This is a genomic window from Pseudomonas sp. BMS12 (genome assembly GCF_001592875.1).
Classification (GTDB): Bacteria; Pseudomonadota; Gammaproteobacteria; order Pseudomonadales; family Pseudomonadaceae; genus Aquipseudomonas.
In genome coordinates this window covers 82,898-140,568 of the sequence record NZ_LSOF01000013.1, presented here as the reverse complement: position 1 = coordinate 140,568, position 57,671 = coordinate 82,898, and the positions used below count along the sequence as shown (strand labels likewise).

Annotated in this window: 40 protein-coding genes, 1 tRNA gene, 4 pseudogenes and 1 riboswitch (1 of these 46 cut by a window edge); of the genes and pseudogenes, 18 read left to right on the top strand and 27 right to left on the bottom strand. The window is 65.3% G+C overall.

Translation table 11 applies throughout. The annotated features are described in order from the left end of the window. Positions 1-252: pseudogene (locus tag AYB31_RS22320) on the bottom strand (HAMP domain-containing protein) (its annotated part extends 81 nt beyond the left edge of the window); the annotation flags it as partial. 684 nt (positions 253-936) lie between these two features. Between AYB31_RS22320 and AYB31_RS13085 the strand changes: the two are divergent. After that, a complete protein-coding gene (locus AYB31_RS13085; RefSeq protein WP_068829129.1) occupies positions 937-2,235 on the top strand; it encodes an NCS2 family permease in 1,299 nt (432 codons plus the stop codon). Then, positions 2,232-3,317 carry a tRNA (uridine(54)-C5)-methyltransferase TrmA gene (gene trmA, locus AYB31_RS13080; protein ID WP_068829128.1) on the top strand — a complete coding sequence of 362 codons (1,086 nt, stop codon included), beginning with the start codon at positions 2,232-2,234 and terminating at the stop codon, positions 3,315-3,317. The genes AYB31_RS13085 and trmA overlap by 4 nt, the downstream gene beginning before the upstream one ends. 155 nt (positions 3,318-3,472) lie before the next feature. On the opposite strand, the gene adeC is transcribed toward trmA, so the two are convergent. From adeC to AYB31_RS13065, 3 genes are read right to left on the bottom strand one after another with little or no spacing between them, the layout of a single operon-like run. Continuing rightward, the gene (adeC, locus tag AYB31_RS13075) at positions 3,473-4,912 is read right to left on the bottom strand and encodes an AdeC/AdeK/OprM family multidrug efflux complex outer membrane factor (protein WP_068829127.1); all 1,440 of its coding nucleotides are present in this window, start codon (positions 4,910-4,912) and stop codon (positions 3,473-3,475) included. Further along, on the bottom strand, positions 4,909-8,046 hold the full coding sequence (locus AYB31_RS13070; RefSeq protein ID WP_068829126.1) for an efflux RND transporter permease subunit: 3,138 nt from the start codon (positions 8,044-8,046) through the stop codon (positions 4,909-4,911). Before AYB31_RS13070 ends, adeC begins: the two co-directional genes overlap by 4 nt. A gap of 12 nt (positions 8,047-8,058) precedes the next feature. Further along, positions 8,059-9,201, bottom strand: a complete 1,143-nt coding sequence (locus AYB31_RS13065) for an efflux RND transporter periplasmic adaptor subunit (protein ID WP_068829125.1) — start codon at positions 9,199-9,201, stop codon at positions 8,059-8,061. A 167-nt stretch (positions 9,202-9,368) separates the two neighbouring features. Between AYB31_RS13065 and AYB31_RS13060 the strand changes: the two genes are divergently transcribed. Further along, entirely contained in the window at positions 9,369-10,004 is a 636-nt protein-coding gene (locus AYB31_RS13060) for a TetR family transcriptional regulator (RefSeq protein ID WP_068829124.1), read from the top strand. Here AYB31_RS13060 and AYB31_RS13055 read toward each other — a convergent pair. After that, complete coding sequence (locus AYB31_RS13055) at positions 10,001-10,387, bottom strand: DUF4345 domain-containing protein (RefSeq protein WP_068829123.1); 387 nt, start codon at positions 10,385-10,387, stop codon at positions 10,001-10,003. The genes AYB31_RS13060 and AYB31_RS13055 overlap by 4 nt on opposite strands. A gap of 128 nt (positions 10,388-10,515) precedes the next feature. Here AYB31_RS13055 and AYB31_RS13050 point away from each other — a divergent pair, with 128 nt between their 5' ends. Both AYB31_RS13050 and ypfJ read left to right on the top strand, forming a co-directional pair. Continuing rightward, the gene (locus AYB31_RS13050; RefSeq protein WP_068829251.1) at positions 10,516-10,947 is read left to right on the top strand and encodes a DUF411 domain-containing protein; all 432 of its coding nucleotides are present in this window, start codon (positions 10,516-10,518) and stop codon (positions 10,945-10,947) included. Positions 10,948-11,016: 69 nt separating this feature from the next. Further along, a complete protein-coding gene (gene ypfJ, locus AYB31_RS13045) occupies positions 11,017-11,892 on the top strand; it encodes a KPN_02809 family neutral zinc metallopeptidase (protein WP_068829122.1) in 876 nt (291 codons plus the stop codon). On the opposite strand, the gene AYB31_RS13040 is transcribed toward ypfJ, so the two are convergent. Further along, positions 11,889-12,902, bottom strand: coding sequence for an AraC family transcriptional regulator (locus AYB31_RS13040; protein WP_068829121.1), 1,014 nt, complete (start codon positions 12,900-12,902; stop codon positions 11,889-11,891). The two genes, ypfJ and AYB31_RS13040, sit on opposite strands and share 4 nt — an antisense overlap. A 152-nt stretch (positions 12,903-13,054) precedes the next feature. Here AYB31_RS13040 and AYB31_RS13035 point away from each other — a divergent pair, with 152 nt between their 5' ends. Beyond that, positions 13,055-14,884: a long-chain-acyl-CoA synthetase gene (locus tag AYB31_RS13035; RefSeq protein WP_068829120.1), complete on the top strand. Its 1,830-nt coding sequence runs from the start codon at positions 13,055-13,057 to the stop codon at positions 14,882-14,884. A gap of 57 nt (positions 14,885-14,941) precedes the next feature. Here AYB31_RS13035 and AYB31_RS21165 read toward each other — a convergent pair whose 3' ends face one another. From AYB31_RS21165 to AYB31_RS13010, 5 genes are all read right to left on the bottom strand, one after another. Beyond that, the gene (locus tag AYB31_RS21165; protein ID WP_082805295.1) at positions 14,942-15,367 is read right to left on the bottom strand and encodes an endonuclease domain-containing protein; all 426 of its coding nucleotides are present in this window, start codon (positions 15,365-15,367) and stop codon (positions 14,942-14,944) included. Between the two features lie 84 nt (positions 15,368-15,451). Beyond that, positions 15,452-16,060 carry an HAD family hydrolase gene (locus AYB31_RS13025; RefSeq protein ID WP_442961817.1) on the bottom strand — a complete coding sequence of 203 codons (609 nt, stop codon included), beginning with the start codon at positions 16,058-16,060 and terminating at the stop codon, positions 15,452-15,454. Next, a complete protein-coding gene (tesB, locus tag AYB31_RS13020; RefSeq protein WP_068829118.1) occupies positions 16,057-16,926 on the bottom strand; it encodes an acyl-CoA thioesterase II in 870 nt (289 codons plus the stop codon). The genes AYB31_RS13025 and tesB overlap by 4 nt, the downstream gene beginning before the upstream one ends. Further along, positions 16,923-18,533, bottom strand: coding sequence for a SagB/ThcOx family dehydrogenase (locus AYB31_RS13015; protein WP_068829117.1), 1,611 nt, complete (start codon positions 18,531-18,533; stop codon positions 16,923-16,925). The genes tesB and AYB31_RS13015 overlap by 4 nt, the downstream gene beginning before the upstream one ends. Next, complete coding sequence (locus tag AYB31_RS13010) at positions 18,523-19,077, bottom strand: GNAT family N-acetyltransferase (protein WP_068829116.1); 555 nt, start codon at positions 19,075-19,077, stop codon at positions 18,523-18,525. The genes AYB31_RS13015 and AYB31_RS13010 overlap by 11 nt, the downstream gene beginning before the upstream one ends. Before the next feature lie 170 nt (positions 19,078-19,247). Here AYB31_RS13010 and AYB31_RS13005 point away from each other — a divergent pair, with 170 nt between their 5' ends. Continuing rightward, on the top strand, positions 19,248-20,168 hold the full coding sequence (locus AYB31_RS13005; RefSeq protein WP_068829249.1) for a histone deacetylase family protein: 921 nt from the start codon (positions 19,248-19,250) through the stop codon (positions 20,166-20,168). A gap of 95 nt (positions 20,169-20,263) precedes the next feature. Here the strand turns inward: AYB31_RS13005 and AYB31_RS13000 are convergent, their stop codons facing one another. Then, the gene (locus AYB31_RS13000; RefSeq protein ID WP_068829115.1) at positions 20,264-21,397 is read right to left on the bottom strand and encodes an aminotransferase class V-fold PLP-dependent enzyme; all 1,134 of its coding nucleotides are present in this window, start codon (positions 21,395-21,397) and stop codon (positions 20,264-20,266) included. A gap of 120 nt (positions 21,398-21,517) precedes the next feature. Here AYB31_RS13000 and AYB31_RS12995 point away from each other — a divergent pair, with 120 nt between their 5' ends. From AYB31_RS12995 to AYB31_RS12965, 7 genes are all read left to right on the top strand, one after another. After that, positions 21,518-22,762 (top strand): TIGR03862 family flavoprotein, encoded by a 1,245-nt coding sequence (locus AYB31_RS12995; RefSeq protein WP_068829114.1) that lies wholly within the window; start codon positions 21,518-21,520, stop codon positions 22,760-22,762. A 63-nt stretch (positions 22,763-22,825) separates the two neighbouring features. Further along, positions 22,826-25,201 (top strand): EcoAI/FtnUII family type I restriction enzme subunit R, encoded by a 2,376-nt coding sequence (hsdR, locus tag AYB31_RS12990; protein ID WP_068829113.1) that lies wholly within the window; start codon positions 22,826-22,828, stop codon positions 25,199-25,201. 78 nt (positions 25,202-25,279) lie between these two features. After that, a complete protein-coding gene (locus AYB31_RS12985) occupies positions 25,280-25,840 on the top strand; it encodes a MarR family transcriptional regulator (protein ID WP_330220003.1) in 561 nt (186 codons plus the stop codon). Beyond that, positions 25,830-26,555 (top strand): nucleotidyl transferase AbiEii/AbiGii toxin family protein, encoded by a 726-nt coding sequence (locus AYB31_RS12980; RefSeq protein ID WP_068829112.1) that lies wholly within the window; start codon positions 25,830-25,832, stop codon positions 26,553-26,555. Before AYB31_RS12985 ends, AYB31_RS12980 begins: the two co-directional genes overlap by 11 nt. Positions 26,556-26,566: 11 nt before the next feature. Beyond that, positions 26,567-28,036: a type I restriction-modification system subunit M gene (locus AYB31_RS12975; RefSeq protein WP_068829111.1), complete on the top strand. Its 1,470-nt coding sequence runs from the start codon at positions 26,567-26,569 to the stop codon at positions 28,034-28,036. After that, on the top strand, positions 28,033-29,757 hold the full coding sequence (locus AYB31_RS12970; protein ID WP_068829110.1) for a restriction endonuclease subunit S: 1,725 nt from the start codon (positions 28,033-28,035) through the stop codon (positions 29,755-29,757). The genes AYB31_RS12975 and AYB31_RS12970 overlap by 4 nt, the downstream gene beginning before the upstream one ends. Before the next feature lie 17 nt (positions 29,758-29,774). After that, complete coding sequence (locus AYB31_RS12965; protein ID WP_068829109.1) at positions 29,775-30,860, top strand: endonuclease NucS domain-containing protein; 1,086 nt, start codon at positions 29,775-29,777, stop codon at positions 30,858-30,860. 239 nt (positions 30,861-31,099) lie between these two features. On the opposite strand, the gene AYB31_RS12960 is transcribed toward AYB31_RS12965, so the two are convergent. The 4 genes from AYB31_RS12960 to AYB31_RS12945 all read right to left on the bottom strand — a co-directional run bounded on the left by AYB31_RS12960 (position 31,100) and on the right by AYB31_RS12945 (position 40,611). Continuing rightward, positions 31,100-32,017 carry a transglutaminase family protein gene (locus tag AYB31_RS12960; RefSeq protein WP_068829108.1) on the bottom strand — a complete coding sequence of 306 codons (918 nt, stop codon included), beginning with the start codon at positions 32,015-32,017 and terminating at the stop codon, positions 31,100-31,102. Positions 32,018-32,117: 100 nt separating this feature from the next. After that, entirely contained in the window at positions 32,118-34,610 is a 2,493-nt protein-coding gene (locus tag AYB31_RS12955) for a circularly permuted type 2 ATP-grasp protein (protein WP_068829107.1), read from the bottom strand. Positions 34,611-34,721: 111 nt separating this feature from the next. Next, a complete protein-coding gene (locus tag AYB31_RS12950) occupies positions 34,722-38,033 on the bottom strand; it encodes a transglutaminase family protein (protein WP_068829106.1) in 3,312 nt (1,103 codons plus the stop codon). 271 nt (positions 38,034-38,304) lie between these two features. Further along, on the bottom strand, positions 38,305-40,611 hold the full coding sequence (locus AYB31_RS12945; protein ID WP_068829105.1) for a YgiQ family radical SAM protein: 2,307 nt from the start codon (positions 40,609-40,611) through the stop codon (positions 38,305-38,307). A gap of 184 nt (positions 40,612-40,795) precedes the next feature. Here AYB31_RS12945 and AYB31_RS12940 point away from each other — a divergent pair, with 184 nt between their 5' ends. Further along, complete coding sequence (locus AYB31_RS12940) at positions 40,796-42,709, top strand: diguanylate cyclase (protein WP_068829104.1); 1,914 nt, start codon at positions 40,796-40,798, stop codon at positions 42,707-42,709. 52 nt (positions 42,710-42,761) lie between these two features. On the opposite strand, the gene alr is transcribed toward AYB31_RS12940, so the two are convergent. The 8 genes from alr to rnr all read right to left on the bottom strand — a co-directional run bounded on the left by alr (position 42,762) and on the right by rnr (position 51,211). Continuing rightward, on the bottom strand, positions 42,762-43,838 hold the full coding sequence (gene alr, locus AYB31_RS12935; protein WP_068829103.1) for an alanine racemase: 1,077 nt from the start codon (positions 43,836-43,838) through the stop codon (positions 42,762-42,764). Between the two features lie 269 nt (positions 43,839-44,107). Then, positions 44,108-45,502 carry a replicative DNA helicase gene (dnaB, locus tag AYB31_RS12930; RefSeq protein ID WP_068829102.1) on the bottom strand — a complete coding sequence of 465 codons (1,395 nt, stop codon included), beginning with the start codon at positions 45,500-45,502 and terminating at the stop codon, positions 44,108-44,110. 152 nt (positions 45,503-45,654) lie between these two features. Then, positions 45,655-46,101, bottom strand: coding sequence for a 50S ribosomal protein L9 (rplI, locus tag AYB31_RS12925; RefSeq protein WP_068829101.1), 447 nt, complete (start codon positions 46,099-46,101; stop codon positions 45,655-45,657). A 21-nt stretch (positions 46,102-46,122) separates the two neighbouring features. After that, positions 46,123-47,016: a hypothetical protein gene (locus AYB31_RS12920; RefSeq protein ID WP_068829100.1), complete on the bottom strand. Its 894-nt coding sequence runs from the start codon at positions 47,014-47,016 to the stop codon at positions 46,123-46,125. Positions 47,017-47,053: 37 nt separating this feature from the next. After that, positions 47,054-47,284, bottom strand: a complete 231-nt coding sequence (rpsR, locus tag AYB31_RS12915; protein WP_043310391.1) for a 30S ribosomal protein S18 — start codon at positions 47,282-47,284, stop codon at positions 47,054-47,056. A gap of 28 nt (positions 47,285-47,312) precedes the next feature. Then, the gene (gene rpsF / locus AYB31_RS12910; protein WP_068829099.1) at positions 47,313-47,726 is read right to left on the bottom strand and encodes a 30S ribosomal protein S6; all 414 of its coding nucleotides are present in this window, start codon (positions 47,724-47,726) and stop codon (positions 47,313-47,315) included. 231 nt (positions 47,727-47,957) lie between these two features. Continuing rightward, positions 47,958-48,710 (bottom strand): 23S rRNA (guanosine(2251)-2'-O)-methyltransferase RlmB, encoded by a 753-nt coding sequence (gene rlmB, locus AYB31_RS12905; RefSeq protein WP_068829098.1) that lies wholly within the window; start codon positions 48,708-48,710, stop codon positions 47,958-47,960. Next, a complete protein-coding gene (gene rnr / locus AYB31_RS12900; RefSeq protein ID WP_068829097.1) occupies positions 48,707-51,211 on the bottom strand; it encodes a ribonuclease R in 2,505 nt (834 codons plus the stop codon). Before rnr ends, rlmB begins: the two co-directional genes overlap by 4 nt. Positions 51,212-51,410: 199 nt before the next feature. Here rnr and AYB31_RS12895 point away from each other — a divergent pair. Next, positions 51,411-51,497: transfer RNA gene (locus tag AYB31_RS12895), tRNA-Leu, on the top strand. 100 nt (positions 51,498-51,597) lie between these two features. Here AYB31_RS12895 and AYB31_RS22315 read toward each other — a convergent pair. The 3 genes and pseudogenes from AYB31_RS22315 to AYB31_RS12885 form a co-directional block, all read right to left on the bottom strand. Beyond that, positions 51,598-52,107: pseudogene (locus AYB31_RS22315) on the bottom strand (methyl-accepting chemotaxis protein); the annotation flags it as partial. Between the two features lie 348 nt (positions 52,108-52,455). Further along, positions 52,456-52,716: pseudogene (locus tag AYB31_RS22310) on the bottom strand (HAMP domain-containing protein); the annotation flags it as partial. Positions 52,717-53,676: 960 nt separating this feature from the next. Further along, entirely contained in the window at positions 53,677-55,122 is a 1,446-nt protein-coding gene (locus tag AYB31_RS12885; RefSeq protein ID WP_068829095.1) for a TolC family outer membrane protein, read from the bottom strand. A 186-nt stretch (positions 55,123-55,308) separates the two neighbouring features. After that, positions 55,309-55,415: riboswitch (TPP riboswitch) on the top strand. A gap of 81 nt (positions 55,416-55,496) precedes the next feature. On the opposite strand from AYB31_RS12885, the gene thiC reads away from it, so the two are divergent. Together thiC and AYB31_RS22045 are read left to right on the top strand one after the other, a co-directional pair. Then, positions 55,497-57,395, top strand: coding sequence for a phosphomethylpyrimidine synthase ThiC (gene thiC / locus AYB31_RS12880; protein ID WP_068829094.1), 1,899 nt, complete (start codon positions 55,497-55,499; stop codon positions 57,393-57,395). Between the two features lie 63 nt (positions 57,396-57,458). Continuing rightward, positions 57,459-57,671, top strand: a pseudogene (locus AYB31_RS22045) (putative hydroxymethylpyrimidine transporter CytX); the annotation flags it as partial.

The following is a 57,671-nucleotide window of genomic DNA, read 5'->3' as shown; positions in this document are numbered from 1 at the left end:
GGAGCCCGATGCCAAACCTTCCAGCGAGCGGCTAAGCCGATGAATGGGCGGCAACACCCTGCGGTGAATCACCCAAAGTGCAGCCAGCACCAACAGCAGCACCAGCCCCCATGCAGCAAGAGACACAAATCGCAGCTCCTGAAGCAATTGCCAGGAATAGCCCTGGACACTTGTGAACTCCTCTTGCAATGGCTGTTGCAGCGCATCAAAGCGCGCAATAGCCGCTGCGGCCTGCGCATCGAAATCAGCCATGACTCGATCACCGCCCTCCTGGCCTTGACCGCTGTATGCCTCGAACATGCGCTGCCCAACCTCATTCAGTTGATCTACAGCAGGCAGCAGTGCATCTAGCTGAGAAGCGTAAGCAGGTATTAACTGCGCCAACTCTCCCAGCAGTTGAGTCGCCTCGCGGTGATGTTGAGCGCCCTCCTCTGCTGGCTCGCGCTCATGGGTCAGACTGGCATCGGTATAGAACTGCTGGATTTGAGCGAGGTGATAGCGCAACTCTTGAGCGCCCTCGCGTGCCGCGCTCAGCTGACCAAGCCGCTGCTCCATACGTTCCAATCCATTGATCTCTGTCGAGATCCAGATGGACAAGCCGAGGGCCGCCAACATCACACAGAAAGCACTGCCCCACATGACCCGCGTAATGGTGATTTTCACGATGGTTCCTCAGACTACGCAACAATGATGGCAATTAGACACTACATATCTTGAGGAAAGCTTAAGCTGCCCCCCGACAGTATCCGTCTACGCCCAATAGCCACCAATGCGCCAACAGTCGAATATGAGCAGCAATATGCTGCCATACCGGCTAGCTGCTATTATCCGCGGCTTTTTTACGGGCGGACTCGGGCCAAACGCGAGCTTTCGCTGCACGTTTACCCGGTGCTGACCTACTGTTCTACGGGCGACAAAGCCCTCAGGAGAGACCTCATGCTGGAAAAGCTATTCCAACTCAAGGCGCACAACACCAACGTGCGCACCGAGATTCTCGCCGGCCTGACCACCTTCCTGACCATGGCCTACATCCTCTTCGTCAACCCGGCGATCCTCGGTGAGACCGGCATGGACAAGGGTGCGGTGTTCGTCGCCACCTGCCTGGCCGCGGCCATCGGCTCGGCGGTGATGGGCCTGATCGCCAACTACCCGATCGCCCTGGCGCCCGGCATGGGCCTCAACGCCTTCTTTACCTACACCGTGGTGCTGCACATGGGTTACACCTGGCAGACCGCACTGGGCGCGGTGTTCATCTCCGCCACCCTGTTCTTCCTGCTGTCGGTGTTCCGCATCCGCGAGTGGATCGTCAACAGTATCCCGCTGCCGCTGCGCTCGGCCATCGCCGCCGGCATCGGCCTGTTCCTGGCGCTGATCGCGCTCAAGGAAGCCGGCCTGGTGGTGGACAACCCGGCGACCCTGGTCGGCCTCGGTGACCTCACCTCCCCCGGCCCGCTGCTGGCCGTGCTCGGCTTCTTCCTGATCGTCGCCCTGGAAGCCCGCCGCGTCACCGGCGCGGTGATGATCGGCATCCTCGCCGTCACCGCCATCGCCATCGCCATCGGCGTCACCCCCTTCGGTGGCGTGGTATCGATGCCGCCGTCGCTGGCGCCGACCTTCCTCCAGCTCGACCTCAAGGGCGCCCTCGATGTGGGCATGATCAGCGTGATCTTCGCCTTCCTGTTCGTCGACCTGTTCGACAACACCGGCACCCTGATCGGCGTGGCCAAGCGCGCCGGCTTGATGAGCAAGGACGGCCACCTGCCGAAGATGGGCCGCGCCCTGATCGCCGACAGCACCGCCGCCATGGGTGGCTCGCTGCTCGGCACCTCCACGACCACCAGCTATATCGAGTCCGCCGCAGGCGTGGCCGCCGGTGGCCGCACCGGCCTGACCGCCATCGTGGTTGCCGTGCTGTTCCTCCTGGCCCTGTTCTTCGCCCCGCTGGCCGGCACCGTCCCTGCGTTCGCCACCGCACCGGCGCTGCTATTCGTAGCCGTGCTGATGACCTCGGGCCTGGCCGAGATCGACTGGGACGACATCACCGTCGCCGCGCCGGTGGTGATCACCGCCCTGGCCATGCCGCTAACTTTCTCCATCGCCAACGGTATCGCCTTCGGTTTCATTGCCTGGGTAGTGATCAAGGCCCTGGCCGGGCGCTTCAAGGAGCTCAACCCGGCGCTGGTGATCCTCGCCGCGATCTTCATCGCCAAGTTCGCCTTCGGCGCCAACGCATGATCAGGATCGGAGATCAGGCGGCCTACGCCGCCCAGCTGGATGAAAAGGTCGCCCGCCTGCGCGAGCTGCTGGCGCCCTTCGCCGCCCCCGAACCGCAGGTGTTCGACTCGCCGCGCGAGCACTACCGCCTGCGCGCCGAGTTCCGCCTGTGGCGCGAGCAGGAGCAGCGCCACTACGCGATGTTCGAGGCCGGCGACAAACACACGCCGATCCTGATCGAGCAGTTCCCCATCGCCAGCGCGCGCATCAACGAACTGATGCCGCAGCTGAAAGCCGCCTGGCAGGGTAGCCGCGCGCTGTCGTTCAAGCTGTTCCAGGTCGAGTTCCTCACCACCCTGAGCGGCGATGCCCTGATTACTCTGTGCTACCACCGCCCGCTCGACGCCGAATGGCAGGCCGAAGCCGAGCAGCTCGCCGCCAGCCTGGGCGTCAGCCTGGTCGGTCGCTCGCGTGGCCAGCGCCTGGTGATCGGCCGCGATTACGTCGAGGAAGAGATGAGCGTGGCCGGGCGCAGCTTCCGCTACCGTCAGCCGGAAGGTGCCTTCACCCAGCCCAACGGCACGGTGTGCCAGAAGATGCTGCAGTGGGCCTTCGACGCCCTCGGCGAGCGTCAGGACGACCTGCTGGAGCTGTACTGCGGCAATGGCAACTTCACCCTGCCGCTGTCCACCCGCGTGCGCAAGGTGCTGGCCACCGAGATCAGCAAGACCTCGGTGAATGCCGCCCTGGCCAACCTGGCCGACAACGGCATCGACAACATCGAGCTGGTGCGTCTGTCTGCCGAGGAGCTGACCCAAGCGCTCAACGAAGTGCGCCCATTCCGCCGCCTGGCCGGCATCGACCTGAAGTCCTATGACTTCGGCAGCGTGTTCGTCGACCCGCCGCGCGCCGGCATGGACCCGGACACCTGCGAACTGACCCGCCGTTTCGACAACATCCTGTACATCTCCTGCAACCCGGAGACCCTGGCCGCCAATATCGCCCAACTCAATGACACCCATGCGGTGGTGAAGACAGCGCTGTTCGATCAGTTCCCCTGGACCCATCACATGGAAGCCGGGGTATTGCTGGTGCGCCGCTGAGCGCTCAGCAAACGGCTTTGTGGGAGCGGCCGGGCGGCACTCCGCTTTAGCCGCGATTCCGCGTATTGCGCCAATCGCGGCTGAAGCCGCTCCCACATTGGTCCGTACAGAGAAAAGCCCCGACATGCCGGGGCTTTTTCGTTTCACCAAACCACTCAGTCCGCTGCAGCAGCCACCTGAGTCTGTTCATTCCAGCCACCACCGAGGGCCTTGTACAGGTTGACCTCGCTGGCCAGCTGGTTGAGGCGGTCGCTGATCAGCTGCTGCTTGGCGCTGAACAGCTGGCGTTGGGCGTCGAGCAGGGTCAGGTAGCTGTCCACGCCGGTGCGGAAGCGCCGTTCAGCGAGGCGGTAATACTCCTCGCTGGTCTCCACCAGGGCGCGCTGGGCATCCAGCTGCTGGGTGTACGTGGTGCGGGCGGCCAGGCCATCGGCCACTTCCTGGAAGGCGGTCTGCACCGCTTTCTCATAGGTGGCGACCTGGATGTTCTTCTGCACCTCGGCGTAGTCGAGGCTGGCCTTGAGGCTGCCGGCGGTGAAGATCGGCAGGTTGATCGACGGCTGGAACAGCCAGGTGCCGGAGCCGCCGTCGAACAGACCGGACAGCTCGCCGCTGGCGGTACCCGCATTGGCGGTCAGGCTGATGTTGGGGAAGAACGCCGCGCGCGCCGCACCGATACTGGCGTTGGCCGCCTTGAGCGCGTGCTCGGCCTGCAGCAGGTCGGGGCGACGTTGCAACAGGTCGGCCGGTAGCCCCGCCGGCACTTCGGCCAGCAGATCGCTCTTCAGCACATCACCCTCGGGCAGATCGCCCGGCACGCCGCCACCGAGCAGCAGGGCCAGGGCATTGCGGTCCTGCGCAACCAGGCGGGTGTACTGCGCAAGGCTGGCTTCGGCGCTCTGCACCGAGGTGCGCGCCTGGCTCAGCGACAGCGCATCGACCACGCCTGCCTTGAAGCTGCGTTCGGTCAGCGCGTAGCTCTTGCGGTAGGTCTCCAGGGTATCGCGGGTCAGCTGCAGCGACTCCTGGTCGGCCTGCAGGGTCAGGTAAGCGTTGGCCACGCTGGCCACCAGTGCGATCTGCGTGCTGCGCTGCGCTTCACTGCTGGCCAGGTACTGCTCCAGGGCCTGCTGGTTGAGGCTGCGCAGGCGACCGAAGAAATCGATCTCCCAGGCACTGGTACCAACCGTGGCGCTGTACTGACTGCTGGTCGCCCGCTCGCCCGTGCCGGACAGATCCGCCGGCAGGCGCTGGCGAGTGCCTTCGCCGCCCGCCGAGATGCTGGGGAACAACTCGGCACGCTGGATGCGATGCTGGGCGCGATAGGCATCCACGTTGAGCGCGGCGATGCGCAGGTCGCGGTTATTGGCCAGCGCCGCCTCGACCAGGCGTTGTAGCGCCGGGTCCTTGAAGAACTCGCGCCAGCCCAACTCGGCCGCCGCCGTGTCGGTCTGCGCGGCGTCGTTAGCGGTGTAGGCCTCGCCTTGCGGCCAGGCCGACTCGACCGGCGCTGCGGGGCGCAGGTAGTCGGGAATCATCGTGCAGCCGCCGAGCAACAGGCTGGCGACCGCGAGGGACAACAGGGACGGTCTCACTCGACAGCCTCCTTGGTAAGGGCTTGTTTGCTGCGCTTGTCCTGGAACAGCGCGCAGACCAGCACGTAGAACAGGGGCACCCAGAAGATCGCCAGCACGGTGGCGGTGAGCATGCCGCCGATCACGCCGGTACCGATGGCGTGCTGGCTGCCCGAACCAGCGCCGCTGGAGATGGCCATGGGCACCACGCCGAGGATGAACGCCAGCGAGGTCATGATGATCGGGCGCAGACGCATGCGGCAGGCTTCCACCGCCGCGTCGAACAGGCTCTTGCCCTGCTCGTGCAGCTCCTTGGCGAACTCGACGATGAGGATCGCGTTCTTCGCCGACAGGCCGATGGTGGTGAGCAGGCCGACCTGGAAGAACACGTCGTTACTCAGCCCACGCATGCTGGTGAACAGCAGCGCACCGATGATGCCCAGCGGCACCACCAGCATCACCGAGAACGGGATCGACCAGCTCTCGTACAACGCCGCCAGGCAGAGGAACACCACCAGCAGCGACAGCGCATACAGCGCCGGCGCCTGCGAGCCGGACAGACGTTCCTCGTAGGACAGCCCGGTCCAGGAGTAACCGATACCGGTCGGCAGCTGCTTGGCGATCTCCTCCACTGCGGCCATGGCCTCACCCGAACTGTGCCCAGGCGCCGCCTCGCCGAGGATTTCCACCGCCGGCACGCCGTTGTAGCGGGCCAGCTTGGGCGCGCCGTAGGTCCACTCGCCACTGGCGAAGGCGCTGAACGGCACCATCTCGCCGGCGTCGTTGCGCACGTACCACTTGTTCAGGTCATCCGGGCCCATGCGCGCCGAAGGCTCGCCCTGCAGGTAGACCTTCTTCACCCGGCCACGGTCGATGAAGTCGTTGACGTAGCTGGCACCCCAGGCAATCGACAGGGTGGCGTTGATGTCGGACAGCGACAAGCCGTGGGCACGGGCCTTCTCGTCGTCGATCAGCAGCTGGTACTGCGGCTCGTCACGCAGGCCGTTGGCACGCACGCGGGTCAGCACCGGGTTCTGGCCGGCCAGCTGCAGGAACTGGTCACGGGCGGCATTGAGCGCCTCGTGGCCAACCCCGGCGCGGTCCTGCAGATAGAAGTCGAAACCGGTGGCGTTGCCCAGCTCCATCACCGCCGGCGGGGCGAAGGCGAACACCATGGCATCGCGGAAGCTGAAGAAGTGCATCTGCGCGCGCTGCGCCAGCTCGGCCACGCTCTGCCCGGCGGCGGTACGCTCTTCCCAGGGCTTGAGCATGATGAAGGCCATGCCCGAGCTCTGCCCGCGCCCGGCGAAGTTGAAGCCGGTGACGGTGAACACCGACTTCACCGTGTCCTTCTCGGCATCTAGCAGGTATTCGCGCATCTGGTCGACCACCGCCTGGGTACGCTCGGCACTGGCGCCGGCCGGGGTCTGCACCTGGGCGAACAGCACGCCCTGGTCTTCCTCGGGGAGGAAGGCAGTGGGGATGCGGGTGAACATCCAGGCCATCACCACGACGATGCCCAGGTACATCACCAGGTACGGCACCTTGTGCTTGAGCACGCCGCGCACACCCTTCTCGTAGCCATCCACGCCGCGTTCGAAAGTACGGTTGAACCAGCCGAAGAAGCCGCGCTTGGGCGCGTGGTGGCCCTTCTCGACCGGCTTGAGCAGGGTGGCGCACAGTGCCGGGGTAAAGATCAGCGCCACCAGCACCGACAGGGCCATGGCCGAGACGATGGTGATGGAGAACTGCTTGTAGATCACCCCGGTGGAGCCACCGAAGAAGGCCATCGGCAGGAACACCGCCGACAGCACCATGGCGATACCAATCAGTGCGCCCTGAATCTGGCCCATCGACTTGCGTGTGGCCTCCAGCGGCGACAGGCCTTCCTCGGCCATCACCCGCTCGACGTTCTCCACCACCACGATGGCATCGTCCACCAGCAGACCGATGGCCAGGACCATGGCGAACATGGTCAGGGTGTTGATGGAGAAGCCGAAGGCCGCCAGCACGCCGAAGGTACCGAGCAGCACCACCGGCACCGCCAGGGTGGGGATGATGGTGGCGCGGAAGTTCTGCAGGAACAGATACATCACCAGGAACACCAGGACGATGGCCTCGGCCAGGGTGTGCACCACGCCTTCGATGGAAGCGGACACCACCGGCGTGGTGTCGTAGGGGAACACCACCTTCATCCCGGCGGGCATGAAGGGTTCCAGCTGCTTGATGGTGTCGCGCACCGCCTGGGCGGTGTCCAGGGCGTTGGCGCCGGTGGCCAGCTTGATCGCCATGCCGGAGGCCGGCATGCCGTTGTACTGGGCGCTGATGCTGTAGTTCTCGCCGCCCAGCTCGACCTTGGCCACATCGCCCAGGCGCACCTGGGAACCATCGCGGTTGACCTTGAGCAGGATGCTGCGGAACTCCTCGGGGGTCTGCAGGCGGGTCTTGCCGATGATGGTGGCGTTCAGCTGGTTGCCCGGCGAAGCCGGCAGGCCGCCGAACTGGCCGGAAGATACCTGCACGTTCTGCGCCTGGATGGCGCTTTTAACGTCCACCGGAGTCAGCTGGAAGTTGTTCAGCTTGGCCGGATCGAGCCAGATGCGCATGGCGTACTGCGCGCCGAACACCTGGAAGTCGCCTACACCCTTGGCCCGCGAGATCGGATCCTGGATGTTGGAGACGATGTAGTTGGCCAGGTCGTTCTTGTCCATGCTGCCGTCTTCGGAGACGACGCCCAGCACCAGCAGGAAGTTCTTCACCGCCTTGGTTACGCGGATGCCCTGCTGCTGCACTTCCTGCGGCAACAGGGGCGTGGCCAGCTGCAGTTTGTTCTGCACCTGCACCTGAGCGATATCGGGGTTGGTGCCCTGCTCGAAGGTGGCGGTGATGGTCATGCTGCCGTCGGAGTTGCTCTCCGAGCTGATGTAGCGCAGCCCGTCGATACCGTTGAGCTGCTGTTCGATCACCTGCACCACGGTGTCCTGCACCGTCTGCGCCGAGGCGCCCGGGTAGCTGACCTGGATACCGACGGCAGGCGCGGCGATGCTCGGGTACTGGTTGATTGGCAACTTGAGGATGGCCAGGCCACCGGCCAGCATGATCACCAGGGCAATCACCCAGGCGAAGATGGGCCGGTCGATAAAGAATTTCGACATGCGCGCTGCTCCTTACTTGCCCTGCGCCAGGCCGGGCTTGGCGGACGGCGTATTGGCAACATTGGTCGCGGGAGCAGCCTCGACGGCATCGCCCGGATGGACAAACTGCAGGCCCTCGGTGATCAGCTGGTCGCCAGCGTTCAGGCCCTTGGTCACGAGCCAGCGGTCACCCACGGTGCGGTCGGCTTCCAGCTGACGCAGCTCGACCTTGTTGTCGGCGCCGACCACCAGCGCGGTGGCCTGACCCTTGAGGTCACGCGTCACGCCCTGCTGCGGCGCGAGAATGGCCGCCTGCTTGATCCCCGAACTGAGCTGCGCATGCACGAACATGCCCGGCAGCAGCAGGTGTTCGGGGTTGGGGAACACGGAGCGCAGGGTGACCGAACCGGTGCCTTCATCCACCGACACCTCGGAGAACTCCAGGGTGCCCTCATGCTCGTACTCGCTGCCGTCCTCCAGCTTCAGCTTGACCTTGGCGGCGTTGTCGCCAGCCTTCTGCAGCTGACCGCTGGCCAGGTCGCGGCGCAGGCGCAGCAGATCCTTGGTCGGCTGGGTGACATCGACATAGATGGGGTCAAGCTGCTGGATAGTCGCCAGCGCGGAAGCCTGGCCATTGCTGACCAGCGCCCCCTCGGTGACGGCCGAGCGGCCGACACGACCAGCAATCGGCGCCAGCACCTTGGTGTAGCGCAGGTCGATGCGCGCCTTCTCCAGCGCGGCCTCGGCGGACAGCTTGGCGGCGCGCGCCTCGTCGTATTCCTGCTTGCTCACAGCCTGGTCGGTCACCAGATCCGCATAGCGCTCGGCCAGCGAGGCGGCCGAGGCGAGGGTGGCCTGGGCGCTCTTGTAGCTGGCCAGGTAGACGGCGGCGTCGATCTGGTACAGCTGCTGCCCGGCCTTGACCTCGGAGCCTTCCTGGAACAGGCGCTTCTGCAGAATGCCATCGACCTGAGGGCGCACTTCGGCAATGCGGTAGGCGCTGGTGCGCCCCGGCAACTCGGTGGTCAGGGTGAAGGGCTGCGGCCGCAGGGTGACGACGCCCACCTTGGGCGCTTGCGCGGCACCGGGCGCAGAACTTTCCTGGCAACCGGCGAGCATCACCGTAGCCAGAGCGATAGCGGAAACCATCGCAGTGAAGGCTGGCTTCTTCTGCATCTGAATCGACCTCATTGTCTAAAACGGCCCGGTCAGAGGAGACCCGGCGCGGGGATAGGGTGTAGTTGCTTAGCTGGCTAAGAAATATACTTACGTACTAGAATGTTTGTAAACGAGAAAAACTAACCATTCATGTAACTTTTCCCAACCTTTACACACTGCCCGCCATGGTCCGACGCACGAAAGAAGAAGCCGAAGAAACCCGCCAGCGCATCCTCGACGCCGCCGAGCACCTGTTCCACGAGCGCGGTGTCGCACGCACCGCGCTGGCCGATATCGCCAAGGGCGCCGGGGTGACACGCGGCGCCATCTACTGGCACTTCGAGAACAAGGTCGAACTGTTCCAGGCCATGCTCGAACGCCTGCACCTGCCGCTGGAGGAGCTGGCCCAGGCCAGCGAACGCGAGGACGAACCCAACCCGCTGGGGCATACCCGCGAGCTGCTGATCCGCGTGCTGCGACGGGTGGAACTGGACCCGCAGAGCCGGCGCATCCAGGAAATCCTGGCGCACAAGTGCGAGTACACCGACGACCTCGGCGACCTGCGGCAGAAGATGCAGGCCCTGCACCTGGAGTGCGACGAGCGCATCGAGAAGTCGCTGCGCAACGCGGTCAGCAAGGGGCAGCTTCCAGTCGACCTCGACTGCCGCCGCGCCGCGCTATGCCTGCATGGTTATATCGAAGGCCTGCAGGCCAACTGGCTGCTGGCCCCGGGCGGGGATTCGCTGGCGGCGCAGGCCGAGCAGTTCGTCGATGCCCTGCTCGACATGCTGCGCAGCAGCCCGGCGTTGCGCCGCGCCTAGAGCCTGCTCAGGTCGCGCAGCAGCCAGAACGCCAGCCCGGCCGACACCGCCTCGAACAGCATGGCGTAGAGGTTGAAGGTCTGCTGCGCGCCGCCGTCCAGCCAGAACCCGCCCAGGCGTGCGAGAAACAGCGCGCTGTACAGCAGCACCAGCAACATCAGCGCTGGGCGCAACAGATCACTACGCAACATGCCCAGCAACAGCCACAGCGCCAATCCCAGCTGCAGCCCACCGTAGTAGGCACGCACATCGGTGATCGCCGCCGGCTCCATCAGCAGCATGCCGCTAAGGTTGGCCAGTTCGTGCGGACGAACGAAGTAGGCCAGGCCGAAGCCGGCCAGGATCAGGGCCTGCACGGCCAGGAAGATGCGGGCGGACAGCATGGGCACTCTCCTTTCGGGGTTGTCAGCGAGCATAGGCTGCGTCGTCGCAGACGGAAACAGTCGCGGCCTGGGAGGCCATGGCGCAAGGGTTTATCCTGCGGCCCATCATCCAGACCGAGGAATGCGCCATGCGCCTGCTACCACTCGCCGCCCTGCTCTTCGCCAGCGCCACCCAGGCCGCCGAACCTGTCACCATGGACGTGCACCGCGACGCCAATTGCGGCTGCTGCAAGGCCTGGATCAGCCATCTCGAAGAGAACGGCATCCGCGTCAACGACCACGTCGAAAGCGACATGAGCGCAGTCAAGCAGCGCCTCGGCGTACCGCCGCGCCTGGCCTCGTGCCACACCGGGGTGATCGACGGCAAGTTCGTCGAGGGCCATGTCCCGGCTCGCGACATCCTCGCCCTGCAGGGCCGTCCCGACCTGCTCGGCGCCGCCGTACCCGGCATGCCGCACGGCTCGCCGGGCATGGAAACCGGCACCGTACATGCCTATCAGGTCATCGGCCTGGGCAAGAACGGCCAGGAAAGCGTGCTGGCCGACTATCCGGCCAAGTAATGCCAGGCTGGCGCGCCGCTTGTCCGCGGACGACACTGTCAGCCCCGGACGAGCAAAAGGAGCACAGTCATGCGCTGGGAACGAGGTAGACGCAGCGACAACGTGGTGGATGCCCGCGGCAGCGGCAGAGGTGGCATGCGCCTGGGCGGCGGCAAGGGCCTGAGCCTGGGCGGCATCGCCGTGGTGGTGGTGATCGGCCTGCTGATGGGCCAGGACCCGCTGACCATCCTCGGCAACGTGGTCAACCAGGGCATGCAGCAGGGCGCCCCCGTGCAGGAACAGCACGCCCCGGCGGCCAACGACCCGCAGAGCGAATTCGTCCGCGCCATCCTGGGCGACACCGAGGATACCTGGCGCGCCATCTTCCAGGCCTCCGGCAAGCAGTACCAGGACCCCAAGCTCATCCTGTTCAGCGGCGGCGTGCGCTCGGCCTGCGGCTTCGCCGATGCGGCGGTCGGGCCCTTCTATTGCCCGGGCGACAATCAGGTGTATCTCGACCTGAGCTTCTTCCGCGAGATGGAAGCCCGCTTCGCCGCCGCCGGCGACTTCGCCCAGGCCTACGTCATCGCCCACGAGGTGGGCCACCATGTGCAGACCCTGCTCGGCGTCTCGGCCAAGGTCAATGCGGCGCGCCAGAGCGGCCAGAAGGTGGAAGGCGACAACGGCCTGCTGGTGCGCCAGGAGCTACAGGCGGACTGCTTCGCCGGGGTCTGGGCCAACAACGCGCAGCAGCGCCTGAACTGGCTGGAGCCGGGCGATGTGGAAGAGGCACTGAACGCCGCCAACGCCATCGGCGACGACCGCCTGCAGAAACAGAGCCGCGGCACCGTGATGCCGGACTCCTTCACCCACGGCACCTCGGCGCAGCGCGTGCGCTGGTTCAAGGTCGGTTTCGAGAGTGGTCAGCCGGGGCGCTGCGATACCTTCAAGGCGGCTCGCCTCTAGGTTTTTCCACTGTTCTGATAAGCCCTGGGAGAAACGCCGAACCAGCCCTTGAATGCCTTGTAGAAGGCGCTGGGCTCGGCGAACCCCAGCTCACGGCTGAGCTGCTCCAACCGACAATCCTCTTGCTGCAGTCGCCGCAGGGCGTGCTCGCGGCGTACCTCGGCAAGCAGCTCGGAAAAACTGCAGCCACGCTCGCGCAGACGGCGGTGCAGGGTCTGTCGACTGGTGCCCAGGCGGCGTGCCACCGCCTGCACCGAGAAGGCGCCATCCACCAGCCCCAGCTCGATCAGCTGCAGCACCACCTGGCGCAGACCGTGCTGGCTGGATAGCTGGCTGTGCATGCCACTGACCCGCTGCTGCAGTAGCGCCTTGAGGTAGGCATTGCCACTGTGCAACGGCAGGTTCATGTCCGCCGCATTCATCTCGATATAGTCCAGCGGTTCGCCGAAGCGCACCGGGCAGCCGAGCAGCTGGCGATATCGCGCCGGTGCGGCCAGGGCGGCGTGGCGCAACCCCACCGCCAGCGGCACCAGGCGCACGCCGCTCATCTGCCGGCCCCAGCACAGTGCCGAGCTCAGGCTGTATTCGCAGGCCGGCGGGTGGTCGGCCAGCGGGGCAGTAAACAGGAAGACGATGCGCACTCGCTCGCCGAGCGGCTCAACGCGCAGGTTCTCGCACTCGCTCATCACCGGACTGTACTGACGAAACAGCTCCAGGGCCTCGCCAACCGTGGCACTCATCGCCGCCAGATTGGCCACCGGGCCGCGGGTCTGCAGGCCGCGCTGCTGGCCGAGCAGCAGACCGATATCGGCCGGTGCGTCGCGCTCGGCTGCCCGCTGCCACAGATGCAGCAGCCAGGCCACCGGGATGCGCGCCTCCAGATCCAGCCGCGGCTCACCGCTCAGGCCCAGCTCGGCGAGATCGTCCGGCCCCACCAGGTGCAGCCGGCGCAGGCTCTGGTAGAGGTCGAGGAACAGCGAGGCGGTGGCACTCGGGGCATGGTCCAGCATGGTCGGTGAATTCCTTTCAGCCTGCTGCGGGGGCTCGATTGTGCGACGCCACTGAGACCAATTGCCAGTCCATTGCGACCTGAAGCTATCAACAGGCCTATGGCGCCTTGCGTAGATTGCCGGGTAATAACAACAACAGCGCAGGAACACCCATGACCCCGTCCGCCGTCATCACCCTGCCGCGCCTGCTGGCGCGCGTGCCCTACCTGCTCGCCGGCCTGCCCGGCATCCTCCGCGGCCTGCGCCTGGCCAACAACGCCCGCGGCAGCGCGGTCGGCGGCCTGGCCGACTGTGTGGAAAGCGCCACCCTGAGCAACCCGCAGGGCATCGCCCTGATCCAGGGCGACGAGCAGCTGAGCTACGCCGAGTTCGACCAGTGGGCCAATCGCCTGGCCCATCGCCTGCGCGCCGGCGGTCTGCAACAAGGCGACTGTGCCGTACTGATGCTGGAGAACCGCCTGGAGCTGCTGGCCTGTGTCGTGGCCTGCGCCAAGCTCGGCGTGGTCGCCGCGCTGCTCAACAGCAGCCAGCGCGGCCAGGTCCTGGCCCACAGCATCAACCTGGTGAAGCCGCGCATCGCCCTGGTCGGCGCAGAACTGCTGGAGGCCTTCGACGAGGTGCAGGAGCAACTGCAGCTGCCCGCCGATGGTCGCTACTACTTCGCGGACCAAGCGACCTGGCGCGAGCCGGGGCAGGCGCCCGCAGGCTGGCAACATCCGGCCGCCGAGCTGGCGACGCAACCAGCCAGCAAACCGCTGCTCGCCCGCCCAGTGCAGGCCGAAGACCCCTGCTTCTACATCTACACCTCGGGCACTACCGGCCTGCCCAAGGCCGTGGTGTTCAACCACGGTCGCTTCCTCAAGGGCTATGGCGTATTCGGTTTGGGGGCCGTGCGCCTGAGTCGCGCCGACCGCCTGTACTGCAGCCTGCCCTTCTACCACGCCACCGCCATGGTGGTGTGCTGGGGCTCGGTGCTGTCCGCGCAGGCGGCGCTGATCATGGTGCGCAAGTTCAGCGCCAGCCGCTTTCTTGACGAGGTGCGCCGCCACGGCGCCACGGCCTTCGGTTATGTCGGCGAACTGTGCCGCTACCTGCTCGACCAGCCAGCACGCCCGGACGATGCCGACACTCCGCTGCGCATCATGGTCGGCAACGGCATGCGCTCGGCCATCTGGGGCAGCTTCAAGCAGCGCTTCGGCATTCAGCGGGTGGTCGAGTTCTACGCCTCCAGCGAAGGCAATATCGGCTTCACCAACCTGCTCAACCTGGACAACACCGTGGGGTTCACCCCCTACCCTTACGCCATCGTGCGCTACAACCGCGACAGCGAAGCGCCCCAGCGCGACGCACGCGGCCACCTGCAGCGGGTGCGCCCCGGCGAGGTCGGCCTGCTGATCGGCGAAATCACCGAGAAGACACCGTTCCACGGCTATACCGACCCGGCCAAGACGGAGAGCTGCATCCTGCGCGACGTGTTCAAACCCGGTGATGCCTGGTTCAACACCGGTGACCTGATGCTGCACCAGGGCTGGCGCCATGCCCAGTTCGTCGATCGCCTCGGCGACACCTTTCGCTGGAAAGGCGAGAACGTCTCAACCACCGAGGTGGAGGCGGTGCTAGACGGCATCGAGGGAGTTGGCGAGGCGGTGGTCTACGGTGTGGAGATCGCCGGCACCAACGGCCGCGCCGGCATGGCCTGCATTCGTCTGGATCATGCCCCGGCGGACTTCGACTTCCAGCGCCTGCTCGGTGAGCTGCGCCGCCAGCTGCCGCATTACGCGGTGCCGCTGTTCCTGCGCCTGAGCGAGAAGATGGAAACCACCGGCACCTTCAAGCACAAGAAAGCCCCGCTCAAGGAGCAGGGCTTCGACCCGCAGAGCTGTGCCGACCCGCTGTATGCCTGGCTGCCGGGCGACGAGCGCTATGTGCCGGTGGACGTCGAACTGCATGCGGCGATTCAGGGTGGAGCCTATCGCTATTGAGGTTCGTGGGGCCTGAAGCCCCCTCACCCCCGCCCCTCTCTCATGATGAAAGGGTGACTATCTCCTGACGCTACCAGCCCAGCGTCCCCTCTCCCCCCGGGAGAGGGGCGGGGGTGAGGGAGCTGTGACCTCCAGGTAAATCCGCTCCAACACGGCGGGCAACGCCAGCAGCACTTCACGATTACTAAAGCGCAGCAGCCGGATACCACTGCCGAGCAGACTCTCGGTTCGGCAGCGATCATGCTTCGCGCCTTCATCCGCATAGTGCTGTCCGCCATCCAGCTCGATGCCGAGATGCAGTTCCTCACAGTAGAAATCCAGGACATAAGGCGAGACCGGGTGCTGGCGGCGAAACTTTTGCCCGGCCAACTGCCGGCCACGCAAATGGCGCCAGAGCAGAGTCTCGGCATCGGTGGCCTCGCGCCTGAGCTGACGAGCAAATTCAAGTTGACCGAGTTCGAGCGGTGATCTGTGGCGGGGCATGGCAGGAGTCCGTTCCCGAGGGTTCGAGTAGCCTAGCAGGCCCTCACCCCCAGCCCCTCTCCCAGAGGGAGAGGGGAAAGCCCTCTAGGCCAGCAATTGCAGCAGCGCCGCACAATCCAGCGCGTGCAACTCGGTCAGCTCCGGCCAGGGATTGTCCGACAGATTGACCAGCACACCCTGGGCTCCCGCGGCGCGCGCGCAGTCGAGGTCGAAGCGGTAGTCACCGACCATCGTCAGCGCGTCCGGCGCCACGCCCCAGCGCTCGGCGAGGCGCAACAGACCGTCCGGGTGTGGCTTGGGAATCGCCTCGCCACGGCCGAGCACATCCAGGGTGTCGAAGCAGTCGCCGAGGCCGATGGCGGTCAGGGTCAGCAGCGCCAGCTCGTGGGCGTTGCGGGTGAGGATGCCGAGGCGGCAGCCGCGCTGTTGCAGCGCCCGCACCAGCGCCACCGCGCCGGGTGCGGCCACCGAGCCGATGGCCAGTTCGCGCTCGTGCTCCAGCAACCAGGCATGCTTGGCCTGCGCCTCGGCCTCTGGCAGCGCGGCCAGATGGTGGAGAATGTCATCCTCCTGGGGAATGCCCAGGGCGCGCTTGATCGCCGGGAAATCGTGCACGGCCACCGTCAGGGTACCGTCCATGTCGAACACCCAGTGCCGGCAGTCGCGCAGGCGCCCCAGCAGCGGATCACTCACTTCCAGTCCTCGCGCAGGCGGGTCAGCCCCTCCTGGCAGGACGAAGCGACCAGCTGGCCGGCGCGGTTGAAGATGCTGGCGCGGGCAAAGCCACGGGCGTTGCCGGACCAGGGGCTGTCCATGGCGTACAGCAACCAGTCGTCCATGCGCAGGTCGCCGTGGAACCACAGGGCGTGGTCGAGGCTGGCCACCTGCATGAACTTCTGGAACACCGATACCCCGTGCGGCAGCATCGAGGTGGTCAGCAGGTTGAAGTCGCTGGCGTAGGCCAGCAGTAGCTTGTGCAGCTGCGGCTCGTCCGGCAGCGGCCCGGCAGCGCGGAACCACACGTACTTGACCGGTTCCGCCGGCTCCGGGGCAAACGGGTTGATGCGGGTGACCGGGCGAATCTCGATCGGCTTGTCGCTGACCATGCGTTCACGCATGCGCTCGGGAATCAGGTGCGCCACCTGGCGGGCGATGTCGGTTTCCGTCGGCAGGTCATCCGGGCCCGGCACATCCGGCATCGGCAGCTGGTGATGGAAGCCCTCTTCATCGGCCTGGAACGAGGCCGAGCAGAAGAAGATCGGCTGTCCCTTCTGCACCGCCGTGACGCGCCGGGTACTGAAGCTGCCGCCGTCACGCACGCGGTCGACGTGGTAGACGATGGGCAGAGTCGCATCACCGGGGCGCAGGAAGTAGCCGTGCAGCGAGTGCACGTGGCGCGCCTGGTCGACCGTCTGGTTGGCCGCCGACACGCACTGGCCGAGCACCTGGCCACCGAACAGCTGACGGAAGCCCAGGTCCTGGCTGCGGCCACGAAACAGGTTTTCCTCAATCTGTTCCAGGCTCAGCAGGGAAACCAGATCCTCCAGCACTTGGCTCATACATCACTCCTCGGCGGTACACGTAAGTCAGGATAGGCCGGTGCGCTGGACAATCGCTCGTCCCACACCGCGCGGCCGATGGTGAAATGGTAAAGGCTTTGCCAGCGGCTGTCGGCCAGTTCGAGCAATTCGTGTACCTGATCGTCGAAGAAGCAGCCAATTCCGGTGCCGGACAGCCCCGCCGCCTCGGCCTCCAGATACAGCAGCTGGCCGATCTGCCCGCACTCCCAGTAGAGCTGCGGGTACTGCCAGGCACCCTCGGCCAGGGCCTGATCGAACCGCGCCAGCATGGCCAGGGCCACACAGCCGTCGCTGGCGATGTCCTGACCACAGGAGAGGAAGCCGGCCAAGCCGCGGGCATCGCCTTCCAGCAGGCGATACAGCGGCAACTCGGCATGCACCCGTTGCCAGGTGAAGTCGCCACGCAAGCCATCCGGCTGCGGTTGGCCATCGCCACGGGCCAGCCAGTACAACCCCGGCTCCAAGCCCTGCACGCGATGCACGAACAGCAGCAGATCGACCTGCGGCTTTTCTCCAGTAACGGCGAACGGCACCGGCGAATGTGCAGGCAGCAGACGGCGCAGCCAGGCGAACAGCAGCTCGGCCAGGATGCCGCTGCAGCCATCGAAGGCCTGGGCGCTGCGCCGCCGGTGCAGGATCGGCCGCAACGGCAGACCGGGGTTGTCGTTGCCGCTGTAACCAAGCGGCGCCTGCCAGCCCAGCGCCGGCAAGACCGGCGCCCGGCACAGGCCGTGCACCCGCGCCAGCTCCGGCCATTCGCGGTACTGGCGCGACAGGCGATTGGGCGCGCCGCTCAGCTCCAGCGCCGCCAGGCCGCGCAGCAGCGTTTCAGGCAGAGAAAATTCCTCCGCTGGCGGACCTATCCACAGCAGGCAGTCGCTGTGCTCGGCCTCGTGGAAACCGTCGCGATCCAGGCCCAGCAGGCCATCCAGTCGAGCCTCGGCCACGCCGCGCAGCAGGCGCACCTGCCAGCCCTGGATGGCGGCGGCAATGCTCACACAGGCCAGGGCATGGCCGAGGTCGTGCTGGCAGTAGCGATAGGCGCGTTCGCCGTACTTCCAGGCCTCGCGCCAGGGGATGCTGGCCAGGCCCAACAGGAAGCCGCCGGCCGGCAGCGCCGCTGCCAGCTGCTGGCCCAGCGGCGCCGGCAGTTCGGCGCGGACTTCCAGGGCATGCGCATCCGGCGCGTAATGGGCCAGCAGGCCATGCGCCTCGACCGCCCCCGGCGGCAATAGCAGGTAGGCCTCGGTCGGGTGCAAGTTGCCCGACGACGGATTGACTCGCAGCGCCCAGCGATTGCCGCCAGCTTCCTTCCAGGCCGACAGGGCCAGGCTGTCGTACAGCAGCTGCGCGAGGCTGGCGCGACTCAGCGGTACGGGCGGATCGGTCGGGCCGGCAAAGGGCTGGTCATAGGCCGGCGTTTCCTCCAGCGGGCGCTGCCACAGTTCGAGCAGGCGGCTGCCGGCATAGCGGCGAAACGGCGCTGGCTGGGTCGCCCAATCGAGATGGCCCGGCCCTGGCGCATAGGCGTTGGGCGCGTGCTTGCTCAGCGCGTGATAGGCGCGCACCTGCTGCTCAGCGTCCATGCCAGTCGTCCCGGGCGATGCGATAGAGAAGATGCGGGCGCAGCGGATGCCCCGGCGGCAGATTGGGGTGTTCGAAGTCGTCAGCTGGGTCGCGGCGCATGCCGAGGCGCTGCATCACGCCCCAGGAGCGCTGGTTGGCAGGCACGGTGAAGGACACCACCTCCGGCAGGTCGAGGTCGTCGAAGGCGAAGTCCAGCGCACGACGCGCCGCCTCCAGGGCATAACCCTGGCCCCAGAAAGGCCGGGCCAGGCGCCAGCCGATCTCCACCGCAGGCACGAAGGGCGCGGCGAAACTCACCCGTGCCAGCCCGGTGAAGCCGATCACCCGTCCATCGGCCTGGCGTTCCAGGCACCAGAAGGTGAAGCCGTGCGCGGCCTGATGCGCCGTCAGCTTGCCGAGCAGCTCGGCGCTGCCGACACGGTCCAGGGTGGCGGGAAAATGCACCATCACCTCGGGATCGGCGCTCATGGCCGCCAGGGCATCCAGATCGGCATCGCGCCAGGGCCGCAGGATCAGGCGTTCGCTGCTCAGGGTCGCGGTCATATACTGGGCACACCTTTGATAGAACCTGTTTACGATTTTCTGAATTAGAGCCAGACAAGGAAAAAACGGTCGAGGAAGCGGAGTTTACGAGCTGTAAATGAGCATTCCGAGACTGTTTTTAACGCGGTATGGCCGCGAGTCAGGAGATCGTAAATAGGTTCTGAGTGCTCATTATGCTGCCGCTGGTTTATCACGACGACTACAGCCCGCCCTTCCCGGCCAATCACCGCTTCCCGATGGAGAAGTTCCGCCTGCTGCGCGACCACCTGGTGGACAGCGGCCTGGTGCGTGACGACGAACTGCATCGCCCGCAGGCCTGCCCGCCGGAGGTGCTCGCCCTGGCCCATTGCCCGGCCTATATCGAGCGTTTCGCCAGCGGCGAGCTGACCTATCAGGAGCAGCGCCGCCTCGGCCTGCCGTGGAGCGAGCCCCTGGCGCGGCGCACCGTACGCGCGGTGGGCGGCTCGCTGCTGGCTGCCGAACTGGCGCTGGAGCACGGCATGGCCTGCCACCTGGCCGGAGGCACCCATCATGCGCACTACGACGAAGCGTCCGGCTTCTGCATCTTCAACGACCTGGCCATCGTCGCCCGCTACCTGCTGGAGAGCGGCCGCGTCGGCCGGGTGCTGATCTACGACTGCGACGTACACCAGGGCGACGGCACCGCGCGCCTGCTGGAGAACGTGACCGACGCCATCACCGTATCGCTGCACTGCGAGAAGAACTTCCCGGCGCGCAAGGCCCGGAGCGACTGGGACATCGGCCTGCCGATCGGCATGGGCGACGCCGACTACCTCAAGGTGGTCGACGACAGCCTGGGTTATCTGCTGGCCCTGTATCAGCCGGATATCGTGCTGTACGACGCCGGTGTCGACGTGCACCGGGACGACGCCCTCGGCTATCTGCAGCTCAGCGACGCCGGCATTGCCGCGCGCGACGAGAGCGTGCTGCGCCACTGCCTGGAGCGCGATATCCCGGTGGTCGGCCTGATCGGCGGCGGCTACGACAAGGACCGCGCCCTGCTCGCCCGCCGCCACGGCATCCTGCATCACAGCGCCGCGCGGGTGTGGCGCGCGGCGGGGTTGCGCTGACCGCCTGACACTCCCTCACCCCAACCCTCTCCCAGAGGGAGCTGACAGAGTCGTCTGAAAGTACGCAGACCCCCTCTCCCTTTGGGAGAGGGGGCTTACCCTTCTAGCACCTTGTTAAGCGCCTGCTCCAAGGTGGCGACGGTGCGCTCGACATTGCCCAGCTTGTCCAGGCCGAACAGGCCGAGGCGGAAGGTCTGGAAGTCCGCCGGCTCGTCGCACTGCAGCGGCACACCCGCGGCGATCTGCAGGCCCAGCGCGGCGAACTTGCTGCCGTTCTTGATCTGCGCGTCGTCGGTGTAGCAGACCACCACGCCCGGCGCCTCGAAACCCTCGGCGGCGACGCTCTTGAAGCCCTTGCTCGCCAACATGGCGCGCACGCGCTGGCCCAGCTCGCGCTGCTGCTCGCAGACCTTGGCGAAGCCCTTGGCCTCGGCCTCCTTCATCGCATCGCGAAAACGCGCCAGGGCATCGCTGGGCATGGTCGCGTGGTAGGCGTGGCCACCCTGTTCGTAGGCCTGCATGATCTGCAACCACTTCTTCAGGTCACAGGCGAAGCTGCTGCTCTGGGTCGCCTCGACGCGCGCCTGCGCGGCTTCGCTGAGCATCACCAGGGCGCAGCACGGCGAGGCGCTCCAGCCTTTCTGCGGCGCACTGATCAGCACATCGATGCCACAGGCCTGCATATCCACCCAGAGGGTGCCGGAGGCGATGCAGTCGAGCACGAACAGACCACCCACCGCGTGCACGGCATCGGCCACGGCGCGCAGGTAGTCGTCCGGCAGGATCATCCCCGAGGAGGTTTCCACATGCGGGGCGAACACCACCTGCGGCTTCTCGGCGGCGATGGTCGCCAGCACCTCGTCCAGCGGTGCCGGGGCATAGGCAGCCTGGGCCTCTGCGCTCACCGGGCGGGCCTTGAGCACGGTGGAGGCTGCGGGGATCTGGCCCATCTCGAAAATCTGCGTCCAGCGGTAGCTGAACCAGCCGTTGCGGATCACCAGGGTCTTCTGCCCGGTGGCCAGCTGGCGCGCCACCGCCTCCATGCCGAAGGTGCCGCTACCCGGCACCACGGCCACCGCGTGGGCGTTGTAGACCTGCTTGAGGGTGCTGGAAATATCCCGCATCACGCCCTGGAAGGACTGCGACATGTGGTTGAGGGAACGGTCGGTGTAGACCACCGAATACTCGATCAGACCATCGGGATCGACACTGGGATAGAGGCCGGACATAACACACGCTCTTGACTGGATGGAGCCCCAGACCCTGCCCTAAGCCCGCGCAGATGACAAGGCTGGCAGACTGAGCCTCGGGTAGAATGCCGTATTCCCGCCGCTCAGCACTGCCCCGCCATGACCGATTCCAGCACTCGCCCATCCCCCCTTGTCGCCATTATCGGCGGCGGCCCCGCCGGGCTGATGGCCGCCGAAGTGCTGGCCGCCGGCGGCGTGCGGGTAGAGCTGTTCGACGCCATGCCCTCGGTCGGGCGCAAGTTCCTCCTGGCCGGGGTCGGCGGGATGAACATCACCCATTCCGAGGCCAAGGCGCCGTTTCTCGCCCGCTACCGCGAACGCGAAGGCGAGATCGCCAAGCTGCTGACGGACTTCGATGCCGACGCACTGCGCGAGTGGATTCACGGCCTGGGCATCGACACCTTTGTCGGCACGTCAGGAAGAGTGTTCCCAACCGATATGAAGGCCGCACCGCTGCTGCGCGCCTGGCTCAAGCGCCTGCGCGAGGCGGGCGTGGTCATCCACACCCGCAGCCGCTGGCTGGGCTGGGACGAGAGCGGCGCGCTGCGCATCGCCACGCCAGACGGCGAACGCCTACTGCAGGCCGGTGCCTGCGTGCTGGCCCTGGGCGGCGGCAGCTGGGCGCGGCTCGGCTCGGATGGCACCTGGGTGCCACTGCTGGAGCAGCGCGGGGTCGAAATCTCGCCACTACGCCCGGCCAACAGCGGCTTCGAAGTGGCCGGCTGGAGCGAGCACCTGCGCGGCAAGTTCGCCGGCGCACCGCTGAAGAACCTGACCCTGGCGCTGGATGGTGAGCCGCCGCGACGTGGCGAATTCGTGCTCACCGAGCACGGCATCGAAGGCAGCCTGGTCTACGCGCTGTCCGCCGGCATTCGCCACTGCATCGAGCAGCACGGCCGCGCCCTTGTGCGCCTGGATCTGCAGCCGGATCGCAGCCTCGAGAAAGTAGAGGCACTGCTGAGCAAGCCACGCGGCTCGGCCTCGATGGCCAAGCACCTGCACCGCCAGCTCGGCCTGGACGGCGCCAAGGCCGCGCTGCTGCGCGAGCGGACCCGTGCCGAAGACTTGACCGACATGGCCCGCCTGGCCCGCGCGATCAAGGCCCTGCCCATCGAACTGCTGCGCACCCGCCCGCTGGACGAAGCCATCTCCAGCGCCGGTGGCGTGCCGTTTGAAGCGCTGGACGAACAGCTGATGCTACGCGCCGTTCCCGGCACCTTCTGCGCCGGCGAAATGCTCGACTGGGAAGCCCCCACCGGCGGCTACCTGCTCACCGCCTGCTTCGCCAGCGGTCGGGCAGCGGGGCTGGGCGCGCTAGAGTGGCTGCACCAGCGCCGCCCGTGACTCCTGTCACAGCCTCACGCCCGTCTGATAAAGTCCTCGGCGAGCCTCAGGGATGCAGAAAGCATGGATAAGAAGTCGCTCTCCGAACGAGACATCTGCAGCAAGTACATCGCCCCGGCGATCCAGCGTGCCGGTTGGGACATGCACAAGCAGGTGCTGGAAGAGTTCGGATTTACCGCCGGGCGCATCATGGTGCGGGGCAAACTGCACAGTCGCGGTGAGCGCAAGCGTGCCGACTACATCCTCAGCTACCAGAAGAACCTGCCCATCGCCGTGATCGAGGCGAAGGACAACAAACACTCCGTCGGCTCAGGTATGCAGCAGGCACTGGGTTATGCCGAGGCGCTGGATGTGCCCTTCGTGTTTTCCAGCAACGGCGATGGCTTCCTGTTCCACGACCGCACCGCCACTGGTGCGCAGGTAGAAACCGAGCTCAGCCTCGATCAATTCCCCAGCCCGGACGAACTCTGGCAGCGCTATTGCCAGTGGAAGGGCCTGGACGACCAAGCCCAGAAGCGGATCGAAGCCCCTTACTACGACGACGGCTCCGGGCGCATGCCGCGCTACTACCAGATGAATGCCATCAACCGCACGGTCGAGGCTGTCGCGCGCGGTCAGGATCGCGTGCTGCTAGTGATGGCCACCGGCACCGGCAAAACCTACACGGCCTTCCAGATCATCTGGCGTCTGTGGAAGTCGAAGCAGAAGAAACGCATCCTCTTCCTCGCCGACCGCAACATCCTCGTCGACCAGACCAAGAACAACGACTTCAAGCCCTTCGGCTCGGCGATGACCAAGATCGCCAAGCGCCAGATCGACACCTCCTACGAGATCTACCTGTCGCTCTACCAGGCCGTAACCGGCGCCGAAGAAGAGAAGAACATCTACAAGCAGTTTTCTCCGGACTTCTTCGACCTGATAGTGATCGACGAATGCCATCGTGGCAGCGCCGCCGAAGACTCCGCCTGGCGCGAAATCCTCGACTACTTCAGCAACGCCACCCATGTCGGCCTCACCGCCACCCCGAAGGAAACCAAGGAGGTTTCCAGCATCACCTACTTCGGTGAGCCGGTGTACAGCTACACCCTCAAGCAAGGTATCGAGGACGGCTTCCTCGCTCCCTACAAGGTGGTGCGCATCGACTTCGACAAAGACCTGCAAGGCTGGCGCCCGCCCAAGGGCATGCGCGACAAGAACGGCGAGCTGATCGAAGACCGCATCTACAACCTCAAGGACATGGACCGCAATCTGGTCATCGAAGCGCGCACCCAGCTGGTGGCGCAGAAGGTCAGCGAGTTTCTCAAGGCCACCGATCCGTTCCAGAAGACCATCGTCTTCTGTGACGACATCAACCACGCCGAGCGCATGCGCCAGGCCCTGGTCAACCTCAACCCTAAGCGCATCGCCGAGAACCGCAAGTATGTCATGCGCATCACCGGCGATGACCAGGAAGGCAAGGCCGAGCTGGACAACTTCATCGACCCGGAAGCGCGCTACCCGGTCATCGCCACCACCAGCAAGCTGATGACCACTGGCGTCGATGCCCAGACCTGCAAGCTGGTGGTGCTCGACCAGCACATCAAGTCGATGACCGAGTTCAAGCAGATCATCGGTCGCGGCACTCGTATCAACGAGGACTACGGCAAGTTCTGGTTCACCATCATGGATTTCAAGAAAGCCACCGAACTGTTCGCCGACCCGGCGTTCGATGGCGAGCCCGTGGTGATCTACGAGCCGGGCTCTGGCGAGCCCCCTGTACCTCCCGATGAGCCTGAAGGTGGCAGCACTGGGCAACCAGGCAGTGGCGAAGAGGGCCCCACCACCACCGCAGGACCTGGCGAAGGTGGCGTCGGAAAGCCACGCATTAAGTATGTTGTCGCCGGAGTGCCGGTCTACGTCATCGCCGAGCGCGTGCAGTACTACGGGCCGGACGGCAAGCTCATCACCGAATCCCTGCGCGACTACACCCGCGCCTGTGTGAAGAAGCAGTTCGCCTCGCTGGATGACTTCCTCCGTCGCTGGAGCGATGCCGAGCAGAAGAAGGCCATCATCGACGAAATGGCCGCCCAGGGCGTGATGTGGGAAGCCCTGGCCGAAGAGGTCGAAGCCAAGCGCGGCCAGCCCCTCGACCCCTTCGACCTGGTCTGCCATGTCGCCTTCGACCAGCCGCCGCTCACCCGCAAGGAACGCGCCGAACAGGTGAAGAAACGCAACTACTTCGCCAAGTATTCCGGCGCTGCCCGCCAGGTGTTGGAAGCGCTGCTCGATAAATATGCCGACACCGGCATCGAGAGCATCGAGGACATGCAGATTCTCAAGATCGACCCCTTCAGCCAGATCGGCGCGCCCCTCGAACTGGTCAAGGCATTCGGCGGCAAGCCCGGCTACCAGCAAGCCATTCATGAACTGGAAGACCAGCTCTACGGCACAAGCGCCTGATCGACGAGCGTTGACAGCCGGCTGGCCGGCCCACCAGACTGTCCTCTGTCCATAGACAGTGGACGGAGAAGACATTTCATGATGAAAGGCCAAGACATCCTGCTGCTACTCAAGCTCGCCAGCCTGGAAAATCAGCAGCACGCTGCCGAACAGGCGGCGGAGCACTTCTCCATGCGCGCGCTGGAGCAGTCCACCGGCATCAGCAAATCCGAGGTCAGCAATGCCCTCAACCGCTGCATTGCGGCCGGGTTGGCCAAGCTGGAGCGCGATAGCGGCATCCCGCGCCCCAACACTCGTGCCCTCAACGAATTTCTCGGCCACGGCCTGAAGTACGTCTTCCCGGTTCGGCCGGGGCCCATCGTGCGCGGCCTGGCCACCGCCCATGCCGCACCGGTGCTGGCCGGCAAGCTGTTGTCCGGTGGCGAGCATATTCCGGTCTGGGAAGATGCCCATGGCAGCGATATGGGCCAGGCGGTCGAGCCGCTGTTCAAGAGCGTGCCCAACGCAGCACGCCAGGACGAAAGCCTCTACGCCATGCTCGCCCTGGTCGACGCCATCCGCCTGGGCAACGAGCGCGAGGCCAGCCTGGCCAGAGAGCTGCTGGAGCAACAGTTAAGAGGCGAAGCCAATGGCCGCTGAATGGCGCATCCAGGAGCAGATGCTGCAAACCGTGGCCGACGCCCTGGGGCCGGAGCTGCTGCGCCAGGTCGCCTTCGTTGGTGGCTGCACCACCGCACTGTTGATTACCGATGCCTTCGCCCGCGAAGCGGTGCGCTTTACCGAGGATGTCGACGTGATCGTCCATGTGCTCGGCTACGGCAAATGGCAGCGCCTGCTCGACGAACTACGCGAACGTGGCTTTAGGGAATCCCCGGAAGACGATGTCATCTGCCGTATGCGCCTGCCAAATGCCCTGACCGGACGCGACCTCATTGTTGACTTCATGCCCGACGACGAGGACATCCTCAACTTCACCAACCGCTGGTACCGCGACGCCCTGCAGACCGCCGCAGATCATGCCCTGCCCTCCGGCACCCTAATCCGCGTCGTCACCCCCGGCTACTTCCTCGCCACCAAGCTGGAGGCCTATCGCGGCAGAGGCCATAACGACCCGCTGGCCAGCCGCGATATCGAAGACATCCTCGCCGTGGTGGACGGTCGCGACAGCCTGCAGGATGAACTGGCTCAGGCCGAACCCAACCTGCGCCAGTACATCGCCCAGGCCATCACTGCACTGCTCGCACACCGCGACTTCGCCTACGCCGTGCAATCCGCCGCCCGCCAGCAGCAGGCGCGGGAAGAACTCATTTTTCAGCGCCTGGAGGCCCTCGCCGTGCCTCCGGCCCAGCCGTAACGGAAACCACCATGTCCATCAGCTCAACCATCAAATCCATCCAGGACATCATGCGCAAGGACGTCGGCGTCGACGGCGACGCCCAGCGCATCGGCCAGCTCGTGTGGATGCTGTTCCTCAAGATCTTCGATGACCGCGAACAGGAATGGGAGCTGATGGACGACGCCTACCGCTCGCCGCTGCCCGCGAGTTGCCGCTGGCGCACCTGGGCCGCCGACCCGGAAGGCATCACCGGTGACGAGCTGAAGCACTTCATCGACAACAACCTGTTCCCGCAGCTGCAGAACCTCCACGAATACAGCACCACACCAGCCGCCTACGTGGTGCGTGGCGTATTCGAGGATGCCTACAACTACATGAAGTCCGGCCAGCTCATCCGCCAGGTGATCAACAAGATCCAGGAGGGCGTGGACTTCAACAAGGCGCAGGAGCGGCATGCCTTCGGCGACATGTACGAGCAGCTGCTGCGCGACCTGCAGAACGCCGGCAACGCCGGCGAGTTCTACACCCCGCGCCCGGTCACCGAGTTCATGGTGCGCATGGTCGACCCCAAGCTGCACGAGAAGGTGATGGACCCGGCCTGTGGTACAGGCGGCTTCCTCACTTGCAGCATCGAACACAAGCGCAGCCGCTACGTGAAAACCGCCGAGGACGAACGCGCCCTGCAGGCCAGCATCTTCGGCGTGGAGAAAAAGCCACTGCCGCACCTGCTGGCCACCACCAACATGATCCTGCACGGCATCGAGGTGCCCAGCCAGATCAAGCACGACAACACCCTGAGCCGTCCGCTGATCAGCTGGGGGCCAAGCGAGCGGGTCGACTGCATCGTCGCCAACCCGCCGTTCGGTGGCATGGAAGAAGACGGCATCGAAACCAACTTCCCCGCCGCCTTCCGCACCCGCGAAACCGCCGATCTGTTCCTGGTGCTGATCATGCACCTGCTGAAAGACGGTGGCCGCGCCGCCGTGGTGCTGCCGGACGGCTTCCTGTTCGGCGAAGGCATCAAGAGCCGTATCAAGGAAAAGCTGCTGACCGAGTGCAACCTGCACACCATCGCTCGCCTGCCCAACGGCGTGTTCAATCCCTACACCGGCATCAAGACCAACCTGCTGTTCTTCACCAAGGGCACGCCAACCAAAGAGGTGTGGTTCTACGAGCACCAGTACCCGGCCGGCTACAAGAGCTACTCCAAGACCAAGCCCATGCGCATCGAGGAGTTCGCGGTCGAGGAAGCCTGGTGGGGCTGCGAGGCCGATGGCTTTGCCGCGCGGGTGGAGAATGAGTTTGCCTGGAAGGTCAGCGTCGAGGAGCTGCAGGCGCGCAACTGGAACCTGGACTGCAAGAACCCGCATGTGGGCGAGCAGATCAGCCATGACCCGGACAAGCTGCTGCGTAACTACGCCGCCCTGCAAGGCGAAATCAGCGATCTGCGCGACCAGCTCAAGGCGGTGCTGGCCGAAGCTCTGGAGCGCCAGGTATGACGGCGTTGCTGACCGACAACCTTCCGCTGCTGGCGGGTGCGCCTAATGGCATCAAAAAGCTGCGCGAGCTGATTCTGGAACTGGCGGTACGCGGCAAGTTGGTACCACAAGATCCCAGAGATGAGCCGGCCAGTGAGTTGCTCAAGCGCATTGCCGAGGAAAAGGCGCGCTTGGTGGCTGAGGGCCAAATCAAAAAGCAAAAACCGCTGACGGCGATAGCTGAAGAAGACCAACCCTTTGAGTTACCTGCAGGATGGGAATGGGCCAGTACAGCGACGCTGGCATTGCTTATTACTGACGGAACACACCATACCCCCACGTATATAAGCTCAGGCGTCCCGTTCATTTCTGTGAAAGACATTGATGGGACAACTATTTCTTTTGATAACTGCAAATACATTTCACAAGAAGAGCACATAGCAATAAATGCACGCTGCAACCCTGAACGGGGAGACATTTTGCTATGCAGGATTGGCACGCTTGGACGGCCAACCATTGTGGATACGGAGGTTCCCTTCAGCTTATTCGTGAGCGTTGGTCTATTGAAACTGCCGAAGAAAACGGAGCTTTCCCGGTATTTTCACTGCGTGCTATCAAGTCCCTTGATGTACCGTCAGTATGACCAGATTAAGGCTGGAGGTAGCCATACAAATAAGCTGAATCTGGGTGATATACCCCGCCTGCTTGTTCCGGTTCCGCCCCTCGCCGAACAACACCGCATCATCGCCAAAGTCGATGAGCTGATGGCCCTGTGTGACCGGCTGGAAGCCCAGCAGGCCGATGCCGACAGCGCCCACGCCCAACTGGTGCAGGCGCTGCTGGACAGCCTGACCCAGGCCCGCGACGCCGGGGACTTTGCGCAAAGCTGGCAGCGCCTGTCCGAACACTTCCACACCCTGTTCACCACCGAATCCAGCATCGACGCCCTCAAGCAAACCCTGCTGCAACTGGCGGTGATGGGCAAACTGGTGCCGCAAAATCCCAGTGATGAGCCGGCCAGTGAGCTGCTGAAGCGGATTGCCGAGGAAAAGGCGACTTTGATTGCAGAAGGCAAAATCAGAAAGCAGAAGCAGCTTGCAGAGATCACTGAGGAAGAGAAGCTGTTTGAGCTAGCAACGGGGTGGGAGTGGAGCCGTTTGGGTGAGCAGGTGATTGAAAGTGGTGCTGGTTGGAGTCCTAGTTGCGAACCGAGGCCACGGGAAGGAAACGACTGGGGGGTTCTGAAAGTCAGTGCCGTTTCATGGGGTGTTTACCGCCCCGAGGAAAACAAGGCGCTTCCAGTGAGCTTGGAAGCCCGACCCGAGCATGAGGTTGCAGAAGGCGATTTCCTAGTTTCCCGCGCCAACACTGCGGAGCTCGTAGCACGTAGTGTCGTGGTGGATTCGACACCGAGCCGTTTGATGCTAAGTGACAAGATCGTAAGGCTGAGGCTGACAAAACTTTGTGATGCCCATTATTTAAACTTAGTAAACAGTGCCACACATGCTCGCCAGTACTATGCCCGGGTAGCAGGAGGCACTAGCAGCTCCATGAAGAACGTTTCGCGCGAGCAGATTCTTAGCTTACCAATTGCTGTACCTCCGCTCCCGGAACAGCACCGCATCGTCGCCAAGGTCGATCAACTAGTGATCCTCTGCGACCAACTCAAAGCCCGCCTTACCCAGGCCCGTCAGGTGCATGAGCAACTGGCCAATGCCCTGGTCGAGCAGGCCGTGGCCTAAGCAATAGGAGTGCAGGGATGCCCATTCGCACGCAAATCTGGACAGTCGGCGCGCAGCCGGCGCCGCTGAAAAACGCCGTGCTCGCCAGCGAACAGTTTCTGGAGGACATGATCGTCAGCGCTCCGGCGCTGCTCTCCGAGGACTGGCTGCTGATTGGCCGCCAGGAAAGCACTGGGCAGGGTGGGCGCATTGACCTGCTGGCGCTGGCGCCGGATGCCTCGCTGGTGCTGATCGAGCTCAAGCGCGAGCGCACCCCGCGCGAGGTGGTGGCGCAGGCGCTGGACTATGCGGTGTGGGTCGAGCGCTTGCAGGCCAACGATATCGAAGCCATCTACCAGCGCTTCAAGCCCGGCGCCGACCTGGCAGCGGACTTCCAGGCGCGCTTCGGCGCGCCGCTGGAGGCCGAGGCACTGAACCAGAGCCATCAGATCGTCATCGTCGCCGCCGAGCTGGATGCCAGCAGCGAGCGCATCGTCGGCTACCTGAGCGAGCGCGATATCGCCATCAACGTGCTGTGCTTTCAGGTGTTCCAGTTGGGCGATCAGCAACTGATCAGCCGCGCCTGGCTGCTCGACCCCAGCGAGGCGCCGCAAGCCAGCAGCGCGAGCAAACCCGGCATGCCGGCCGAGCCCTGGAATGGCGAGTTCTATTGCTCCTTTGGCGACGCCGAACATCGCAATTGGGCCGAGGCGCGCCATTACGGTTTCGTCTGCGGCGGTGGCGGTAGCTGGTACAGCAATAGCCTGAAAATGCTCGCCCCTGGCGACCGCATCTGGGTCAATGTGCCCGGTGCCGGTTATGTGGGCGTGGCCAAGGTCACCGGCCACGCCACACCGGCCGCCGAATTCAGCCTGCTGCACAACGGCGAGGAGCGCCCTGCCCTGGACGTGCTCGATGCAGCCCTTTATCACCGAGAGCAGATCGACGACCCCGAGCGCTGCGAATACTTCGTGCCGGTGCAATGGCTGCACAGCCTGCCGCTGAGCGAAGCGGTGAAGGAGGTCGGCCTGTTCGGCAACCAGAACACCATCTGCCGCCCGACCACGCCCAAGTGGCGCTGGACGGTGGAGCGGCTCAAGAAACGCTTCGGTATCGCTGGCTAGTACTCTCCGCTTTTTCCGCCGTAGCCCGGATGCAATCCGGGGAGCATGCAACTCCGGCCCCGGATTGCATCCGGGCTACGGACTGCGAGCAAGGGAAAGAGCTGGCGCGCCCCGCGCGGGTGAGGCGCTCAGGGGCAACAACTGGTTCGAGTGGCCGGCAACACCCTCATCCCCAGCCCTTCTCCCGGCAGGAGAAGGGAGACAAACGCCGGACGCCTGGGCCGTTCAGGCCAGACCGCTCACCCCACCGCCGGCAGCGGCTCGTTCAGCGGGGTCACCGTCACCCGTACATCCGGGTCGTGGCTGCCGCCGCCGAGGATCACGCCGCGTAGTGGCGAGACGTCGGCGAAGTCGCGGCCCCAGCCCAGGCTGATGTGTTCCAGCGCCGGCAGCAGGTTGTTGGTCGGGTCGAAGTCCACCCAGCCCTGGCGCGGGCAGTGCACCGAGACCCAGGCATGCGAGGCGTCGGCGCCAATCAGGCGGGGCTGGCCGGGCGGTGGCTGGGTCAGCAGGTAGCCGCTGACATAGCGCGCCGCCACGCCGCGCGAACGCAGGCAGGCGAGCATCAGGTGGGCGAAGTCCTGGCACACGCCGCGGCGCTCCTCCAGCACCTGCAGCAACGGGGTTGCCACCTGGGTGGCGGCGGCGTCGAAGGTGAACTCGCGGAAGATCTTCTGCATCAGCGCCTGCACCGCCAGCAGCAGCGGCCGACCGGGCGTGAAGCAGTCGGCGGCGTAGCTGGCGAACGCGCGCTTGAGATGCACGTAGGGCGACTGGAAGCGATAGCGCATGGCTTCCAGTAATTCGTCGGGCACCGCCTGGCCGCTGTAGCTGAGGGCGGCGACGACCTCCTCCCAGGGCGGCGAGTCTTCCAGCTGCAGGCCTTCGCGGGCCAGCACCTCGACGCGCAGGCTGGCGATCACCCGCAATTGCTCGTGGGGGCGCTCGAAGGCCAGGCGCGTCAGGGGGTTGCCGAACACGTCCAGGCCATCGAGACGCTGACAGGGGTGCGGGGTGACGGTCAGGTGGCGGTCCAGGCAGCGCTGCCAGAGGTAGTCGCGCGGCCACAGGTGGGCCAGCTGCTGGGCCAGGGAAACCGGTGCCGAGTAGCGATAGTGGGTGTCATGCAGAACCTGATAGGCGCGAGAGCGGGTCATCGACGGCTTTCCGCGGGCAGTGGGGCCGGATTGTGCCCGGAACCTGGGGGCTGGAAGCAAGCCGTCTCGCGGTCGGACCGCCGAAGGATACGAGGCAAGCTCATGTCGACTGCGTCCTCTGGCTGGCGTCCACGTGCACGAAGAAGCGCAGGGCCAGGCGATCGGAGACATCGCCGGAGGCCGCGGATATCTGCTGCAGCAGGTCGGCCAGGCCACCCAGCACCGCGCGCATGCCGGAGGGGCCGAACAGGGTGCCCTCCAGGCTGGCCAGGCGGAAACCGGCCAGGCGCTGCGCCAGCTCTTGCAGACGCGGGTCGCTGGCGAAATCGAAGCTCTCGTCCAGGCGCTCCAGCGAGCGCTGCAGCTGGCGCAGCTGGAAGATCACCGCATGCGGGTTCTGCTCGTCGAGCAGGAGCAGGTCGAGCACCGGGATCAGCTGGGCGCTGGCCAGGTAGCGGGTGCGGTAAGTGATGCTGCTGTTGCCCAGCTCCAGCAGCCATTCCAGCGCCGACTGGTCCTGCACCGCACGGCTGCGCAGGAAGCCGGCCAGGCTGTCGCAGAGGAACTGCAGGCGTTCGATGCAGCGACCGATCACCAGGAAGCGCCAGCCATCGTCACGGGTCATGTCATCCAGGGCGAAACCGGACAGCGCCGCCAGCGACATCAGCAGGCGGTTGAGAAAATCCAGCAGCTCGCCGAAATCGGCGTCCTGACCATCCAGCTCCTGGGCCTCGCGCTGCAGCTCCAGCAGGGCCTGCCAGTTGGCCTGGGACAGCTTGCCGCGCACGCTGCCGGCCGACCACTGCAGGCTCTGCAGGCAGGCGCGCAGGCTGGCCGGCCACTCGGCGCCGAGGGTGGCGTCGAACAGACGTTGCTCCAGGCTGCCCGCGCCGGAACCCGGTAGCAGGCCGAGGCTTTCGGCCAGGGTCAGGACCGCCTGCATGGCCTGCGGGTCATCGTCGTCATCGACGTAGCGGCTCAGCATGATGCGCAGCAGGCGGGCGTTGTCCTCGCAGCGTTCGGCGTAGCGGCCGAACCAGAACAGGTTTTCCACCACTCGCGATGGCAGATAGGGGTCGCTGCGCACCAGGTCGGCAACGCCCAGCGGGCGCAGCCACTGCCAGGGGTCACCGCCGGGGTGACGCTCGCCGAGCACCCAGGTGTCCTTGCTCGCCCCGCCGCGCTGCATCGACACCACCTCGGCGTCGGCGTCGGCGGCCACTCGGGTCAGGCCGCCCGGCAGCACGCGGTAGCCGTCGGCGCTGGCCACGGCGAACACGCGCATGCCGATGGCGCGCGGTGCCAGGCCGCCCTCTTCCGGCAGCCACACCGGTGCCTGCGACAGCCGGGCACGCGCTTGCGCGACATAGGCGTAGGGGCGCGCCTGGATGCGCTCGGCCAACTGCTCACGCTGGGCCTCGTCCAGGTCGCGACCGAACTGGGCGACAAAGCTCTGTGAGGGAAAGGCCGGGCGCACCAGCAGCTCGTCGAGCTTGTCCAGCGCCTCTTCCAGCACCGGCGGCTCACCGCACCACCAGCTGGCGATGGAGGGCAGCAGCAGTTCTTCGCCCAGCAGCTTCTCGGCAATGGCCGGCAGGAAGCCGGGCAGCCCCGGCGACTCCAGCACGCCGCTGCCCAGCGCATTGGCCACCAGCACATTGCCCTGGCGCACCGCCTCCAGCAGGCCGGGCACGCCGAGGGCCGAGTCGGTGCGCAGTTCCAGCGGATCGCAGAAGTCGTCATCCAGGCGGCGCAGCACCGCATGCACGCGGCGCAGGCCGGCCAGGGTCTTGAGGTAGAGCTTGGCGTCGCGCACGGTCAGGTCGCTGCCCTCGACCAGCGGGTAGCCGAGCTGGCGCGCCAGGTACAGGTGCTCGAAGTAGCTTTCGTTGAAGCGCCCCGGGGTGAGCAGCACCACCAGCGGCGTCTCGCCGGTGGTCGGTGCCTGGCGCGCGAGGGTGTCCTGCAGGGTGCGGAAGAAGCCGGCCAGGTACTGCACGCGCAGGTCGCGGTACAGCTCGGGGAAGGCGCGCGAGAGGATCTGCCGGTTCTCCAGCGCATAGCCGGCACCGGAAGGCGCCTGGGTACGGTCGGCGGTGACCCACCAGCGGCCGTCCGGCGCACGGGCCAGGTCCACCGCGTACAGGTGCAGGAAGGTGCCGCCGGGCGGCTGGATGCCCTGGCAGGGCCAGAGGAAGTTGTCGTGACCGAACACCAGCTCGGCCGGCAGCAGGCCCTCGGCCAGCAACTGCTGCGGGCCGTACAGGTCGGCCAGCACGGCATTCAGCAAACCGGCACGCTGGGCCACGCCGGCGGCGATCTGCTGCCACTCCTCGGCGGGGATCAGATTCGGCAGCAGGTCCAGCTCCCAGGGGCGGTCGGCGCCATCCGGGTCGGCGTAGACGTTGTAGGTCACGCCGTTTTCCTGGATCTGCCGCGCCAGCAGGGCCTGGCGCTGCTGCAGGTGCGCCGGGCTGCTGCGCTGCAACTGGTCGAGCAGGCGCCGCCAGTGCGGGCGCACCCGACCATCGGCGTCGAGCAGTTCGTGGTAGGCCGCGTCGGCGCGCGGGTAGTCGGCAAGCAGGTCGGGCATGAAAATCTCGGCAGTGGCAGCGCTACCCCTCTCCCCAGGGAGAGGGTCGGGGTGAGGGTCAAGCCCCCTCACCCGCCCCTTTGGGGCACCTTCTCCCGGCGGGAAAAGGACTCAGGTGCGGCGCAGGTCCAGGGTCATGGGCAATTCATTATTGTTGATGGGGTCGACCACTGTCAGTTCGCCCGGGCTATGGCCGTGGCGGAAGAAGCGCGCCAGGCGCCGGCTCTCGGCGGCATAGGCGTTGACCGGCAGGGCCTCGAAGCTGCGCCCGCCGGGGTGGGCCACATGGTACTGGCAACCGCCGAGGGAGCGCTGCATCCAGGTATCGACCAGGTCGAACACCAGCGGTGCCTGCACGCCGATGGTCGGTTGCAGGCAGTTGGCCGGCTGCCAGGCGCGGTAGCGCACGCCGCCGACGAACTCGCCAACCGTGCCACTGGGCCGCAGCGGCACCGGCACGCCATTGCAGGTGAGGATATAGCGGTCCGGGGCCATGCCCTGCACGCGCACCTGCAGCCGCTCCAGGGAAGAGTCGACATAGCGCACGGTGCCGCCGGCGGCGCCCTCCTCGCCCAGCACATGCCAGGGTTCCAGGGCCTGACGCAGCTCCAGGTCGATACCCTTGACCGCGTAATCACCGATCTTGGGGAAGCGGAACTCCAGGTGCGGGGCGAACCACTCGGCGCGCAGCGGATAGCCGGCGCCGTTCAGTTCGAAGATCACATCGGCGAAGTCCTGCTCGACGAAATGCGGCAACAGGAAGCGGTCGTGCAGTTCGGTACCCCAGCGCGCCAGGCGCTGCGGCCGATACGGCTCGTTCCAGAAGCGTGCGACCAGGGCGCGCAGCAACAGCTGCTGGGCCAGGCTCATGCGCGCATGCGGCGGCATCTCGAAGGCGCGCAGTTCGAGCAGGCCGAGGCGGCCGCTGGAAGAGTCCGGCGAGTACAGCTTGTCGATGCAGAACTCGGCGCGGTGGGTGTTGCCGGTGACATCCACCAGCAGGTTGCGCAGCAGACGGTCGACCAGCCAGGGCGGGCATTCGCGGCCCGGCTCGGGCATCTGCGCGAAGGCGATCTCCAGCTCGTACAGGGCGTCGTTGCGCGCCTCGTCCACGCGCGGCGCCTGCGAGGTCGGGCCGATAAACAGGCCGCTGAACAGGTAGGACAGCGAGGGGTGGTTGTGCCAGTAGCTGATCAGGCTGCGCAGCAGGTCCGGCCGGCGCAGGAAGGGCGACTCGGCCGGCGTGGCGCCGCCGAGGACGAAGTGGTTGCCGCCGCCGGTACCGGTGTGGCGGCCGTCGAGCATGAACTTCTCGCTGGAAAGCCGGCACTCGCGCGCCGCCGCGTAGAGAAACTCGGTGCGCTCGACCAGCTCTTCCCAGTTGCTCGCCGGGTGAATGTTGACCTCGATCACCCCTGGGTCCGGGGTGACGCGGAAATAGCTCAGGCGCGGGTCGCTCGGCGGCTCGTAGCCTTCCAGCAGCACCGGGCAGCGCAGCTCACGGGCGGTGGCCTCGATGGCGGCGACCAGCTCCAGGTAGTCCTCCAGGTGACTCAAGGGCGGCATAAACAGGTACAGGCGCCCATCGCGCGGTTCGGCGCACAGCGCGGTACGCACCACGCCGCTGGCCGACTCGTGCAGGCCCGGCGCCTGCGGCCCCTCACCTTCGAGCAGCGGCTTGCCGCGCCCGCTGGGGTGCAGCGGGGTGCGCAGCTGCTGCTGGATGCTCTGCCGGCTGGGCAACGGCTGGAACTGCTGGTGCGGGTCCTGCGGCGAGACATAGGGGTAATCCAGCTCGCCGACCCAGGGTTGCGAGTCCAGCGGCAGGCGATAGCCCAGTGGCGAGTCGCCGGGAATCAGCCGGCAATGCTCGTCGCGCAGGAACCAGGGACCGGTCAGCCACTGGCTGTCGTCGGCGCTGCGCATCAACGGCAGCACATGCCCGACCACTTCACCGAGGCCGCGGCAGAACACCTTGCGCAGGCGCTCGCGCTCCAGCGGGTCGGCCAGGCGCGGGTCGTCTGGGGTGACGTTGGCCGGCAGGCGGCGTTCGCGCCACAGGTAGTAGAGCCAATCCTCGTAGGCCGGGAACACCTCGTCGGCGGAAATCCCCAGGTGTCCGGCCAGGCTGGAGAGGAAACGTCCGGCCAGACGCGCATCGGCGCCGTAGTAGCGGCTTTCGTCGGCGTACAGCGCCGGGTCGTGCCAGATCGGCTCGCCGTCCTTGCGCCAGAAGCAGTTCAGCGACCAGCGCGGCAGTTGCTCGCCGGGGTACCACTTGCCCTGGCCGAAGTGCACCAGGGCCTGCGGCGCGTAGTGCTCGCGCAGGCGGTGGAACAGCTCGGCGGCCAGGCGCCGCTTGTTCGGCCCCATGGCATCGGTGTTCCACTCGGGGTCGTCCGGATAATCGAGGGCGACGAAGGTCGGCTCGCCGCCCATGGTCAGGCGTACGTCGCCATAGGCCAGCTCGGCATCGACCTGGCGACCGAGGGCGAGAATCTCCTGCCACTGTTCGTCGCTGTAGGGCTTGGTGACCCGTGGTGCCTCCCAGATACGCTCCACGCGCATCTCGTGCTCGAACTCGCATTCGCACTCATCGAGCACGCCACTGATCGGCGCCGCCGAGGACGGCTCCGGGCTGCAGGCCAGGGGAATGTGGCCCTCGCCGGCGAACAGGCCGCTGGTGGGATCGAGGCCTATCCAGCCGGCGCCCGGCAGGTACACCTCGCACCAGGCATGCAGGTCGGTGAAATCCACCTCGGTGCCGCTGGGGCCGTCGAGGGCTTTGACGTCGGCGCTGAGCTGGATCAGGTAGCCGGAGACGAAACGCGCCGCCAGGCCCAGATGGCGCAGCAGCTGCACCAGCAGCCAGGCCGAGTCACGGCAGGAGCCGGAGGCCTTCTCCAGGGTTTCCTCGGGGCTCTGCACGCCGGGTTCCAGGCGGATCAGGTAGCGCACTGTGTCGGCGACACGCTGGTTCAGCGCCACCAGAAAATCGACGCTGGGCGTCGGCGTGCGCTCGACGCCGGCCAGGTACTCGGCGAACAGCGGGCCGCTCTTCAGGGTCGCCAGGTAGGGGGTCAGCTCGCGCTGCTCCTCCTTGGTGTAGGCGAAGGGAATCTTCTCGGCATGCGGTTCGAGGAAGAAGTCGAAAGGGTTGAACACCGCCATCTCGGCGACCAGGTCGACGCTGACCTTGAGCTGCTCGGTCTTGTCCGGAAACACCAGGCGCGCCAGGTAGTTGCCCTGGGGGTCCTGTTGCCAGTTGACGAAGTGTTCGCCCGGTTCGACCTGCAGGGCGTAGGAGAGAATGCGCGTGCGACTGTGCGGCGCCGGGCGCAGGCGAACCACCTGCGGGCCGAGGTTGATCGGACGGTCGTAGCGATAGTGCGTAACGTGCTGCAGTGCGACATGAATCGACACGGCGTGCCTCCTGCGAGCCAGGGCGATACCTGGACAGCGCAAGACTTATGCCAGCGGCTTCTGCGCGGTTTCAGCGGTTCGCAGCAGGGTGTCGGCACCAGAACGGGGCGCCGGCGATACGGCGCACAGAGCGGCGCACAGAAAAAGCGCTCGGCCCTCCTATCCACCCAGGAGAGGGGCCGGGGCGGCATACAGGCCACATCGAGTCGCCCAGAGCACCCTCACCCTACGCTGGCTGCCCTCTCCCAGAGGGAGAGGGAGTAAAGCAGCCTTAGCGCGGCGCGACCGGGCGCTTGCCTGGTTTCTTGCCACCGGCGGACTTGCCGGCACCGGCTTTTTCCGCCTTGCGCCGCGCCTCGGCAGCGGCCTTGGCCTGCTCGCGCTTGTCCCAGGCCTTGCTGCCATCGCTGCCGCGCGGCGGCAGGCCGGTGTGCTGGGTGAGGATCTTGCCGACCGTCTTGCCCTGGGCGCCGACCTTCTTGCTGCCGGCCGGGGTCGAGTTCTTGCGGCGTGCGCTCTGGTACTCGTCCGTATTCGGCTGGTAGGTCGGGATCAGGTGATGCTTGCCGTTGCCGATCAGGTCGCTGCGGCCCATGCGCTCCAGTGCCTCGCGCAGCATCGGCCAGCCCTTGGGATCGTGGTAGCGCAGGAAGGCCTTGTGCAGGCGGCGCTGCTGCTCGCTCTTGACGATGGTCACGCCGTCCGACTTGTAGGTGACCTTGCGCAGCGGGTTCTTGCCCGAGTGGTACATGGCCGTGGCCGACGCCATCGGCGACGGGTAGAAGGCCTGCACCTGGTCGGCGCGGAAGTCGTTGCGCTTGAGCCACAGGGCGAGGTTCATCATGTCCTCGTCGGTGGTGCCCGGATGCGCGGCGATGAAGTACGGGATCAGGTACTGCTCCTTGCCCGCCTCTTTCGAGTACTTCTCGAACATGCGTTTGAACTTGTCGTAGCTGCCGATGCCCGGCTTCATCATCTGATTCAGCGGGCCTTCCTCGGTGTGCTCCGGGGCAATCTTCAGGTAACCGCCGACATGGTGGGTGACCAGTTCCTTGACGTACTCCGGCGACTCCACGGCGAGGTCATAGCGCAGGCCCGAGGCGATCAGGATCTTCTTCACGCCCGGCAGGGCGCGGGCCTTGCGATACAGCTCGATCAAGGACGAGTGGTCGGTATTCAGGTTCGGGCAGATGCCGGGGAACACACAGGACGGCTTGCGGCACGCGGATTCGATTTCCGGGCTCTTGCAGGCGATGCGGTACATGTTGGCGGTCGGCCCGCCGAGGTCGGAGACCACGCCGGTGAAGCCCGGCACCTTGTCACGCATCTCCTCGATCTCGCGGATGATCGAGTCGTGCGAGCGGTTCTGGATGATGCGGCCCTCGTGCTCGGTGATCGAGCAGAAGGTGCAGCCGCCGAAGCAGCCACGCATGATGTTGACCGAGAAGCGGATCATCTCGTAGGCCGGGATCTTCTCCTTGCCATACACCGGGTGCGGCACGCGCGCGTAGGGCATGCCAAACACGTAGTCCATTTCCTCGGTGGTCATCGGGATGGGCGGCGGGTTGAACCACACATCCACCTCGCCATGCTTCTGCACCAGCGCGCGGGCGTTGCCCGGGTTGGTCTCCAGGTGCAGCACGCGGTTGGCGTGGGCGTAGAGCACCGCGTCATTGCGCACCTTCTCGAAGGACGGCAGGCGGATCACCGTCTTGGCGCGGGTCATGCGCGGGCTGGGCAGCAGCTCGACGACCTTGGCCTCGTTGGGATCTTCGGCCGGCACGCCTTTTTCCTGCTCGATAGCGCAGGCGGCGGTGTCCTGGGTGTTGACGTAGGGGTTGATGATCTTGTCGACCTTGCCCGGACGGTCGATGCGGGTGGAGTCCACCTCGTACCAGCCTTCGGGGGTATCGCGACGGATAAAGGCGGTGCCGCGCACATCGGTGATGTCCTCGACCTTTTCGCCGAAGGCCAGACGCTGGGCGATCTCCACCACGGCGCGCTCGGCGTTGCCATATAGAAGGATGTCGGCGGTGGCGTCCATCAGGATCGAGCGACGCACCTTGTCCTGCCAGTAGTCGTAGTGAGCGATGCGGCGCAGCGAGGCCTCGATGCCGCCGAGGATCACCGGGGTCTGGCTGTAGGCCTCCTTGCAGCGCTGGCTGTACACCAGACTGGCGCGGTCCGGGCGCTTGCCGGCCAGGCCGCCGGGGGTGTAGGCATCGTCGGAGCGAATCTTCTTGTCCGCGGTGTAGCGGTTGATCATCGAGTCCATGTTGCCGGCGGCCACGCCGAAGAACAGGTTGGGCTGGCCGAGCTTCATGAAGTCGTCTTTGCTGCGCCAGTCCGGCTGGGCAATGATGCCGACGCGAAAGCCCTGGGCTTCGAGCAGACGGCCGATGATGGCCATGCCGAAAGACGGGTGATCCACATAGGCGTCACCGGTGACGATGATGATGTCGCAGGAATCCCAGCCGAGCTGATCCATCTCTTCCCGGCTCATCGGCAGGAAAGGCGCGGGCCCGAAACACTCGGCCCAATACTTCGGATAGTCGAACAACGGCTTGGCGGCTTGCATGTTTTTTGATCAACCGGGATTCACGGGGGCGCGGAATATAGCACAAAAAACATACAGACTCCGAATGCAACGCCGGCCAGCGGCACTCTGGGCAATGATGTCAGTTTGTGATCACAGCCACAGTTATGCCTATACTCCAGCCTGATTGCCTACCACGCCCGCGCGGCCATATGGAGTTCGAACCTTGCGGAGCAATCCCCTGCAGCTTCTGCTGTTGCTGATCGGCCTGACCCTTAGCGCTGGCCGGCTCGTGGCCGCCCCCATTCAACTACAGGCCGACAGCAGCGGCCAGGAACTGAACGGGCAGATCGAGCTACTCGAAGATGTCGGCGGCCGCCTGAACATCACCGACCTCGACGACCCGGCCGTGCAGCAGCGATTCGTGCCCGCCAACGGCCGCGCCAGCGTCGGCCAGAACCCCAATCCCTGGTGGATCAAGCTGCAACTGCAGCGTGGCGCCGAGGCCCCCAGCCAGTGGTGGCTGGAAATCGGCTCGGTGACCCAGCTCGACCTGCAGCTCTACAGCCCCGACGGTCAGGGTGGCTGGAGCATGCGCCAGTCCGGCGAGCGGGTGAGCTTCGCCGAAGGCCGCGACCACGACTATCGGCGCATGCTGCTGCAACTGCCACCACTCGGCGATACACCGCAGACCTTCTACCTGCGCAGCTATGATCCGGCCGGCAACTCCTTCCCGCTCAGGGCCTGGCAACTGGAAGACCTGGAGCACCTGGCGACCCAGGAGAACCTCGGCCTGGGCCTGATCTACGGCATCATCGCCGCCCTGCTGCTGTACAACCTGTTCATCTTTTTCAGCCTGCGCGACAAGGCCTACTTCTGGTACGTGCTGACCACCACTGGCGCCCTGCTGATGATCGTCAGCATGAGCGGCCATGGCTTCCAGTACCTGTGGCCCAACCACCCGGTGCCGTTCTGGCTCGACCGCATTACCCTGCCCTCGCTGTGGGGCTTCGCTGCCTGCCGCTTCACCCAGACCCTGCTGCAGACCCGCCAGCATGTACGCTGGGCGCATCATCTGCTGACCTTTGCCTGCACCTGCTACGTCATCGCCATCGCTCTGGAGGCCCTGGGGCAACGGAACCTGGCCGCCTGGATCATCGCCCTGCTGTCGCTGACCAGCATACCCGCAGCCCTCGGTTCGGCCCTGATCCGCTGGCGCCAGGGCTACTTCCCCGCCCTGCTCTATCTCTGTGGTTACGGCCTGATCCTCGGCAGCATCAGCCTGGCGCTGATGCGCTCCACAGGCCTGGTGCAACCGGCCACCTGGAACGCCTACGTATTCCCCCTGGCGGTGGCGGCGGAATCCATCCTGTTCTCCTTCGCCCTGGCCTATCGCATCCAGATGCTCAAACAGGAAAAGGCCGTGGCCATCCTCCAGGCCGACCGCGAAAAAACCGCACGCATTGCGCAGATGCAAAGCAGCGCCGAGGAGCTGCAGGAAGCGGTGCGCCAGCGCACCGCCGAGCTGGCCGAAGCCAATCGTCAGCTGTGCGAGCGCGAGCAGTTGCTGCAGTTCGCCGCCTTTCATGACCCGCTGACCGAGCTGCCCAACCGCCGCTACCTGATCGAGCGCGCCGAAACCGCCCTGGCCGATGCCCAGCGGCGCAACGAGTCGGTGGCGCTGATGCTGGTCGACCTGGATCACTTCAAGCCGATCAACGACCGCTACGGTCACGACGCCGGCGACCTGCTGCTGCGCTCCATCGGCCAGCGCCTGCGCGAGCATGTGCGGGTCAACGACATGGTCGCGCGCCTGGGCGGCGACGAGTTCGCCGTGCTGGTGTGCGGCCCGGACGCCGAGCAACACGCCCAGGAAATCGCCGGGCGCCTGCTCGGCGAGCTGGCCAAGCCGGTGCTGTACGGTGCCAACCGCCTGGCGGTGACCATCAGCATCGGCGGCGCCCTCTATCCGCAGCACGCCCAGCAGTTCACCGGCCTGTACAAGGCCGCCGACGAGGCCATGTACCGCGCCAAACAGAAAGGCCGCTCCGGTTTCGTGCTGCAGGGCTGCGATGGCGAGCTGAGCCAGCAGACCTGCCTGATGCTCGACGTGCTGAAAGTCCCCAGCGGGCTGAGCTAGAACGCCAGGAACGTGCTCTGCTGGCGAACCGCTCTGGCGCCTCGCCCCGCGATTACGCGTTATAGCGCCGTGGCACCCGCGCCGTGACCTTGGTCAGCAGCTCGTAGCCGATGGTACCGGCGGCGCGAGCGACCTCGTCCACCGGCAGGTTGGCGCCCCACAGCTCCGCAGCAGCGCCGACCGCCGCCTCGGGCAGGTCGGTGAGATCCACCGTCAGCATGTCCATCGACACCCGTCCCACCAGCGGCACGCGGCGACCGCCAAGCCACACCGGAGTGCCGCTCGGCGCATGCCGTGGATAGCCATCGGCATAACCGCAGCTGAGCGTACCGATCCGGCTCGGCCGCTCGGCGATCCATGTCGCGCCATACCCGACGCTCTCCCCGGCGGCGACCTCGCGCACGGCGATCAGTTGCGCCGTGAGGCTCATGGCCGGCCGCAGGCCGAGCTCGGCAGCGGACGGGTCGGCGAAAGGCGTGGCGCCATAGAGCATGATGCCCGGACGCAGCCAGTCCATATGCGCCGCCGGAATGGTCAGCAGCGCCGCGGAGTTGGCCAGGCTGCGCTGGTCGAAGTCCAGATCGAGCAGGTCGAGGAAACACTCCAGCTGCAGTTCGGTCAGGCTGTGGCCGCGCTCGTCGGCGCAGGCGAAGTGGCTCATCAGGTTCAGCTCGGCGACCTGGGCCGCAGCGCGCAGACGCGGGAACTGCCGACGCACCTCGTCGGCGGAAAGCCCCAGGCGGTGCATACCGGAGTCGAGCTTGAGCCAGACATTCAGCGAGCGCGGCAGCTCGGCGGCCAGCAGCGCCTCGATCTGCGCCAAACCCTGCACGACAAGGTCGAGCTGCAGATGCGCGGCCATCGGCAGCTCCTCGGCGGCAAAGCAGCCCTCCAGCAACAGGATGCGCGCCTCGCCGTGCATGGCGCGCACCTCGGCGGCCTCCTCCAGGCTGGCCACGGCGAAGCCATCGGCCTCGTCGTACAGCGCACTGACCACCTCGCGCACGCCATGCCCGTAGGCATTGGCCTTGACCACGGCGAAGGCTTGGCGCCCCGGCGCACAACGCTTGGCGACGGCATAGTTGTGGCGGATGGCGGCCAGATCGATGGTGGCGACGAGGGGGCGCATGGCTGAATTCCGAAACGAAAACGGGCGCCCATCTTAACCGCTGGGCACCCGTTTTCATTGAGCCGGATCAGCCCCTTCACCGGTTAAACCGCAGCGAGCGGCGCAGGGGCAAGAAGCCCGGAGCACAGCACGCGAAATGAACTAGAGGTTCATGAGCAGACTCGCTGCGCTCGCCCTACGGGCCGTCCTAAGGACGTTCAGCCGGAGGCGGTGCGAGCACCGCGCGACACAGCCCATGCGTCGCGCAGCAGGTTTAACCGGATGAAGGCTTAGTCTTCTTCGAAGTTGTACATACCCGGAGCCAGGTTATCGAAGCGCGTGTACTTGCCGATGAAGGCCAGGCGGCAGGTACCGATGGGGCCGTTACGCTGCTTGCCGATGATGATCTCGGCCACGCCCTTGTACTCGGTCTCCGGGTGATACACCTCGTCGCGGTAGACGAACATGATGATGTCGGCGTCCTGCTCGATGGCCCCGGACTCACGCAGGTCGGAGTTGACCGGGCGCTTGTTGGGGCGCTGTTCCAGCGAGCGGTTGAGCTGCGACAGGGCAATCACCGGGCAGTTGAATTCCTTGGCCAGCGCCTTGAGCGAGCGCGAAATCTCGGAGATCTCGTTGGTGCGGTTGTCGCCGCTGGAGCCGGGGATGCGCATCAGCTGCAGGTAGTCGACCATGATCATGGCGATCTCGCCGTGCTCACGGGCCAGGCGGCGGGCACGGGCACGCATCTCGGTCGGCGAAATCCCCGCCGTATCGTCGATGAACAGCTTGCGCTCGTTGAGCAGGTTCACTGCAGACGTCAGGCGCGGCCAGTCGTCGTCTTCCAGCTTGCCGGAACGCACCTTGGTCTGGTCGATGCGGCCGAGCGAGGAGAGCATACGCATCACGATCGAGTCGCTGGGCATCTCCAGGGAGAACACCAGGACGATCTTCTCGGTGCGCAACACCGCGTTCTCCACCAGGTTCATGGCGAAGGTGGTCTTACCCATGGACGGACGGCCGGCGACGATCACCAGGTCGGCCGGCTGCAGACCACTGGTCATGCCGTCCAGATCGGTAAAGCCGGTGGAAAGCCCGGTCAGCCCCGCATTGGTGTTGAACAGCTCGTCGATGCGATCGATGGTCTTGACCAGGATCTCGTTGATCCCCACCGGACCACCGGCCTTGGGCCGCGCCTCGGCGATCTGGAAGATCTGCCGCTCGGCCTCGTCGAGTACTTCCACCGCGCTCTTGCCCTGCGGTGCGTAGGCCATGTCGGCGATTTCGTTGCTGATGCCAATAAGCTGGCGCAGGGTGGCGCGCTCGCGAATGATCTGCGAGTAGGCCTTGATGTTGGCCACCGACGGCGTGTTCTTGGCCAACTCGCCCAGGTAGGCCAGGCCGCCGACCTGGCTCAGGTGGCCTTCCTTGTCCAGCTGTTCGGACAGGGTTACCACGTCAAACGGCGAGTTGCGCTCAGCCAGGGTGAAGATGGCGCGGAAGATCAGGCGGTGATCATGCCGGTAGAAGTCGCCATCGGACACCGCATCGGAGACCCGCTCCCAGGCGTTGTTGTCGAGCATCAAACCGCCCAGCACGGCCTGCTCGGCCTCGATGGAATGCGGCGGCACCTTGAGTGCGGCAGTCTCCAGGTCGTACTGCTGGGGGACGCTGATGTCGTTCATGGCACCTCTATTTCCACGGAGCAAAGTCCTTGGCCAAGCCACACGGCTTGGCCAAGGACTCTAGAAAAAACAACGGGCACGCACCGCTTGCGCGATGAGTGCCCGATTGTCGGCAGGCTTGCACCTTCGTGCAAGCCCACAGGTCGCATGCCTTAGGCAGCTACCACGATCACCTTGACGGTGGCTTCCACGTCGCTGTGCAGGTGCACGGCTACGTCGAATTCGCCGATCTGGCGGATGGTGCCGTTCGGCAGACGCACTTCAGCCTTGGCCACTTCAACGCCGGAGGCGGTCAGGGCGTCAGCGATGTCGTGAGTACCGATGGAACCGAACAGCTTGCCTTCGTCACCGGCCACGGCAGTGATGGTGACTTCCAGCTCGGCCAGTTGAGCGGCGCGAGCTTCGGCCGAGGCCTTCTTCGCGGCAGCAGCGGCTTCCAGCTCGGCGCGACGCGCTTCGAACGCAGCAACGTTCTCGGCGGTAGCAGCAGTGGCCTTGCCCTGCGGCAGCAGGTAGTTACGACCGTAACCGGCCTTGACGTTCACTTTGTCGCCCAGGTTGCCCAGGTTGGCGATTTTTTCCAGCAGGATAACTTCCATTTGGGTCTTACCTCTTAACTTTTAACCTTCACCGTTCGCAGGCCCTGCGCCGTTGTTGCGCGCTCGGCGGCCGCGAAAATCAATCAGACTGTCGACGATGGCCAAGACCACCAGTAACGGATAAATCAGCTGCAACTGGATCAGCAGCGTCACATACAGCCCCACCAGCCAAAACCGCTTCAGCTGACCTGACGCGACCAAGCCATGCAGCAGGGCCACTCCGGCAAACGCCAGCGGCACACTGCACAGCGGTGTCAGCATGGCCAGCTCCAGGCCCAGATTGGACCCCAGAAGCATCACCGCCAACAGGCCGAAGGCCATGGCCGGTGGCAGTCGCAAGGCTCGAAACTCGAGCCCGAAACCACCCGGGTTGTACAGCGCCGCCTGCCAGTACCGCCCGAGCATCAGGCAGAGCAGGCTGACGATCTGCAGCAAAGCAGCCATCAGTCCGGTGAGTACCGGGGCAACCAGCGCCTGCAGGCGGGTCTGCTCGTCTACCGACATCTTTTGGTAGACCCCATCGAACATCTGCGGCATCAGCTTGTGCAGCTCAGCCGCAAGTTCATTGATGGGTTGGCTAAACACCGCGCCCAACGTCACGCCATACGCCAGACCGAGCGCGATGCTGACCAGCAGCACGCGTGCCCAGGACAAACCGGCGCGCAACAACAGCGCCAGCCCCAGCGTACCGAGCATCACCAGGAGGATGCGTGGATCGCCGAAATGCCACCAGGCCAAGGCCGGCAGCATTGCCCAGGCGAGGATGCCAACGGCATCTCTCGGCCCCCGCCGCAACAGCACCAGGCTGCTGGCGGCGGCACTCAACCAGAACAACAGCGGCAAAGCCGCCGAACCAACCACCACCAGGGTGGCCTGCATGCGGCCGCGCATGATGAACTCAGCCAAGGCGCGCATGCGATTTATCCCTTACAACTGTGTCGACGATCTGTTCTCAACGGCCGTGGCTGTCGGTGTAGGGCAGCAGGGCCAGGTAGCGGGCGCGCTTGATAGCGACAGCCAGCTGACGCTGGTACTTGGCCTTGGTACCGGTGATACGGCTAGGAACGATCTTGCCGGTTTCAGAAACGTAGGCCTTCAGGGTGTTGAGATCCTTGAAGTCGATCTCTTTCACGCCTTCAGCGGTGAAACGGCAGAATTTACGACGACGGAAGAAACGTGCCATGAATGTGGCTCCTCAATAGATCCGTGGATTACTCGTCAGCGTTGTCGCTGTTGTCACTTTCTTCGCCTTCGGCGGAGTCGGTTTCAACGCGATCACGGCGCTCGCGGCGCTCGCTGCGGTTTTCTTCGGCCTTGAGCATCTCGGACTGACCGGTAACGGCTTCGTCGCGGCGGATGATCAGGTTACGGATCACGGCGTCGTTGTAGCGGAAGTTGTCTTCCAGCTCGGCCAGGGCCTTGCCGCTGCACTCAACGTTCAGCATCACGTAGTGAGCCTTGTGAACGTTGTTGATGGCGTAGGCCAGTTGACGACGGCCCCAATCTTCCAGGCGGTGGATTTTGCCGCCGTCTTCTTCGATCAGCTTGGTGTAACGCTCGACCATGCCGCCGACTTGCTCGCTCTGGTCCGGGTGAACCAGAAAGATGATTTCGTAATGACGCATGAATGCTCCTTACGGGTTGTAGCCTGCCAACAGAAGGTGGTCAGGCAAGGAGTGAATGACTCGTTTTTGCTTGCCGAAGCGAGGGCGCGTGCGCGCCTGCCGTTACGGCAAGGGGCGACATTCTAGAGAAGCCCCCTGCCGCACGCAAGGCAAATTGGTGATTATTTGAACAGCGCTAACCGAGCAAAGCCCGCCCGCATCGGCGCGGCTTTGCAAGCTATGCGCACCTGACTACGCCTTGCGCGCAGCCTGGCGCTGGCGCACCGCCTCGAACAGGCAGACGCCGGTGGCAACCGAGACATTCAGACTGCTGACACTGCCGCTCATGGGCAGCTTCACCAGATAGTCGCAGTGTTCGCGGGTCAGGCGGCGCATGCCCTTGCCTTCGGCACCCATGACCAGCACCGTCGGGCCGGTCATATCCAGCTGATACAGCTCCTGATCGACCTCACCAGCAGTACCGACGATCCACAGGCCTTTCTTCTGCAGCTTTTCCAGCGTACGCGCCAGGTTGGTCACTGCCACCAGAGGGATCACCTCGGCGGCACCGCAAGCCACCTTGCGCACCGTGGCATTCAGCGTGGCTGACTTGTCTTTGGGCACGATCACCGCCTGAGCGCCTGCCGCATCGGCGGTGCGCAGGCAGGCGCCGAGGTTGTGCGGATCGGTCACGCCATCCAGCACCAGCAGCAGCGCCGGACCTTCGCCACGCTCGAGCAGCTCGTCGAGCATGTTCTCGCCCCACACCTGGCTCGGACTGACCTCGGCGACCACGCCCTGGTGCACGCCCTCGGCCCACTCGTCCAGCTCCTGGCGCTCCTTGTGCCCGACCGGCACACGGTGCTGCCCGGCCAGTTCGAGCAAGGCCTGCACCCGCGGAGCACTGCGACTCTCGGCCAGCCACAGCTGTTTGACCCGTTTTGGATGATGGCGCAGTAGCGCCTCGACGGCATGTACGCCGTAGACCTTTTCCAGCTGACTCATCGCTTCGCCTTGGGCTTGCCCGGCTTGCCTCCGGCCGGGGAACCGGCCTTCGGGGCGCCTTTGCGGTGACCGGAGGCCTTGCCTGCCGCCCCACCCTTGCCGGAACCCTTCTTGGCACCATCGAGCAGGGCCTTTTTCACGTCACGGCTCTTCTGCACATCGGTATTGCCCACGCCCAGCGCCTTGGACGCCGAGCCCTTGCGAGCACCCACACCGGCACGACCACGCCCTGCTGGCGCCTTGTCGGCCTTGCCTTCGGCCAGTTCGAAATCGATCTTGCGCTCGTCCAGGTCGACGCGCATGACCTTGACCTCGACGCTGTCGCCCAGACGGAAGCTGCGGCCACTGCGCTCGCCCGCGAGACGGTGATGCACGGGATCGAAGTGGTAGTAGTCCGCCGGCAGCGCAGTGACGTGCACCAGGCCTTCGACATAGATGTCCTTCAGCTCGACGAAGATGCCGAAACCGGTCGCCGCCGTGATCACGCCTTCGAAGGTCTCGCCGACGCGATCCTGCATGAACTCGCACTTGAGCCAATTGACCACGTCGCGGGTGGCCTCGTCGGCGCGGCGCTCGGTCATCGAGCACTGCTCACCGAGCTGCTCCAGCGCCGCCTCGTCGTACGGGTAGATGCGCGCCTTGGGCATGCTCGCCGCACCGGCGCGCTGCACATGCTTGGTTTCGCGCTTGGAGCGGATCACGCTGCGAATCGCGCGATGCACCAGCAGGTCCGGGTAACGGCGGATCGGCGAAGTGAAGTGGGTGTAGGCCTCGTAGTTGAGACCGAAGTGGCCGTTGTTGTCGGCGCTGTACACCGCCTGACTCAACGAGCGCAGCATCACGGTCTGGATCAGGTGGAAGTCCGGGCGCTCCTGGATGCTGGCTAGCAGCTTCTGGTAGTCCTTCGGCTTCGGCCCTTCCTTGCCCTTGTGCAGGGCCAGGCCCAGCTCACCGAGAAAAGCCTTGAGCTTCTCAACGCGCTCGGCCGGCGGGCCATCGTGCACGCGGTACAGCGAAGGAATCGAGTGATCCAGCATGAAGCGCGCAGTCGCGACGTTGGCCGCCAGCATGCATTCCTCGATCAGCTTGTGTGCGTCGTTGCGCTGGGTCGGACGAATCTCGGCGATCTTGCGCCCACTACCGAAGACGATGCGCGTCTCCTGGGTCTCGAAGTCGATGGCGCCACGCTCATGTCGCGCTGCCAGCAGCACCTGGTACAGCGAATAGAGCTGCTTGAGGTGCGGCAGCACCTCCTTGTACTCCTCACGCAGGGACTTGCCTTCGCTACTCTTCGGCTGCTCCAACATGTAGCTGACCTTGTTGTAGGTCAGGCGCGCATGGGAGTGAATCACGGCCTCGTAGAACTGATAGTCGAGCAGCTCGCCGCTCTTCGACATGCTCATTTCGCAGACCATGGCCAGGCGATCGACATGCGGATTCAGCGAGCACAAGCCGTTGGACAGCTCCTCCGGCAGCATCGGCACCACCCGCTCGGGGAAGTACACCGAGTTGCCGCGTTTCTGCGCCTCCTCGTCCAGCGCCGAACCGACTTTCACGTAGCTCGACACGTCGGCGATGGCGACATACAGCTTCCAACCACCGGAGAACAGCTTCCAGCGGCTGCTGTTCTTCTCGCAGTACACGGCGTCGTCGAAGTCGCGGGCATCCTCGCCGTCAATGGTGACGAACGGCAGGTGGCGCAGGTCGACGCGATTCTCCTTATCCTTCTCTTCCACTTCGGACTTGAGCTTGCGCGCTTCCTTAACCACAGCCTCGGGCCAAACATGCGGGATGTCGTAGCTGCGCAGCGCCACATCGATTTCCATGCCCGGCGCCATATAGTTGCCGATCACCTCGACGATATCGCCCTGCGGCTGGAAGCGCGCGGTAGGCCAGTGGGTGATCTTGATCGCGACGAACTGACCGATCTTGGCGCCGCCGGTACGACCCGGCGTCACCAGCACTTCCTGCTGGATCTTCGGGTTGTCCGCCTCGACGAAGCCGATGCCGGCCTCCTCGAAATAGCGCCCGACTATGGTCTCGTGGGCCCGCTCGATCACTTCGACCAGCGCACCCTCGCGGCGGCCACGGCGATCGAGGCCGGATACCCGCGCCAGCGCGCGGTCGCCATCGAACACCAGACGCATCTGCGCCGGACTGAGGAACAGGTCGTCGCTGCCATCGTCGGGAATCAGGAAACCGAAGCCGTCGCGGTGACCGCTGATGCGGCCACGAATCAGATCGAGCTTGTCTACCGGCGCGTAAGTGCCGCGGCGGGTATAGATAAGCTGGCCGTCGCGCTCCATGGCGCGCAGGCGACGACGCAGCGCTTCGAGCTGCTCGTCGGTGGTCAACCCGAACTCTTCCACCAGTTCTTCACGAGCCGCAGGCGAACCGCGCTCGGACAGGTGCTGGAGAATCAGCTCACGGCTGGGGATGGGGTTTTCGTACTTTTCCGCCTCGCGGGCGGCCTCTGGATCGAGGGATTGCCAATCGGCCATTAAATGAAAATACCTTTATGCATAGGATTGCCTTCTGTCTATTGAAGCGCGAAACGGCACCGAGGGTCAGCTTTTCCCGCGACAATAATTTTTTCGGCGTCAGGGGTTTACAAGGAAAAACGTCGTCCGTATAGTTCGCGCCCACAGCGTTGCTGAGACGTTGTAACACGGAAGCGGATGAGTAATCATTGTTTCCCGTGCCCAGGTGGCGGAATTGGTAGACGCACTAGGTTCAGGTCCTAGCGGTGGCAACACCGTGGAAGTTCGAGTCTTCTCCTGGGCACCACTCTTCAAGACAAAACCGAGCCTCTGGCTCGGTTTTGTCGTTTCTGACACCTGAAAATCTGCCAGTGGAGCGGCCCGTACCGCCCCACCACACTTATACGTCACACCTTGAACTGAGCGAAGCTGGCCTTGAGCTGACTCACCAGCCCATCCACCACACGCCCACTGGCCGCAGTCTCGCCAACCGCCTTGGCCGCGCGCTGCGCCTCGCTGTGGATCACTTCGACCCGACCACGCACCGCGCTGGCACCATCGGCCTGATGCGCCGCCGAGCGAGTCGCCGCATCGATGGCGCCGTGAACCTCATCCACCGACGCCTGCACGGACTGCTGCAGACGCGCACTGTCACGCAAGGCCTGCAGACCTTCGGCCGCCTGGCCGCCGGCCTGACCTATTACCGCCACCGCCTCGCGCGCACCTTGCTGCAGAGCGGTAATGTGCGCCTGAATATCGCCGGTCGATTGTTGGGTCTTGCTGGCCAGGGCACGCACCTCGTCGGCCACCACGGCGAAACCACGACCGCTTTCTCCGGCACGCGCCGCCTCGATGGCGGCGTTCAACGCGAGCAGGTTGGTCTGCTCGGCGATGGACTGGATCACCGTCAGCACCACCTCGATCTGCTCACTCTGCTTGGCCAGCTTCTCGATCACCGCCGAACCATTCTCCACCCGCGCCACCAGCGCCTCAATCAGCCCGCCAACCTTGGCGGCAATCGCCGCGTTCTCATGGGCGGCCTGACGAATGGCCACCACGCGCTGCTGAGCGTCGTGCATGGCCTGGCTTTCGGCCTGCGCGGCAGCGGCCATTTCCTCCAGCGCCTGCAGACTGCCCGCCACCTCGTCGCGCTGACGCCCGGCCGCCGCCTCGGCCGCGGCACTGCGCTGGGCCAGGCTGCGGATTTCCTCGCCGGTACGCTGGGCCACTTCCCCCGCCTCACGCACGATGGGCTGCAGCTTGGCGATGAACTGATTGACCGCCGCCGCCATCTCCCCCGCCTCGTCGCGGCTGTCCAGCTGCACTCGACGCGTCAGGTCACCCTCGCCGGCCGCCAGATCCTTGAGCGCGGCGATCAGCAGCTGCAAGCGGCTGAGCACCCGCCAGCCCAGCACCAGCGCCACAGCCGCCAGGGTCAGCAGACCGACAATCAAGAGACCAGTGGCGATACGCCAACGCAGACTGGCAGCAGCCTGCTGTACCGTTTCGCTACCATTGCGCGCCATCTCAGTGGTGGCTTTCTCTGCCGACCGCAGACGCTGCTGCAACGCCTGGGTGCTTTCCTGAGCGGCACCAGAGAGACTCTTGTCGACCAGCTCGCCGGCACTGCCGACCAACGCAGCGAAGCGACTGTCCAGCGCCTCCAGCTCCTGCTCCACACCGTCCAGCGCCATGCCCAACTGAACCTTGCCGATGGGTGAGCCCATCGGGTTGATTTCGGTCTCGATCAGATAAACCTTGGGGTCGCGCGAAGCACCATCTACCAACTTGTCCAGGCCGGTCTTACCCTGGCCGGCGGCGATCAGCTCGCGCACTCGCGGGTTGCTGCGGTCGAAGTTGCGGGTCAGACGCTTGCCCTCGGCGTCGTAGAACACGGCGAAGAGCACCGCCGGATCGCGCTGGACGATGCGGGTCAGCGCGGTCAGGGCCGGCGCATCGTTATCCCAGATAGCCTTCGGCGCCACGCCGGCAAGCATCTGCGCAATGGAGTTGCCGGACTGCTTGAGATTTGCCTCCAGCACCTGACGCATCTGCCCCTGCTCGCTCTTGAGCTGAGCGGTAAGGCCGCTACCCAGGCGCTCGCGAGTGTTGCTGGACAGCGCAGCCAGGCCACTGCGCATCTCCGCCTCGGCACTCCCCAGCTCATCGGCCAGGCGCTGGCTCTCGCTACCCAGGCGCTGGGTCAGATCCTGCACCAACCCATCGACAGTGGCACGGGTCAGCCAGACCGCCACCCCCACTTGGGCCAGCATCGCCAAGCCCAGGGCAATGAATACCGGGCGCAGCAAGCGGCTACGCAACAGCGAAAACAGAACGGACACTGCGATGACTCCTTCCGGTCAGACGACCCCATGCCTGTGCATCGGCCGCGCTTGAAAAAGCTGTAACCGAAGCAAGGCGCAGGCCAGATGCCAGTATAGAAACAAAAAGCCCCGCACTGGGCGGGGCTTGTCGACGCGATGGTCTCAGTACTGCGAATTGCCGCGCAGCTGAGCCTCGGCGGCCTTGGCCAGATCCGGCGGCAGGAAGTCCTTATCCGGGTCGTAGTCCGGCTTGAGGAAGCCGGACAGCGCTTGCAGATCCGCCGGCGCCAGGGTGCCGGCGGCCTGCTTCAGACGCAGGTTGTTGAGGATGTAGTCGTAGCGCGCGTCGTTGTAGTTGCGTACCGAGCTGTACAGCTGACGCTGGGCATCGAGCACGTCGACGATGTTGCGGGTACCGACCTGGTAGCCGATTTCGGTGGCTTCCAGAGCGCTCTGGTTGGAGATGATCGACTGCTTGCGGGCCTGCACGGTTTCCACATCGGTGTTCACCGCGCGGTGCAGGTTGCGGGTGTTCTCCACCACTTTGCGGCGCAGGCTTTCGCGCTCCTGCTCGCTCTGGCTCAGGCGCTGGTAGGCCTCGCGCACCTGCGAGCTGGTCAGGCCGCCGCTGTAGATCGGGATATTCAGCTGCAGGCCGATGCTGGTCTGCTCGGCATCACCGTTATAGGGCGCGGAGAGGTCGTTGTTGCTGAAACCCAGGGAGTCGTTGTCGCCCTTCTGGTAGCTGGCGACCGCATCCAGGGTCGGCGCATGGCCAGACTTGCGTTGACGCAGGGTTTCTTCTGCGGCGTCCACCGCGTAATTGCTGGCCTGCAGATTGAGGTTCTGCTGGGCAGCGGTATCGACCCAGGCCTTGGCGTCGTTTGGCGTCGGCACCAGCACTGGCAGGCTGTGCTTCACGCCTTCCAGCGCGCTGTATTCGTGCGTGGTCAGGGTAACCAGGGCCTGGAAGGCATCATCCACGGCGCGCTGGGCGAGGATGCGGTTGGCGCGAGCAGTGTCGTAACCGGCCTGGGCTTCCAGCACGTCGGTCTTGTCCGACAGACCGACGTCGAAGCGTTCATTGGCCTGATCCAGCTGACGCTTGAACGCCGCCTCCTCGGCCTTGGTCGAGGCCAGGGTGTCCTGGGCACGCAGGACGGCGAAGTAGGTTTCGGCGCTCTGCAGAATCAGGTTCTGCTCGGTGGCGGACAACTGCAGGGCGGCCTGCTGGTCCGTGGCCTTGGCGGCCTGGAACTGGAACCAGCGATCGGCACGGAACAGCGGCTGCGACAGGCTGGCGCGGTAGGACAGACCACTGCGATCCGCGTCCACGTCATTGGCGAGGCGGGTATCGACCTGGGTATTGGTGTTGGTCAGGTCGGCACCACCGGAAAGGTTGGGCAGCAAACCGGCACGCGCCTGGGGCACCACTTCGCTGATGGCCTGGTAGTTGGCCCGGGCAGCAGCCAGGTCGGCATTGTTCTTCACCGCTTCGTTGTACACGGTGACCAGGTCGGTCTTGCCCGTCTGGGCAATGTCGTCGGCCCAGGCCAGTCCAGAAGAGGCAGCAGCTACTGCGAGCGCCAGAGAGAGTCTGCGTAGCATGATCAATCCTAGATACGGGAGGAATCGGGCAAGGCTAAGTGCGCGCCCCGCGCCGGTCAAGGCAACAGAAGCACCAGCACAGCTTAGTTTGCGACAAGCTTTGTTGCTCTCCTGCAACAATAACCGGTTGCAGCGCATTCCGTCCGCAGGATTGGCGTTCCCCACTCGGCTTGATTAGACTGCCGGCTGTTCTTGTCGGGGCGCCCAGAATCGTGGGCTGAGATCGGATAGTTCCGGATCCCGTTGAACCTGATCGAGTTAAGGCTCGCGTAGGGAACAAGATGTGCTCGCCCACCGGCGATCCCCTCTCGCACCACCCCTGGTGCGCCTTCCGTCTCAGGTTCGCTCCGACATCCACCCCAGGAGTCGAGCCGATGAGCGTCAAACAACAACACAATCTCAGCGCCAAGAACCTTAGCGAGTCCGCCCAGGTCGACCAGCAGTCGATCCAGCCCTTCCCGCGCTCGCAGAAGGTTTATGTGCAGGGTTCGCGCCCGGACATCCGCGTACCGATGCGCGAGATCAGCCTGGACGTGACGCCCACCGCCTTCGGCGGCGAGATCAATGCCCCGGTCACCGTCTACGACACCTCCGGCCCCTACACCGACCCGAATGTGACCATCGACGTGCGCCAGGGCCTGGCCGACGTGCGTAGCGCCTGGATCGACGACCGCGGCGACACCGAGAAGCTGCCGGGCCTGTCCTCAGAATTCGGCCAGCGCCGCCTGAACGACGCCGAGCTGACCGCCATGCGCTTCGCCCACGTGCGCAACCCGCGCCGGGCCAAGGCCGGCAAGAACGTCAGTCAGATGCACTACGCACGTCAGGGCATCATCACCCCGGAGATGGAATACGTCGCCATCCGCGAGAACATGAAGCTGGCCGAGGCCCGCGAGGCCGGCCTGCTGAAAGAACAACACGGCGGCCAGAGCTTCGGCGCCAGCATTCCGAAAGAGATCACCGCCGAGTTCGTGCGCGAGGAAATCGCCCGCGGCCGCGCGATCATCCCGGCCAACATCAACCACGTGGAGCTGGAGCCGATGATCATCGGCCGCAACTTCCTGGTGAAGATCAACGGCAATATCGGCAACTCGGCGCTGGGTTCTTCCATCGAGGAAGAAGTGGCCAAGCTGACCTGGGGTATCCGCTGGGGCTCGGACACGGTTATGGACCTGTCCACCGGCAAGCATATCCACGAGACCCGCGAGTGGATCATCCGCAACAGCCCCGTACCGATCGGCACCGTGCCGGTCTACCAGGCCCTGGAGAAGGTTGGCGGCGTAGCCGAAGACCTGACCTGGGAGCTGTTCCGCGACACCCTGATCGAGCAGGCCGAACAGGGCGTGGACTACTTCACCATCCACGCTGGCGTGCTGTTGCGCTATGTGCCGCTGACCGCCAAGCGCGTCACCGGCATCGTCTCGCGCGGCGGCTCGATCATGGCCAAGTGGTGCCTGGCGCATCACAAGGAGAACTTCCTCTATACGAACTTCGAGGAAATCTGCGAAATCATGAAGGCCTATGACGTCAGCTTCTCGCTGGGCGACGGCCTGCGCCCGGGCTCGATCGCCGACGCCAACGATGCCGCGCAGTTCGGCGAGCTGGAGACCCTCGGCGAGCTGACCAAGATCGCCTGGAAGCACGACGTGCAGACCATGATCGAAGGCCCCGGCCATGTGCCGATGCAGCTGATCAAGGAGAACATGGACAAGCAGCTGGAGTGCTGCGACGAGGCGCCCTTCTATACCCTCGGCCCGCTGACCACTGACATCGCCCCCGGCTACGACCACATCACCAGCGGCATCGGCGCGGCGATGATCGGCTGGTTCGGCTGCGCCATGCTCTGCTACGTCACACCCAAGGAGCACCTGGGCCTGCCGAACAAGGATGACGTGAAGACCGGCATCATCACCTACAAGATCGCCGCGCACGCCGCCGACCTGGCCAAGGGCCATCCGGGCGCGCAGATCCGCGACAACGCACTGTCCAAGGCGCGCTTCGAGTTCCGCTGGGAGGACCAGTTCAACCTCGGCCTGGACCCGGACACGGCGCGCAGCTACCACGACGAAACCCTGCCCAAGGAGTCGGCCAAGGTGGCGCACTTCTGCTCCATGTGTGGGCCGAAGTTCTGCTCGATGAAGATCACCCAGGAAGTACGCGAGTACGCCGCCGAGCACGGTCTGACCGACGAGCAGAAGGCCATCGAGGCTGGTTTCGCCGAACAGGCCGAGCGCTTCAAGGACGAAGGCGCGGTGATCTACAAGCAGGTCTGAGCCCTGTACTCTCCGGGCCCCGCGCTGTTCGCAGGGCCTTTGCATTTCCCGCAGAGAACAACAATGAACACGCCCAACTATTCCCCCAACCTCGCCGTACCGCTCACCGAGCGCGCCTTCGGTGCCCGCGACCTGCTCGCCCTGTGGTTCTCCCTGGGCATGGGTCTGATGGTGCTGCAGGCCGGCGCCCTGCTCGCCCCCGGCCTGGGCCTGGCCGGCTCGCTGCTGGCGCTGACCCTCGGCGTCGGCCTCGGCGCCCTGCTGCTCGGCGCCGTC

What these genes read in the sequence shown, in the direction of transcription:
- AYB31_RS12945 (WP_068829105.1), bottom strand. Translation starts at nt 40,611, where the DNA reads ATGCAAGCCGCCAAGCCGTTGTTCGACTATCCGAAGTATTGGGCCGAG.
- AYB31_RS13010 (WP_068829116.1), bottom strand. Translation starts at nt 19,077, where the DNA reads ATGACCGCGACCCTGAGCAGCGAACGCCTGATCCTGCGGCCCTGGCGC.
- AYB31_RS12995 (WP_068829114.1), top strand. Translation starts at nt 21,518, where the DNA reads ATGACCGATTCCAGCACTCGCCCATCCCCCCTTGTCGCCATTATCGGC.
- AYB31_RS12885 (WP_068829095.1), bottom strand. Translation starts at nt 55,122, where the DNA reads ATGCTACGCAGACTCTCTCTGGCGCTCGCAGTAGCTGCTGCCTCTTCT.
- alr (WP_068829103.1), bottom strand. Translation starts at nt 43,838, where the DNA reads ATGCGCCCCCTCGTCGCCACCATCGATCTGGCCGCCATCCGCCACAAC.
- AYB31_RS12975 (WP_068829111.1), top strand. Translation starts at nt 26,567, where the DNA reads ATGTCCATCAGCTCAACCATCAAATCCATCCAGGACATCATGCGCAAG.
- hsdR (WP_068829113.1), top strand. Translation starts at nt 22,826, where the DNA reads ATGGATAAGAAGTCGCTCTCCGAACGAGACATCTGCAGCAAGTACATC.
- AYB31_RS13055 (WP_068829123.1), bottom strand. Translation starts at nt 10,387, where the DNA reads ATGCTGTCCGCCCGCATCTTCCTGGCCGTGCAGGCCCTGATCCTGGCC.
- AYB31_RS12970 (WP_068829110.1), top strand. Translation starts at nt 28,033, where the DNA reads ATGACGGCGTTGCTGACCGACAACCTTCCGCTGCTGGCGGGTGCGCCT.
- AYB31_RS13065 (WP_068829125.1), bottom strand. Translation starts at nt 9,201, where the DNA reads ATGCAGAAGAAGCCAGCCTTCACTGCGATGGTTTCCGCTATCGCTCTG.
- AYB31_RS13015 (WP_068829117.1), bottom strand. Translation starts at nt 18,533, where the DNA reads ATGGACGCTGAGCAGCAGGTGCGCGCCTATCACGCGCTGAGCAAGCAC.
- tesB (WP_068829118.1), bottom strand. Translation starts at nt 16,926, where the DNA reads ATGAGCCAAGTGCTGGAGGATCTGGTTTCCCTGCTGAGCCTGGAACAG.
- AYB31_RS12955 (WP_068829107.1), bottom strand. Translation starts at nt 34,610, where the DNA reads ATGCCCGACCTGCTTGCCGACTACCCGCGCGCCGACGCGGCCTACCAC.
- AYB31_RS13070 (WP_068829126.1), bottom strand. Translation starts at nt 8,046, where the DNA reads ATGTCGAAATTCTTTATCGACCGGCCCATCTTCGCCTGGGTGATTGCC.
- AYB31_RS13035 (WP_068829120.1), top strand. Translation starts at nt 13,055, where the DNA reads ATGACCCCGTCCGCCGTCATCACCCTGCCGCGCCTGCTGGCGCGCGTG.
- AYB31_RS21165 (WP_082805295.1), bottom strand. Translation starts at nt 15,367, where the DNA reads ATGCCCCGCCACAGATCACCGCTCGAACTCGGTCAACTTGAATTTGCT.
- trmA (WP_068829128.1), top strand. Translation starts at nt 2,232, where the DNA reads ATGATCAGGATCGGAGATCAGGCGGCCTACGCCGCCCAGCTGGATGAA.
- rplI (WP_068829101.1), bottom strand. Translation starts at nt 46,101, where the DNA reads ATGGAAGTTATCCTGCTGGAAAAAATCGCCAACCTGGGCAACCTGGGC.
- AYB31_RS13060 (WP_068829124.1), top strand. Translation starts at nt 9,369, where the DNA reads ATGGTCCGACGCACGAAAGAAGAAGCCGAAGAAACCCGCCAGCGCATC.
- AYB31_RS13085 (WP_068829129.1), top strand. Translation starts at nt 937, where the DNA reads ATGCTGGAAAAGCTATTCCAACTCAAGGCGCACAACACCAACGTGCGC.
- dnaB (WP_068829102.1), bottom strand. Translation starts at nt 45,502, where the DNA reads ATGAACGACATCAGCGTCCCCCAGCAGTACGACCTGGAGACTGCCGCA.
- AYB31_RS13050 (WP_068829251.1), top strand. Translation starts at nt 10,516, where the DNA reads ATGCGCCTGCTACCACTCGCCGCCCTGCTCTTCGCCAGCGCCACCCAG.
- AYB31_RS12920 (WP_068829100.1), bottom strand. Translation starts at nt 47,016, where the DNA reads ATGCGCGCCTTGGCTGAGTTCATCATGCGCGGCCGCATGCAGGCCACC.
- AYB31_RS13000 (WP_068829115.1), bottom strand. Translation starts at nt 21,397, where the DNA reads ATGTCCGGCCTCTATCCCAGTGTCGATCCCGATGGTCTGATCGAGTAT.
- rpsR (WP_043310391.1), bottom strand. Translation starts at nt 47,284, where the DNA reads ATGGCACGTTTCTTCCGTCGTCGTAAATTCTGCCGTTTCACCGCTGAA.
- rpsF (WP_068829099.1), bottom strand. Translation starts at nt 47,726, where the DNA reads ATGCGTCATTACGAAATCATCTTTCTGGTTCACCCGGACCAGAGCGAG.
- AYB31_RS12985 (WP_330220003.1), top strand. Translation starts at nt 25,280, where the DNA reads ATGATGAAAGGCCAAGACATCCTGCTGCTACTCAAGCTCGCCAGCCTG.
- rnr (WP_068829097.1), bottom strand. Translation starts at nt 51,211, where the DNA reads ATGGCCGATTGGCAATCCCTCGATCCAGAGGCCGCCCGCGAGGCGGAA.
- rlmB (WP_068829098.1), bottom strand. Translation starts at nt 48,710, where the DNA reads ATGAGTCAGCTGGAAAAGGTCTACGGCGTACATGCCGTCGAGGCGCTA.
- AYB31_RS12965 (WP_068829109.1), top strand. Translation starts at nt 29,775, where the DNA reads ATGCCCATTCGCACGCAAATCTGGACAGTCGGCGCGCAGCCGGCGCCG.
- AYB31_RS12980 (WP_068829112.1), top strand. Translation starts at nt 25,830, where the DNA reads ATGGCCGCTGAATGGCGCATCCAGGAGCAGATGCTGCAAACCGTGGCC.
- AYB31_RS13040 (WP_068829121.1), bottom strand. Translation starts at nt 12,902, where the DNA reads ATGCTGGACCATGCCCCGAGTGCCACCGCCTCGCTGTTCCTCGACCTC.
- AYB31_RS12960 (WP_068829108.1), bottom strand. Translation starts at nt 32,017, where the DNA reads ATGACCCGCTCTCGCGCCTATCAGGTTCTGCATGACACCCACTATCGC.
- thiC (WP_068829094.1), top strand. Translation starts at nt 55,497, where the DNA reads ATGAGCGTCAAACAACAACACAATCTCAGCGCCAAGAACCTTAGCGAG.
- ypfJ (WP_068829122.1), top strand. Translation starts at nt 11,017, where the DNA reads ATGCGCTGGGAACGAGGTAGACGCAGCGACAACGTGGTGGATGCCCGC.